Genomic DNA, 55,319 nt, shown 5'->3' with positions numbered 1-55,319 from the left:
GGAGCCGGGCCGCCGGCAAGCTGTTGCGGGGCTACGAGAAGGGCAAGCAACTCGGCGATCCCGATAGCCCGTGGTTTCGCGTCGAACTCGAACTGCTCGCCAAGAATCGCCTCATCCCGTGGGAGATATTGACCCAGCCCGGCCGATACCTCGCCGGGGCGTATCCCTGCCTCGCTACGCTGTCCGAAAGCCCCGAGAGGATACCGACCTCCATCAAGGCCGCTGGCGTCGAATATGACGCGCTTATCGGCCACGTGCGGCGGCAGTACGGCCAGGCGATCAATCTGATTTACCACGTCGAGAAGCGGGACGCGGACCGCGTCTTCAAGAAGATCATGCGAGGCGGTTTCCCGCAGCGATTCGTGCCGCTCCTTCCCTTCCTCCTGCGCGGCGGCTCCCATGAAGACGCTGACGCTATCTGAGGCGGCGGCGTTCCTGAAACTTCACCCTGAAGAGTTACGCGCTCGTGCCAAGGCGGGCCAGATTCCAGGGGCGAAGGCGGGACGGCGCTGGGTATTCATTGAGGATGACCTTGCAAGCTATTTGCGTTCGCTCTATGCTCCCGAACGGCAAGCGTTGCAAGTGTCATCGAAAGGGATTTCGACATGGCACTTTTCAAACGCGGCAAGACGTGGTGGGTTGATTTCACCACGCCGGCAGGAGAACGAGTTAGAGAAACTTCTGGCTCAAGGGACAGGAACCAAGCGCAGGAGTACCACGACAAGCTAAAAGCGGAAGCGTGGCGCGTCTTCAAGCTCGGGGATCGTCCCGACCACACGTGGGATGAGGCAGCCCATCGGTGGTTGTTGGAAAAGAAGCATCTGCGGTCGTACAAGAACACGAAGGTCGTCATCGCTTGGTGGCATCAGCACTTCCGGGGAAAACTCCTGCGCGACATCACGCGGGAAACCATCCAGATCGCCTTGGATACCAAGGCGGGCATCTGGGCACCGGGAACCATCAAGCGGAACCTGGAAATACTCGGGGCGATTCTTCACCGTGCGGCGGACGAATGGGAATGGCTGGATCGCGTGCCCAAGCGTCCGCAAGCGCCGAAGGTGCAAAGGCGTATTCGCTGGCTGACCCCGGCGGAGATGCAAAGGCTGTTGCAGCATTTGCCGGAAGCGACGGCAGAGATGGCACGCTTTGCATTGGCGACGGGGTTACGTCGAAACAACGTGCTGCGGCTTGAGTGGTCACAAGTCGATACGGCGCGGCGGGTGTGCTGGATTTACGGCGACCAGGCCAAGGCGGGCAAGGACATTCACGTGTCCTTGAACGAAACGGCGCTGGCCGTGCTGGAACGGCAGCGAGGCAAGCATGAACGCTTCGTCTTCGTCGGGAAGCGCGGCAAGCCCCAGACGCAGATTTATGCGGAGGGCTGGCGGGCAGCATTGAAGGCGGCGGGAATTGAGAACTTCCGCTGGCATGACTTGCGCCATACCTGGGCCTCCTGGTTGGCGCAGGAGGGAACACCCCTCCATGTGTTGCAGGAGATGGGCGGCTGGGCTGATTACGGGATGGTGCTGCGGTATGCGCACCTCTCCCCTGAAAGGTTCGCTACTCATGCGTCGGTGGTGGATCAGAAGATGAATGTCACAATCTCGGCACAACCGGGCGCGTGACATGCCACAGACGCCCGTAACTCATTGAGGGGAAGCAGCAAAAAGCGGCGCCGGAATATCCATCTAGTTGTCTATCAATAGTAAGGGTGTCGCATGAAACAATCGGAAATTCAGGCGGGAGAATGCTACTTCGACGGGAAGGAAGGCATTCGTGAGGTGGTATCAATCGACCCCAAGATTCCGACCGTCAAATATCGGCTGCTGTCTGCAAAAATCACGCAGGAATACAGTTGGACTAAAGGGCAAATGGTTTCACTGATCGGCAGTGAGACAACCTGTAACCTTTCTTCCTTCGCCTCATGGGCCAAGCACCATGTTCCCCAAGCCGAGATAGGCAATATCATGCTTCGAATTGCAGCCAAAAAAATCAAATTGGCACCAGGCGAAAAGATGTTCATGAATTCTGCGCTGGATGAATCTGGCGGGGCGATTGTCGAGGGAACCAGTATCTCGTTCGACCATACCGAAGGCCGAGCGGTCAGCGGTCTGGAGAAAAAGGGGTTGCTGGTGCGCGACAACAGAGAGGTCACCGTGACAGCGCTTGGCGCCGCATGGTTTGCCAATGCTGCAGAAGCCAGAATTGCGGACATGAAGGGCTGAAACGAGATGCGCCATTATCTGTCGCCGGAAGTCATCAGCGCAGAGCGCCTATCCGCCTCGAAGGTGTCCGCCAAGGTCAGGGCAGGTTGGGTGTGGCATCGCCTTGTGCCAGGATTTGGCGCATGCGGCGGCACAGCTTCGTACAGTCGCGCCCTGGTCGCGCCGGATGGCACGTTGGCCTTCGTCAGCGATCGGGTGGAGGGAATCGAGCAGATCGATACGCTTCCCACGTTGGAAATCAGCTACCGACTGCTTGCGCTAACTGTCCCGTTCACGGAGAAAGATGCCGCGAAAGCAGCCGGGGCAGTTTGGGTTGGCCACCGCAAGACCTGGGCCTGTGCGCCGTCACGGCAGGCTGAATTCGCACAATGGATCATCGGGCAGCCCGTGGAGTTCGATCTTCTGGAAGCCGCGTAGCGCCAGGAAGCGCTGAACCTTAAACAAGCGCCGGTCATTCCGGTATGATCGGGCGCATGTCATCGCTGCCTAACCCCATCTATCTTGCTGGCTGTGCCCTGATTGCTGTAGGGATTGCGGGGTATTGGGTTATTGACGCACCAAAGCAGCCGACCGCGATGGCCTCTGTCTGCCATGCGCTGCCAGTCAGCAATAGCACGGCTGCGCTCGACGGGGGTATGTTGCAGCGAACTGGCAACCAAAAGGGCTTGATAAGCTTCAGCAATCGGACGCCAAAACCGATTGTTGCCACAATGGGCAACGCGCAATCGGGCAAGGATTATCAGGTGGTCGTGATCAACCCGAATACCGAGGGATCGATCAGCATGCCGGTCGGCTATTACGGGCTGACGGTCATGCGTGGCGAGGAGTGGTGCAACCTCGATATCGGGTTCAAAAATGGGATCAAGTACCAGATCAACGGAGGCATATCGGTCGCGCCGAATTCCGGTACGGAAATCCGCATCAATCACCGGGACGGGGTGCCGAACACCGCGATTGACTTTCATGCGTTCCCCTTGACCCTCGCTACAGCCGCCGGGGGGATCAGCATCCCTCGTAGCGAAGGTGGCTACTACATGACCCCTGGCCAAGTGAATGGCGTTGGGGTGAATTTCATGGTCGATACGGGTGCAACCCATGTCACTGTGCCGGCGGCCGTAGCAGAACGCGCCGGGATTGCCTGCCAAACGCCTGCAATGTTCCAGACCCCAGGCGGGGCCGTGAAGGGGTGTATGGGGATGGCCAAGGCAGTGACTTTCGGGCCGTTCATCGCGCACAACACAGAAGTCGCCATCATCGAGAACAACGAAACGACACTACTGGGGATGAACCTGCTGGCGAGCTATCGAATCAGCCAGTCGGGTAACACCATGCACATTCAAGGAGCCGGGGGCGCCGGGGCGGTCGATGCTTCGCGTCAGAAGGTGCCAGAAATTGCTTGGGATGAAACGCCGCACGCCCAGGCGGCCGGCACGCCAGTGCGAACGCGAGATCCGATCATCTGGGCACTGATTAGCGCCTTGGGGTTGGCGCTTTCGATCATTGGCGCGTTGCTCGACCGCTTCCGTAAGCAGCAAAAGCTGCTGAAGGTTACGCCGGCCGACTAGATTGAAGCGCGGGGCGCCTTAGTCCTTCGCAAAACCTCATCCCAACGCGCTTGGATTTCGTTCCGGAGCGCAAGGTCACCGTCGCGCATGACTTCGAGCAACGCCGCCTTGGCGAATTCCTGAAACAACCGCAAATGCATCGAAGAAACACGGATTTTTGTAGGGCGCATCGAAATGGCGGCGCGAGTATCGTCAAGTCTTCTTTGCACACAATGACTGAATCTAGGATGCCATCCGTTAAGCCATGCGCGTCTTTACCTGGGACCAATTACCGCAACAGCACTTCCTTTGCCGAAATTGCCTATATGGTGATGCTCGTATTTATCGCCACGGCAGGTTTAGCCGCAGGCGGGTACTGCACGATCGTCACGCTGACCGCAACATCCGTTATCAAGCCCTATTTCTATGCACCGCCTGAGTTTGCTATCCCGGCAATGCTCATGGGGATATTACTGATGGGTTGTAGCGCCTTCCTGGCAAGGCTAACGCTTTCCGAGGTGAGGTAAGCCGTGGCAAAACGCTACCAATTTCAGTTCACAGACAACCCGGATCGCCACAAGCCAACCGTGTTTAGGGTCTTGACCTTGTTGGTCGTGTCGGCGGGAATCGTCGTTTACCCGCCCGCTGAGTCGCCAGTGATGCACTACCTTTGCTGGGCAATTGTCGTGGCCGATGCCTCGCTTATGTTGAGCTACATCATCAGGAAACAACGGCGGCGCCAAGCCGATAGCGCCTGAACAAAATCGCCATCATGAACAGCCATTTTTCCGGAAAACCCACCCCTATTTTGCGGTTGTTTTAGCAGGGTAATTTGCGACCATATGCTTATCAAACAAATGAGGTTGCCATGATATTCACAAGCTCGATGGACGGTCGCAAATGCCTGCTGGTGTCGGAAAACGACGCCCCGGACGTTATTGTTGTTATCACTGATAGCAACGGTATGTTGCCTATCAATTTGGAAACGGAAACGCTTGTTCTGTCAGTGTTTCCGAGTGACGCGATGGATGCGCCATTCCTGAGCCGAACAACACTCGTCGGGCGAGAAGGAGCAAATGAATGGTATTGCGAGCATGTCGGCTATCGCCCTGACAGCGAGGAGCATACCGACATCGAAGACCTGATCGACCGCGTTGGGGCGCACATGCTGCTACGCGCCCAAGACGATATCGCCCTCAATGCCAGCGCATAGGGGAATGGCGCGTATTGGAAACGATGGCAGGCCGGCAGCGGGGCGCACGAAATGTTACCCGCAAGCCGATTGCGCCTGTCGCTGGGTAACCGCAACTTGAGATTAAGGGGGAAAGCATGATTCTCGTAACGGGAGGCACAGGCTATATTGGCTCGCATACGGTCGTAGAACTGCTGGCGCGGGGTGAAGAGGTATTGATCATCGACAACCTCTGCAACAGCCGCATCGAAGTATTGGACCGCATCGAGAAGATCGCCGGTAAGCGGCCCCGTTTTATCGAAGCGGATATCCGTGACCTGAAAGCGCTGCTGACGATATTCGAACGGAACAAGATCGATTCGGTAATCCACTTTGCTGGTCTGAAGGCGGTAGGGGAGTCTGTCGAGAAACCTTGGGCCTATTACGAGAACAACGTGACCGGATCGGTGAACTTGTTTCACGCCATGGGCGCCCACAGCGTCAAGAAACTGGTCTTCAGTTCGTCGGCAACGGTATATGGCGATCCGCATACTGTCCCGATCCAGGAATCCTTTCCGCTGCAGGTCACCAACCCCTACGGGCGAACGAAGTTGATGATCGAAGAAATCATTCGGGACATTGGCCGGGCAGACCCCGCGTGGCGCGTGGCTGTTTTGCGCTACTTCAATCCGGTGGGTGCCCACGAAAGCGGCCTGATTGGCGAAAGTCCGAATGGGATTCCGAACAACCTCATGCCTTATGTTTCGCAGGTCGCCGCGGGGCAGCGCGAAACCCTCTCCGTGTTCGGCAACGATTACCCAACGCCCGATGGGACCGGGGTTCGCGACTACATTCATGTGGTTGATCTGGCCAAGGGACACTTGGCTGCGCTCGATGCCATTTCGCGCACGGCGGGGGTGGCCGAAGTCAATCTCGGCACCGGCCAAGGCTACAGCGTGTTGGAGATGGTCCGGGCGTTTGAAAAGGCCAGTGGTCGTGCTGTGCCCTTCACGTTCGCGCCGAGGCGGGCCGGGGATATCGCAAGCTGCTACGCCGACCCGACAAAAGCCAAAGTATTTCTCGGCTGGAGTGCCGAAAAAGGGATCGATGCGATGTGCGCCGATGCGTGGCGATGGCAATCCAACTGTGCGGCCAACTGAGCGCCGAACGCACGGCGCGAATCCCGCTAAGACTTTCACAGAAAATAATCGATGCCTGAACGTTTACAGAAGCTGAAAAATGCCGCGCTCGCCTGGATCTCTCGTCCCAAAGCGAGGAAAGGGCCGGCATGCGTGGTCACCCAGGCTTATGAGGCCAAGCGCCTGTCTGGATGGATAGGGTGGGATGCTCAAGGCAATAGCGTCACGGCACTGATAGTCGGCAGTAGCGTCACGGCAAGGGAGATCGCCCGATCGACCGAGGCGGTTAAACTGGGCGAGACGCGCTATCTGATCGCTAAACCGGGAGCACTCACGTTCGATGCCCTGCCAAAAGGCTGGGGCTTGGTCGAGATTGCCGAGAATGGTACGGTGTCGGTCAAGGCTGGTCGTGTGGTATCGCCAGCGTTCGATTGGCTACACCCATGCGATCTTAAAATGGATATCGTTCGCCTCGTCGCGCAACTCGCCGAGCTTCAAAAAAGTGAGGGCACCACCTGGCTGCGCCAAAAGGCCAAGAGTCTGACGCTCATCTCGACCTCCACGGAAGATCGGATGGAGAAGCTATCTGCCTGCTACCCGCTCTCCCAGCGCATAGCCGAACGATTCCCGGAAGTTTTCACCGTCGTGGACCCACATAATGCTGTGGAGCAAGGCGATTTCCTCTGGGTGCGCAAGACAAACGGAACCATCCCGCAAGGTGAATTCTTGTCGATCACGCCGATTGAAGGGCGCGGATGGGAGGTCGTTCATGAATGTATCAACGCCGATTCTGGCTGGCCAACACTTTGGGAAACCCATAGCGCAGAAGAAGAGGCTTTCCTGAGCGCGGTCGCCCACCTTTCTAAGCTGACCCCCAAATAACCGCGAAAATATCGGGTTTTTGCAACTCGTCAACGAGTTTGGACTTCCCAATAATGGAGGCTCCTTCGTTAGGTTGTTTTCTCACTGTTACCGAGTTGCGAGCACGTCAGCGCTTGAGGTATTTGGTCTGGCAAGACCCTGTGATTTTCCCCGATGGGATCGGGAACGTGCAGAAATCCCCGCTGCAATGGGCAGCATGTCTCCTCCAGACATTCGTTGAGGGCGGTTGAAAAACCGCCCTTTTTTTTGCGCCGGGCGCCTTAGCTGCTACCGGGATGTTTGTTCTGCAACTGCGCCAGGTTCTGCGTGAGCAGTGCGACAAGCTGCTCCGCGTCATTGAGCGCATCGACAGGATCACGCGCTAGAGCGGAGGTCAGCGCTTGGCGAAGCCAGTAAGAGGTCGCTGGGTTTTCCAGTACAGAAGCCGAGACAGAAGATGCTTGCATGGTCTTAAAACGCGGTGGAAAAGCGCAGTCTGTCGTTTTATCCTGAAAACAACCAATGGCGAAAACCATTGTCCTAAGCACCTTTTCGGGTTTGTTCAATCGATTCCGTGGTTTCTGAAGGGCGCGTGTCGTGTTTCTTCTCCCTATGATGATTTGCATCCTAGAAGGGGAAGCGTCATGTCGCTACGAAACGTAAAGCATCATCGCCAGAACTTTGTGGTTTATACAAAAAAGCACGGGAAGACGAAGCCGGAACGGGTATTTATCGAAACACCGTCAGACTTTTACGCCAAGCGAATGTTCACGAACGTCATCAATTTCACGGAGTTGGCCGGAACGGCTTGCGCTGCCGTGCTCTCGATCAGTGGCGTTGAAGATCTGATTCACCATTTCGATGCACCTAACGGGTCGCCTCACAACCTCATTGGTAAGGAGCAGGAAATCCTGGGCATCGACGAATCGGAATGGAACACCTTGTACTCATAGAAAGGATGTCGAAGTGAGTCATTTGCCAATCGCTATCGCTGTTGCCGTCTTGGGCATCGCTGTTGGCTATTTTCTGTTGTCGCGCCTGGGGTTCCTTCGCCCAAGTCAGTTCAAGCGCAAGCGCCTGATGACAAGCAATGAATTGGAGTTTTTCCAGCGAATCCGCGCTGCCGTGCCGGAGTTCTATATTTTCCCGCAGGTCGCCCTGAGAGCATTTATCGAGCCGCCGGCCGCGAGAGGGTCGAGCGCCTTTATGCGCCAACTGAAATTCATCGGCTCGAAGCACTGCGACTACCTTATCTGTGACAGCAACCTGTCAATCGTCGGCATCATCGAGTTGGATGATCGGTCGCATAATGCATCACTCGACGCCATCCGCGACAAAATGACAAAGAGCGTGGGAGTTTCGACCTTGCGCTATGAGTCAGCGCGCAGGCCGAATCCTGCCAAGATACGCAGTGACCTTCTGGGGCTTCTGCAGGGAAGCGGCGTCTAATACCCTGGAATGGGCGATTTGCCAGTACAATCCAAAAACGGTAGCTGGTGTTACCGACGATGAAACCAGCCTGAGCAATAAAGCGGAATCCTGAACCGAGCGCATTGGCGCTCCATTGAGGATTTCATACGTCACTTGTGGCGTGAAACGGTAGCTGACATCACCGGGCTTTTGCCAAAGTCAGTCTCTCAACCCACGCGGGGCATACCCGCTGGGGTACTGCTCCGCAATAACCGGAGTAGTTACCATGCAAGAAAACAAGATCGGGCCGTACTCCCTTGGTGGCATCAAATCCTTCAAGGGGCATGAGGGCGAGGGTTGCCTGCAAGGCACTTTGCTTCTGAACGGCAAGAAGATTGCCGAATGGAGTGAAGATTCCTGGGGTGGTCCCATGCACTTCCATTTCAAAACGCTTGAAGCCGAGAAGGCTTTCTTCGAGGAAGCCAACCGGCACAAAATCGCCGTCGAGTTCGCGCAGGAAATGCTAAAAGAATATGGCGTTGCCTGTGCCGACAACAATCACGCTGATTTGGTGGTTAGCACGATCGCCATGGATCTGGATCTCCTGAAGCGTCAGGAGGCCCAGTTGAAACGCTGGTGCAAGACCAAGATCGTGTTCCGCCTGCCGGGCGACACCGAGGGGGAATACCGTACCCTCAATGTCGCGTATTCCGCGACGCAGCACGACAAGGAAATGGAGCGGCGCTTTCCTGGCTGCGAAATCATCAATAAGCGGTTCTTGTAGCCGTATTTCATCAACCCAGAGGGGCATCCCTCTGGGGGTGCTCCTTGTCATACCAAGGAGTTTTCCATGCACCATATTATCGAACCGAACGGCAACCTGACCCTCGTCGTAGACGATGATGATTGCTGTGAATTTCTCGATATTCGCGACAACACCAGAGGGTCCGATCACGGCTTTCTGGCCGACCTGCTCGAAGCCTTCGGTTTCAGCACCAACGCTCGACTGTTCCCGGTTATGCCTCAACAAGTCGGCGCCCTGACGGACGCCCCGATGTTGACGGACGATCTGGAGTATGAGGAGGGCGGTGAGGTCACTGTGCGCGGCCGACTGTGGTGGTTCCCTGCCTACGAACTGAAGTCGATCAGCGACATCATGAGCCGTAGTGGCCGGGTCACTTTCACGCTTGCTTAACGCAAGCATTCAATCTCAAAACCAAGCTCAAAGCGCACCCCTTGCGCGGAGAGCAATTCATTCGGAGAAATACCATGAATCAACACCGTGTCATGCTCGATAACGTTGAACTGGCGGCAGGGGATCAGAAGAGCATTGCTGTACTGTTCTTCAACCTGACCGGGCAAAACTTTGCGAAAGCAGAAGATGCCCGCCAGGCCCATGCGCTGTGGCTCAACGAGATGTCCGAGTTCTTCGGCACCAAGTTGCCGTTGCTGGCCAACCTGAAGACCTGCACCCCGGAGGGGGTAACGGATCGGGTCTCCTTCATCGGGAGCGGCCTGCCGCAACCCGCCCCGGAAATCGGCGCGGAATACCTGATCAAGACCTGGCCGATCGGAGGCAATCCGATCTGGCATCCGGGGAAGCTGAGTGAGATCCAAGCGGAAACCGCGACGACTCGCGAACTTCTGTTGTTCTCGGCGAATGGGGCAACCCTTCCTGTGCTTCGCTACGAATTGCCGGATCGCGTATTCCCTGCGCAATGGCTTGCTGAGTAAGTCGCCGAACTCTGAAAGGAGCTAGTGATGAACATCAGCAGAGCGTTGGATGCGGTTGCGGCCCAATATGACCCGAATATGTTTCTGGAAGGGGATTGCCACACGTTGGCGGTTGCCTTGTTTGAAACAGGAGGGCATAAGGGCAAGTTGGTTGCCTGTTTGCGAAAAACCATCGATGAACGCGGTTCGGTTTATTCGACGGGTTACTCGCATATGGTCTATGAGTGCCCGGAAGGCATGTGCTGGGATATCGGCGGACAAGAAGCAGATGTTCGTTGGGAGGACCAGTTTCCAGACCTTGACTCGCCTGATAAGTGGGGAATGACCACTTCGTTGGAGTGGGTCGAGGTTCCTTATGAAGGGCATCAGATGTGGCTCATGGAGCACTATGGCTGCATCGACAACATGCTTGGCAATTACGTCAAACAAATCATCCGTGAGTCATCGATGACCCACGGATGTCATTGAAAATGACCCCCCGCGCAGCCAGTTTCATACTGCCGGGGGTTTATTTTTACCCAGTTGCACTCGAACTGATAGAATAAATGCTCTTTTGGCATCGCCAAAACAGGTAGCTGGTATCACCTGGGTCAATCTGACCAAAGCCAGTCATTCATCTCAACCCTTGGGGGCATCATCCCCATAGGGGCATGGTGTCTCCGTTATATCGAAGGAGAAATACCATGCACGAAACCACCGTTGAACTCATCAAGGCCCATGCGGCAACCCGTCCGGGGCAAGCAATACGCGTCGGCTTCGAGGTGAAGTGGACGTTTGTCTCGCATCTCACCTTGACCCGCGAAGACCTGCTGTCGCTCACGCCAGAACGCTTCACTGAACTGTTCCAGGAAGAGGTCGCTACGACCATCCAGGATATGCGCGGTTGGAGTGAATCGGCGGAGCTTTCCAAGATCATCGAGTTTTCCGATGAATGCGGAAACCCGATCGAATCGGCGCCGTTCGTCATGCATCAATGCGACAACTGCTCGTCTTCCTACACGGAAGATGAACTGAACGAAGCCAAGGATCTGGAGATGCGCGTCGACGCGGGCGGCGAAATGCCGTCTGGCGAGTGTCCGCAGTGCGGGGCGCTTTGCTATCCGACTGAAGTCAGTAATGCCATGATCTCGGCGACGGCCCATGACGACGACTATTGCTATGAGGTCGAATTCAATGCGGCGCCGTGGTTCGCTCAAGCCAGCGAAGCGGAAATCATCGAGTTGCACGAAACGGGCTGGATGAATGACCAACCCGCTGACGAAGTGGCTCGTTTCTGCTCATCGACCCATGATGGGCTGAAACAGATGTTTGCCTACGCAGAACTGGCTCATACCGGGGATCATCCCTGTGGCTTTGAGTGCTCCGTCGACAAGGACGAAGCGCTGGCATGGCTCAAGGCCTGCCGCACGGTCATTTGGGCAAAGATCCTGTGCGCCGATGAAGGCATCGTTGTGGATAGCAACGAAGCTGCATTGGCGGCTGCACGCAAGATCGATCAACAGTAAGTCAACCAAGGCCCAAGGGGGAGTTCAATCGCCCTTCGGGCGACCTCTTTCTCCGGGCTACCTTTCAGGAGAAAACAATGAGTAAGTATGAAATGGTCGTCACGGGATTCAACGGTGGCAGCGACAGCACGGATGATCTGATCATCTGGGTCGCCGCTGAATCGCTGGATATCATCGAAAGCATGGTTGCCGAAAAGCAACTGGCCGGGATGGTCCGCACCGTGGGCGAAGTGCCAGAAAATTTCGGTGAAGACTACACGCTGCCTGCGGAAGCGGAAGCGCTGGAAGCTCGTATTCGGACGCTGGCAAGCCGCCAGACGACCAGAGTTCGCCTGACACTCGAAGTCGAGTACGCCTTGAATGGCGAGATGGCGGAAGACATGGTGTCGCGCCTGCAGCGGATGTGCGAGCACGCCATCGGCAACGGCATGCTCACCGGCGAATCGGCGGCGGAAGTCGAGGAATACTCGATGGAAGTCGTTGTTCAGGAAGAACCTCCGTCGGAAGACGAAGTGGCTGACCTGATGCTTCGCCGGATTGAAGACGGCAGTATCGGGGTGGAAGATATCCCGATGCGACTGGCTCGTTACGGCCTGATGTCGCCGAAAGCCTTTGTGGAGGAAGTGCAAGAGCGCATGGAGTCCTACCAGGCGGCCGATGCCGATAAGGAACTGAAGAACTACCGCGTCAGCCTCCACGAAGAGGCCGGCGACAAGTTCATCATCCACTTCGAATGCCAGGCAGCAGATGCCGAGCATGCATGTGAGCAAGCCAAAGATGCCTATCCGAATGGAGAGGTGTTGCTGGCGGTACTGTTTTAGACACAACCCCAAGCGGGGCATCCCCGCAATAGGGATGCTCCGTGTCAATCAAGGAGTAGATGATGTCGAAAATCGACAACGATGACGTTCCGGTTACCGGCCCGTTTTTGTCTCTGGTAAAAGCCCTTCATTCGGCGCGCACCCTGTTCATCTGTGAATCGGCCATGGCCGAGGAATTGGTGCTACCGCGCCCGGCTGACTGGCTGGCGCGCTGCAAAGACCTCTTTCATACGCACTACGAGAAGCAGGTTGCTGCTATCGGTCTGGCGTCGAATCAGGCAACCTTTGAGGCGCTCATGAGCCTCAAGGTGCCTGATAAAGCGTGGCGAACCGATTTCGCCGAACTGCCGAAGAAGTTTGTCTTCAACCCCTATCTGGGGCAAGGCTACGGCGGGATCAAGATCGTCGAGTAGGCGACCGCGACTGCGGCGTAAGCCATCAAGAAAAAGCCCGGTTCATCCTTCTGGATGGCCGGGTTTTTCATTGGGGGCGGCTTTCTTCCTTGACGAACCGCTCAGAGTCGAACGTAGGCGGTAACAAGCGTAGGGCGCGGGCCACTTTGGGCGATCACAAAATGCCAGTGATCGCGCAGGGCCTTCAGGTGAATCCCGGTCGATCCGTGCTTGTCCGCCTTGTGCTTTGCCACCGAAGGGGGGAGGGCGACACGGGCGAGTTGCCCGCCACACAGCATCTTGCATAGGTGCTGCCACGCGGCAGTGATCGAGGCGTAGTTGGCCCGTTGCATCATGCGATCCAGCAGATGGTAGGAGACGCTGACCGATCCGACGCCGGCAACATCTACGATTTCCGCCAAGGGTTCGTTGATGTCCAATGCCTCGACCCGGTTGATTGCGCGCTCCGGGACGATCCAGGTAGTGTCCTTCGAGACGGTCACCTTGGCGTCTGCGTAACGGGTCAGAAGGAACTTCCCGTGATTCATCAGATGGCCTTTGGTTGAGCTACCCATGGAAAGCTTGCGGATGGCCCCGAAGGTCACCTCGATTTCCATCTGGTTGCCGGCACGGCCTTCGCCAAGAAGGTGCTGGTGGCTCAACAGGAAGTGAATGGCAGAGAGTTCGGCGATGATCGGACGGTCCTGGTCAATGGAATCGGCCAACGAGGTCTTCACGATGCCCTGCTTGCGGCCTGTCGTCCAATAGGTTTCGAAACAGGTTGCGTCCTGGGAGGGGGTGGTATGTACGGTAAGTTTTGCGCTCATGTAGTCATGATGCCGGATTAGGTTCTGACTTCAACCCCTTTTTGGCACCAAAGATAACCGGATATTCCGTCGCGCAAAACATGGTTTTGGGCAGGCGATCTGCGGGCCGGCGTTACGGATAATCAGCGTACCGAATATCCATTTGAGGAATGCTTAATGTGCGGCATCGTCGCGGCTGTAGCTGGTAGCAATATTGTCCCGATCCTTGTTGAAGGGCTGAAGAAGCTCGAATACCGAGGGTACGACTCGGCAGGTTTGGCGGTTTGTGGGCGGGAGGCTATTGAGCGGGTACGCTCCGTGGGCCGTGTCGCCGAGTTGGAATCTGCGGCGTCCGGTACGGCAGCGACTTCCGGGGTGGCGCATACCCGCTGGGCGACCCATGGCGTGCCGTCTGAGCGCAATGCCCATCCGCATATTTCCGGCAGCATTGCCGTCGTCCACAACGGCATTATCGAGAACTACGAGAGTCTGCGCACCGAACTCACTGCGCAAGGCTACATCTTTACCTCTGAGACAGACACAGAAAGCATCGCGCACCTGATCGAGGCCACGCTCAAAGACGAACCGGATCTCTTTCTGGCGGTCCAGCAGGCCTGCCGACGATTGCAGGGCGCTTATGCGATTGCGGTCATTGATCACCGTCACCCTGAGACCGTGGTTGTGGCACGTAACGGGTCGCCGCTGCTGCTTGGCGTAACGGAATCTGGCAATTATGCCGCCTCGGATGCTTCCGCCTTGCTGCAAGTGACGCGCAACATGGTGTATCTGGAAAATGGGGATGTCGCGGAACTGACATCGCAGGCGGTTCGGATTGCTCAACTCGATGGGACGCAGGTTGAGCGCCCGGTTCATGTTTCCGAATTGTCCGCCGCCGCCGTCGAGCTGGGCAATTATCGGCACTACATGCAAAAGGAAATCTTCGAGCAACCGGAAGCCCTGGCAAACACGCTGGAAGCAATTGGAGGAAGCAAGACCGTCCAGCCGGGGCTGTTTGGTGCACAAGCCGAAGACCTTCTTGCAGGCACCGATAGCATTCTGATCCTCGCTTGTGGCACCAGCAGTCATTCTGGGTACACGGCGCGGTACTGGATTGAAAGCATCGCCGGCATTCCTTGCACCGTGGAGATTGCCAGCGAATACCGTTACCGGAGTTCTGTGACGAATCCGCGTCAATTGGTGGTTGCCATCTCCCAGTCAGGCGAAACGGCTGACACTTTGGCGGCGCTGCGCCATGCGAAGGCCTTGGGGCAATTGAATACCCTCGCCATTTGCAATGTGCCGGAATCAGCCATTGTTCGGGGATGTGCGCTTCGTTTCATTACACGCGCCGGCCCGGAAATTGGCGTGGCATCGACAAAGGCATTCACCACTCAGCTTGCTGCGTTGTTTTTGCTGGCACTGGCAACAGCTAAGGTGAAGGGCCGATTAGGCGAGGATCGGGAGCAGTCGTTTATTGAACAAATGCGACATTTGCCGGTGGCGGTGTCCAAGGTATTGGACCTTGAGCCGAAGATAGAAGCCTGGGCCAAGCGGTTTGCCGATAAGCAGCATGCGCTGTTTTTGGGGCGAGGGCGGCACTATCCAATTGCGCTGGAAGGGGCGCTAAAGCTCAAGGAAATCTCGTATATCCACGCGGAAGCCTACCCGGCAGGCGAACTCAAGCACGGACCACTCGCACTGGTGGACGCGAACATGCCCGTCATCTCTGTTGCCCCCAATGACGACCTCCTGGAAAAGCTCAAGTCCAACTTGCAAGAGGTCAGGGCGCGAGGCGGGGAGTTGTACGTTTTCGCGGATGCCGATGCGGAAATCCCGGAAGAGGAGGGAGTGCATATGCTGCGCTTACCGGAACACTACGGCCTTATGTCGCCGATTCTCCATGTCATTCCGCTGCAGTTGCTGGCGTACCATGCTGCCTTGGTGAAAGGTACGGATGTGGACAAGCCGCGCAACCTGGCGAAGTCAGTCACTGTTGAGTAAAGTCACAGGGAGCGACTATGTTTAGACCCGCGAGAGTCAAGCAATCCCGGTTTGTTTGGCGGCTTTTCCGACACGAAGAATCCTTTGACGAAGGAGTGCAACTTGATCAGTTGCTTGCCCCGATCAAAAGGGCTTCGCCCATGACCTTCGTCATCATCGAAGATCCTTTCCGACCGGATGTGTCGGATGCGGCCATCGACAACATGTTTGCCGTCGTCTCAGCGACGCCGCACCACGCTTACCTGATCACAACGACCAATACAAAGCGATTGTTGATGGTCATGCAGCGATACCAGCGGCAGCCGAGCATCCTTGAGCAACGCTGCAGTGATCTGCTGGGTACTCGGCAAAACAATCCCGTGGTGGGGTTCGCGAACGTCGCATTCACGTACAGAATCCACCGCCAAAACGCTGCGGCGGCGGGAATGCCTGCCTTCTTGAGCGCGCCGGTAAGCCACCGCATTTTGTCGGTTTGCCCGAGCGAACCAGTCCACTTGGAGGGGTTTGCCAGCGAGGACGGCCGCCCGTGGGGGGCGTTAATTCGCGAGGTATTTGTCGAAGGGACTACGGGACCAAGGGCGAAGCCCATTCATCCGCAATGGATCAGAAATATTCGCGCCCAATGTCGGACGGCACAAGTGCCATTCAGCGTGATTGGCCTTGGTGACTGGATAGCGGAAGACCAGTGCACGGCCATCCAGGCAGAGTTGGCTATTGAGACGGCACTGGTGCATGTGGGCGGGGGATTTACCGTTGTAGGGGATTCGCAGCGAGAAGCCGCAAACGGAGACATCAAGATGTTGAAAATGCCCGCCTCAATGAGTAAATCCGTTGGCGCCGCAAAAAAAACGCAACGCTACGACGATCTGCTGCGCCAAGTCGCCTAAAACAACCCCCGCAGGAATAACACGGCGCCTGGGTAGAATCAGCCGCTGATAGCCTATGGCAAACAGAAAATATTAAGGTAGTCTCAAATTTTTAGATGGGGAGTAGCCATGACATCGAGACTTGACCAGATTGAAACCAAGAAAAATATTGCGGGACCGCAGTATGTCTACCAACGGAAAAAGGGGTTGTTCTGGATTCTGCATTCAATTGTCTGGCCGGGCGGTGGAATTAAGAACTGGCAATCGCTTTTGGTGTTGATGGTGCTTTGGGTGATGTTGCTGATTTGCGTTGTCACATTTCCTTTAGGGACGATTGGTCTTTATCTCTTCTGGGTGCAAGGGGAGGCCTGCAAGATGCGGGCTCATCTGGAAAAACAAGCCCGGCAATTTTTGGATAAGATGGGGTTGAAACACAGCGGCTTAGTTGGTGACAACGGTACATCTTGTTACATGGATCTGGAAAGCCGAAAGGGAATTTTGTTCACGCCAGATGCTATCCGCGTGTACGACTTCAAAGACATTTACGGTTGTTCGTTTGAAGGAAATGAAGTTGTGTTCAGTATGAATGATCTGGAAAATCCTGTTTTCAGAATGCAGATGAACAGCCAGAACGAGGCAAAAGAGTTCTTCACGCGCTGCGAAATTATGTTTAGACAAACAGACTGGGGCACATCAACATCTGATGGGGCCAGAAACGTGCAAAAGCCTCAGACAGCCGGATAGACGGTGTACGATTGGGAAGCGTTGGCGAGGGCGGGTGCGAAAGCATCCGCCCTTTGCCTATCCGGGAGTGGGTGAAATTCCGTTGCGAAAATTGCCGTTTTGGGCACAGGCAATCCCCGTCGTGGTGCCGTAGCATCCGTCCATTGGAAAACAAAGGACGCAGCATGTGTGATGCACTACATCGGCTTCTTAACGCAAAAGCCGGGGACATCGAAAATTTGGGCAAGGTCTTCACCATCTGGATGGAGATCGAAACCAAAACCAGGCTCGATCTACTCAGGGATGTGCTACTAGGCAAGAAGATCATGAACCGCAAGCGGATGGGTGAATGCGAAGATGCCATCCTTGGGTTGCGTCACTTGGCCATGCTTGGAGAGCGCGCAAAACTCGCGGGCGGCTGCGACACCGCAAAGACAAATGCGGATCAAGCGCTGATTGAAGCGGAACTGGCATGGGCAAAAATCAAGACTCTCCAATACAACCCCGCCGCCAATGGGGCAATGGAAAAACTGCCGGAAACCATTACCGAAAAAAAAGCGGCTGCCTAAAACGGCGGTTGAATACCATAACGCGCCTGATACTTTAGATCCATGACCAGTAACGAGGTAGTGATGCCGCCAATTGCGCTGGAAGCCCACCCTAAAGTCCGCGTTTTCTTGCGGCCGCACAACGCGGAAAACCCGCCGATCATTTTCTTTGAAACACGCGATGAACGCTACGCAAGGGATACCTTCGTCAAAATCCTTCAAATGAAGGATCTCCAAGGGGGCGCACTCGCAGCCGTACTGGAAACAACCAGTGGCTCACGACTTGAACACCATTTTGATGCGCTCGCCGGGGATCAGTTGAATCTGCTTGGCCGCATTCAAGAAATCAGTAGCATGGGGAACTGGATTTGGTCTGTCGCGCCAGAAAACACCAGGGTCGACATCGATACGGTCGCCAGCAATGAGCCGTCCGATCTAAAGGAGGTTTCGTAATGTTTGGGTGGTTGTTCAAGCTGATTGGCTTTTTGGTGGTGTTCAACTGGTTCTTTTTCTTGGGTGGTATGGAGATGCTTGGGGCTTCTGAATTTGTCCGCCAGATTGCGGACGCTGTTCAAACGCTTCTTGCCGCCCTATAAATTACAGACGAAACAGGAGATTCGATTGTTTACCAATTTGCAGGTCTATCGCCTCGCCCAAAACTGGGCATGTTCAATCGAAGATTTGGAGCAGCAGCTTGAGCGGCTCCGCTTTATTGAATGCCCCTCCAATCAGCCGTCTTCTCGCGGCTGGGTGAATTCGAGCAAGGAAAGCGGCTTGGTCCTTTCGCAAGGAAAGCAATGGCTCCTGACCTTGATGCATCAGGAACGCCTGTTGCCCGGTGATGTGGTGAAGGAGGCAGTGCAAAAGCGCATTCAGGAAATTGAAGACAAGGAAAGGCGTTCGCCGGGGCGCAAGGAAAAGCGCGAGATCAAAGAGCGCGTGGTGGAAGAATTGCTGCCCACGGCTTTCCTCCGGTCGCGCAAGACGCAGGTCTGGATTGACCCGGTGGATCGCTGGCTGGTCATCAATGCCGCGACGCCAGCCAAGGCCGACCTCGTTCTGGAAAGTCTGCGCCAGTCTCTCGATATTTTCCCGGCGAAACCGTTGCATACGAACCAGTCGCCGCAGTCCGGGATGGCGGGATGGCTGAGTGCCAACGAGGCGCCCGGTGCGATGACCATCGACCGCAACTGCGAATTGGCCGAAGTCGGGGAAAGTCAGGGCAAGATCAAGTACACCAACATCACCCTTGACCACGAAGAAATCAAAGGTCATCTGAGCGAGGGCAAATTGCCGGTGTCTCTGGCCATGACGTGGGATGACCGGCTGTCTTTCATTCTGACGCATCAGATGTCGATCAAGAAATTGACCTACCTCGACATCATCAAGGAAGAGGCCGATCAGAATGCCGACGCGGCGGGGATCTTGTCGGATTTCGCGTTGATGACGGGAGAGCTTCGTCGGCTGCTGCCGGTGCTTGTTGATGCCCTTGGTGGTGAAGTCACCGAAAATGCGTAAGCACTGCAAGCGCGTGAAGCGGAAGACTTCCCGGATGCTCTCCATGCAGGAGCATCAGAAAATCTCCACGATCGCGCTCATGCATCTTGAACTGCTTTTGACGGGGCATACATCAGACGAATACGCGTTTACGGTCGCGGCCTTTCTCAATATCGGTGCGGCCGTAGCCCATCTGAAGGGGAACCTTGAATACTTGGCCAAGGTGAATCGCGCCTCGATGATCATGCATCGCATCATCAGGGATCAGGAAATCGGGGCGATCAAGGAGGAGGATGCGACAAACATCCGCCAGGTCATGCTGTCGATTTCTGGGTACTTGAATCTGTCGAGTATCGACACGATTCGAGCAGCCATTCAGTTTGTCGAACGCGCATTGGCAACAGGGGAGGGGGCAGAGGTAATTTCGATGCGCTGGAACCCCTGGGGCAAAGATGACGACCAGCATGAGAGTCTGTCGTCCCAATCAAAGGCTGCAGCATGATCAAACGCCTCGCCAAAATACTCGTCTATGACTGGCGGGCAAGGCCGGTGACGTACAAAATGCCGATGCTGTGGGTATTCGCAGTCCTCATGCAGATTGCGATTTCCTGCTCTGCCTACCTGACGCAGAATGCGCTGGCGGGCATTAGCGGTGTGCTTGCCGCAATTTGCTGCGGCTTCACAATTCGGCTGGCCTACCTTTTAGGGAAAAAAGAAGAGGACGTGGAATTTCTGTTGGAGACGCTGGAACAGATTGAGGCAAATCTGAAAGAAGAGGAATAACATCAAACTGAAGGGAAAGGGCTTCTTCCCCCGGTTAACAGCCTCCCCTCGGGCAAGCGCCTCGTTTGACTTCCGCATTTGCTCAATCGATGCACTTTGATTCACGGTGACTCCTTTTACTTAGTAGCGGGAGGCGTCACGGCATTCAGCCTCCCTCGCAGTCTTCGTGTCACCAGGAACTCGGTTCCCGGCCCCGTCCGTACATCGGCATTCGCCTAGTAGCTGCTAACGTCCTTTTCCTGGCTACTCAGCCGCCGGTACGGCGCCGTCAACTCGGAAGTTTGGCGAAGAACTGGGAGCGTCGGCATGTCGGTGTTTCCCGTGGGGCTCTACTTACCGCAATGCGGTGTTGCGGCCTTCCAGCGAGTTGGCGGCTCCATCGGTCCCGGTGTATACGGCTTCACCAAAACCTTGCAGGAAACACCCTTCACGTTGATAGGCACTTCATAGCCGTCAACTCTTTTCACTGGATCGCCGGCTTTGATGAATTCTTTCCGAGCCGCAAACTCAGCCGCCAACCTGATGTCGTAAGCGTCCGCCGAGTGAAGAGGGGCGTCTGCTTGCGCAGCGGTCGCAGCAAGTGACTGTTTTCGGGCAATAGTTTCTTGAAATCCCAACAATGCAATATTTTAGGGTAAGAGTTCGAGATTTATAGGCGTCACTCTTCGATCCAGCCGACATCATCATCTGCGCAACCAATTGTTCTCATTTCATTTCCAGACAGTATTGTCTGCGCAACAGGGCTCCTGCAGGGCTACTCGCGAACGGTTTCACCCCCCCCTTCAAGGGACAGCAGCAGCGCCTCTCCGGCGCCCAGGCTTTTAGCTTGCATTACCAAGAAGGAAACTACTTTGTGCCAAATAGATTTGGTGCGTTTGCTGTAAGCCAATCGCGATCATGTCGCTCCAACCACGCCAACCCATTGCCGGGCACCGCTTTAAGTGCCTTGATCGATACTCCGCGGTGAGCCACAAATAGGTCGCCTGCCCGAATCCGGTGCTCGTCGCGAATCTTCTCGAATCGGCGTTTCTGCCAGTTGCTCTTTAGATCAGGATTCGCCGCCGTAAACGCGCGCACGAGGCTCTTTTTTACGCCGACCTCATCCGCGACCCGCTGATAATCATTCCCTTCCTGTAGGAGTGCAGCGATTTGGTCTCGTTTAGCGCTACTCACCCGCGAACGCCTGCCATATGCTACCCCCTCGGCTTCCAGCCATCTGCAAGCCCGAGAAATCGGAATTCTGAGGCTCGTCGCGGCACGACTTATCGACCACTTCTCGGTGACAACCAGTCGGCGAAGCTCTTCGCGCCAGTCGCTGACCAGCAGTTGCCCGCCATCAACTTCGGTTGCGATCCCCGCATATCGGTACGCACTGAAAAAATCTCCAATCGATTCGAACAGGAAGGCGATCACCGCAGCATGCTTGGCAGGATGGTGAATACCAGGCAGCTGTCTGGTTAGCAAACCCAGTACGCCGCCACCATTGGGATCTGCTTCCGCCAGAAAACTGAAACCGGGTATGCTCCTCAGATGACCAAAGCGCAGCTGCAACTCACAGTTCATCGCTGCTAGTCGCATGCTGCCATCAAAGGCGATCCAGCCACGACACTTCGCGCCGATTCGATACGCCAAACGCAATCGCTCATCGTCAATGATGAACGCGGTTTGCGCCAGCCCCGCACTCACAGACGCGATCTTTTCTAGGTAAGAAATCGACGCCGCTGAAAGCGCTGGCAAGTCTTGCCACTCATTGGCCACATGGTCATGCGGTAGCGTCCAGTAGCGCAGGTCTTTCAGGCGGGACTCCTTAGCCAAAAACCTTAGAGGGATGGCGTGGTCGCGACAAACCCATACGGACGGCCATTGATGTTCTCGAATCCACCGCGAATATCCAAGTTCGCGTAGATCTCGCTGCACGCACATGGAACAGGCCTTGAGTGGGTGCGAAGCACCAACACGACTCGCAAGCAATCCCAGAATGTGCTTCGGATCACCAGAATTCTGACCAATGACGGCCTCCAGCACCCGCTGATAAGTCCTAGTGGGCGCAAAGGGCGCGTAATAACCCAGCAGCGTCCTATCCAGCGCCAATGATTCCGGCGACCCCAGTGCATTTCGCGTGCGCTTACAGAAATTAGCGAGGCCATTCGGGAAGTCGTGTTTTAGACCAGGAACTCTCTTCCCGAACAACTGAGAGTACGAATCTGCAGCAATGCCATTTCCGCTGAGCCGATGGTAAAGCGCGCACCAGCTGAAAAGAGTCTCATCACTCGTCGCACAAGGCAGGTTAACCGGAAGATCGTCGAGTAGATTGTAAAACGTACTCATGCACTCCTCTCGGGAGAGGAACCGCTGGCTACCTCACCCGCAACACCCGGCGGAGAATATGCTGTCCTCTTGCCAGTCCTAACGTAGCCACGACCTACCTTCCGGTAGACTTTTTCGGGACACGGCCCGTCCCAATCCCGCTGGATTCCCTTGGCCTTAAGCTGATCAACGAAGGGGGAAACCGGAACAACATTTCGTTCTAGCAAGTAGTGCAATATGTCGTTGGCACGGTGATGCTCCAAGCCGGAGTCCTCGGTGATGACGGTTCGTGCTACGTTCTTCCCGTAGTATCGCGACATCGACCACATAACCCGGCGGGCATAGAAGTGGCATTGGGACTCTGCAGCGGCTTCACACGCAGCTCGAGCAGCGGGGAACGACCCGGCATCTGGCCAATGACCTGGAGAAATTTCTGTTCCTTTAATAAGAGCGGCCATGGTCACGCGAACGGGCTTGCCACTATCTTCGTAGAAGCGAGACGCCGTCGCCTTAATCGCCTCCGCCCACTCCTGATCTTTGGGATGCGCCATGGCAACGACCACCCGCCTATTCTTCGGGAGCTTTGGGTAGGCCTCAATCGCTGAGCGCAATTTTTCAATTGCCACCTTTCCTCCGAGCGAAACAATCTTCTTCATCGCGCCAGAGTGTTTTTGCCAAAGCTGGTCAAAAATCAGCCCTTTTTCCACGGCCATGGTAGCCAATCGATCAATCTGGCCCCCAAGTTTGTCCTCTTGGATGTCCGGCATGGCGATGTCCTCAGCTTGAGCCGCTTGCCCTAGGAACAAGCTCGCTGCGGCACCTTTCACTGTGGAAGAGTTGACGGCCGTTAGAAACGCCTCACCTTCCTCAAACAGGTAGTTCACAAGCAGAAGATTTCTTGAAAGTGGCCCCTCAAGGGCGACGTCGGATTGCCCGAGGAAGTTTAGCCATCCTCTCGTCTTCCCCTGCCTGTATGCGGAATCGGCGGCCGCTAGGAACTTCGACGTGTAGTGCGTTTCCATCGCGGCGAGCAATCCGCCCCGGTCAATCTTGTCGTCCCCCCAGCGGAACCCGCGGGCATATGCACGATCCCTAAGGAGGCTAGGAAGCCCCAAGGCGATGAAGTTTTGTGGCAGGCCGTTCAGCACCACATGTATGAATTTGGCTAACGCAATCTCTTTGGCTGGGGCTTTATGGCCACCCTGTTGCTCCCATTGCTCGAATCGGAGCCCACATGGGCATCCCGCCCAAGGAGACAAGACAAGATCCCTTGGTAACTCAATCGGGCATGAGCAGTTAGGGCAGCGATCGATCAACTTACGCCCATGTCGCCAGCACGCTCCCACTACGGCGAATTGGTGAGAGCGATGTAGGTGGGGTGACCCGTAGTCCTCGATATCTTCTCTCATACAATCGACGCAGATCTGCGTTACACCAGTTTCGCCAATGCTCCGTCGCGTGAATTCAGCTTTCGTGTCGAAGGAGGCTCCACCTGAAAAGAGCGCAACTAGAGGAATCGCCGTGCTTTGATGAGTGAGTCGACGTACATTTTCATTGACGTCTCCAGGCAACCGTGCGGCAAGTCGCTCAATGCGAGGGATGTACAGATTTGATATCTGGAAGGGCGACGACCCGAAGATATCCCTAAAGGTTTTGCGTGTCCCCTCGTTGCCGCGTTCACGGTGAAATCGGCTGCAGCGCGACCCCAGGGTCTCGTCAGGGCGCGCCGCAGGGAAGAACGGTAGGCACGGATGACTCTCCGAATCGATATCTGTTTTAACTGAATAGCGTTTAGGGCAGGAATGGTCGCTCATTTATGTCGTTCGCCTCCTTAAATCGCGCCTCTTAGCGCATCAAACCCGGTAATTAAGAAACTCTTCAATCCATCATTGCGGATGTCATCGTCGCCACATTTCTCTTTCGCCGATCTACGCTTCTTTGTTAGGTTGGCTTTTTGCGTTGCCATGCGCTTAGCTGCCGCCACCTCTTTCTGATGCTGGGTGCGTGTTGGGCCGGCCAATGCCGCAGCATCCTCTACCGTCGATTGGTCGAACGAATCTTCAATCGTTGCTTCCAAACCCTGGGCGCCAGGTGCCGCCCGAGATGTGACAGTTGTAACGAGGCCCCATTTCCTTGCGTAATGAGACACCCTCACATCTTCAAACTTGTTTAACCGGATGGGTTCGCGAAGAGCAAACCCCTGAATCAATTGACGATCTTTCACCGAAAAATCGTCTCCTTGGTATGCCATTTCAACGTGCTCTTCGGTCAGTGCGTCATCGCCGAGATCGAGGGCCAAGCGCTGAGCGGAGTTACAGACTCTGCAGGCATAATCCCGAAATCCGCCGGAATATCGGAACAGCAGCATCCCATCCTCGTCGATGAACGTGGCAGGCTTGGGAAGTACGTAATATGCCCATACACGAGGGGCGATGCAGTTCCCCCAATCAAAATCGGTGAAGTCGTAAGGCTCAAAATCAAGTGAACCTGCAGAGCCCGTCCGACGAACGTCCTGTGAAAATCGGTCCAAGGCACTCAATCCGAACGGATTCCCCATCAGGACCAACGGAATGCCAAAGTTGAGCAGACGTAGAAAAAAGAGGGCCGCCAGGCTACCGTGCCCCCCTGCGAAGTTCCGCTCCTGAATCTCATCAATAATCAAGGCACCTACGGCGTGAACCCTCAGAATTATTCCCACCTGAACCGCCAGTTTTTCGTTACTCAGACGAGTCAAAGAGCGTTGCGTTGAATACTTCGTACCAATCACTTCATCCAGAGCCACCAGGATGCTGAGTAAGAGCCCGCCCAGTGAGCCGTCATGCGCCATCGGCACATACAGCCATGTAACTTGCACAAGATGTGACCACCCAGCCTCCTTGTTCTCAGAATGCACAATCACTTGTGGAACCAAGCGGAGCGCGTTCACGACCTCGTAGGTCTTTCCTGTCCCTGTCTCGCCCGATATTCGCATGCACTTCGCGTAGGATTGAAACCATGGCAGCTCTGTCAGGTTCCTGCCGCTTTGGGCGGCTAACGCGAGATTTCCCTTTCTTACCGACAGCTTGCGCGGATCCCGTGAAAGGTAGCCGCGCCGAATCATACGGAACAACCTAGTCCCTAGATTCAGAGTCATAGTGGTTGGCTCAAACAACTGCTCTTGCATTTGATCAAGCAATAGATGCCGACGCTCGTTACTTATCGCCACAACATCCAAACCGTTTAACGGCGAGCGCCGAATCCTTGATTCAAGGTCATCGACCCTAAGTGATTCAAGCAATGGCTCAAGCAAAGGATGTGTGTTCTCCTGGGACACTTCGTCGTCTTCTTCCACGTCCTAGCCTCCTTTATCAAGAAACGCCTTCATGCGATTGATCTGGGCCAACCTCAGCCTCGACTCAGTTTTGCGAGGTACAACATTGCTTGGAGGAACCTCAGCAGCTACAGGACTGGCCGCTAGTCGATTGGCAGTGGTTGCTGTGTTGAATCCGACGGCACGCTCTGCAGCTTGCTGTAAAACAGCGTGCAAAACTTTCCAGATTTCCGGGGTGATCAGCGTCCAAAAGTTGCCACCCTGGGTTGTGTAACCTACTGGCGATTTTGCCGGGGAATCTGGGGTGTTATCCATGGAAGTCATAGCCGAAATCCGGCGTCGTCATTTGGTCAGCGGCGAGAGCATCAGCTCGATTGCGCGCGACCTGAAGTTGTCCCGTCCGACGGTGCGTAAGCACCTGCAAACCGAGAGCGAAGCGGTTTATCTTCGTCAGCATCAGCCCGCGCCGAAACTGGGCGGATTCCAGTCCGTACTGGAAAGCTGGTTGGCCACCGAGCGCCACCTCCCGAAAGCGCAACGACGCACCGCCCAGCGACTCTTTGAAGGCTTACAGGCCGAGGGCTACCGCGGCGCCTACGACAGCGTGCAACGCTTCGTAAAGCAGTGGAAGTCGGCACAAATGAAACCGACACTCAAGGAAGCCTTTGTGCCCTTGGTCTTTGCCACCGGTGACGCCTGCCAGTTTGACTGGAGCCAGGAACATGTGGAGATCGGCGGCGTGGCGCTGACCATCAAGGTCGCCCACTTCCGGCTGGCCTACAGCCGGCAGATGTTTGTCGCTGCCTACCCCAGCGAAACTCAAGAGATGGTACTCGATGCCCACAACCGGGCCTTTGCCTTCTTTGGTGGCGTGCCGAAGCGGATGATTTACGACAATTTGAAGACGGTGGTCGACGCCATTCTGGTCGGCAAGGATCGACACTTCAATCGCCGCTTCATGGCCTTGGCTAACCACTACCTGTTTGAGCCGGTCGCCTGTACGCCAGCCTCCGGCTGGGAGAAAGGGCAAATCGAGAATCAGGTCGGCAATGTCCGTGAATGGCTGTTCACGCCCAAGGCCCGCTTCGCGAGCTTTAAGGCGCTGAACGACTGGCTGGCCAGGCGCTGCCGAGAACTGGCACAACGCAAGCATCCGGTTGAAGCAACGCGCACCATTGCTGACTGCTTTCTTCAGGAGGGCCCCAGCCTGCGGGCCATCACCAGCTCCTTTGACGGCTACGTCGAACAGATGATGCGCGTCTCCAGCACCTGCCTGGTCCGCGTTGAACGCAATCGCTACAGCGTGCCTGCCGACTATGCCGGCAAGGTGGTGTCGGTGCGTCTATACGCCGACCAGGTACGGATCGTGGCCGAGAACAAGGTGATTGCCGACCATGCACGGCGATTTGGGCGGGATCAGTTGATCTGCGACCCCTGGCATTACTTGCCGGTGCTGGAAAAAAAGCCGGGATCGCTGCGTAACGGTGCGCCATTCGTCGAGTGGGATTTACCTCTGCCGATTCAGTTGGTGCGTGATCGCGTGCTGAAACAACCGAAGGGAGATCGCGCCTTTGTGGAACTGCTGCTGGTTGCTCGCGAGGTGGGCCTGGAGGCCCTGCAAGTGGCGTGTGAGCTGACGCTGGACGGCGGCGTGATTACGGCGGCAGTGGTGATGAACGAACTGCGCCGGCTGACCACACCACCTCGCCCGGCCGAGCTCAGTTTGCCTGAGCAACTGCGTTTGCAGGTCGAACCGCAGGCCGACTGTAGCCGTTATGACCATCTGCGCGGGGGCCAGTATGTCCATTGATCGGCTAGCCCAACTGAAATCCTTACGCCTTTATGGCATGGCGACGGCGTGGTCGGAACTGTTGGCGGAGGGGCCGCGCCTGCCGATGCAGCCGGAAGCCTGGCTGGACAGGTTGATTGATGCCGAGCAGACGGATCGGCAAGTACGCAGCCTGCGTTACCAGATGAAAGCCGCCCGTTTCCCGATCCACCGTGACCTCTCCGGCATTGATTGGACGGAAACGCCGCTTCCGCAGGCGCAGATTGAACAATTGGCGACAAGCGCCTTTATGGATAGCGCCCATAACCTGATTCTAGTTGGCGGCACGGGGACGGGAAAGACCCATCTGGCGACGGCTTTGGGGGTTGCTGCCATCCATCAAGGGAAGCGCGTGCGCTTCTTCAACGCAGTGGATCTGGTGAACCAACTGGAGCGGGAGAAGTTACAGGGAAAGAGCGGCACCCTGGCCAAGCAGCTGGTGCTGTTCGATGCCGTGATTCTCGATGAGCTTGGCTATTTGCCCTTCCCTGCATCGGGCGGGGCGCTGCTGTTTCACCTGATCAGCCAGCTCTATGAAAAAACCTCGCTGATCATTACGAGCAACCTGTCATTCGGCGAATGGGTGACCGTGTTCGGTGATCCAAAGATGACAACCGCCTTGCTCGACCGCATCACCCATCACTGCGAAATCCTCGAAACCGGCAACGACTCCTTTCGCTTCAAACAGCGGAAAAAATCCGTCAAATTAGCCTGAGCAACTGGAAAGATTTGGACGCTGATACCTGGAAACTATTGGACGCTGATTGACACAGCTTGCTGCAGTTGCTCGGCACGCTCACGCTTCTGGTTGTCGCGAACCCCCTCTTTAGACGTCGTTGTATGGCCTTCGCCACCTTCGGCCTCTGCGGCTTTTCGCTTAGCCTGAGCCATGTCAACCTCGGCAGCCCGTGACAGACGAAGGTCGGAACCTGCCTGATCGACTTCCGATTTCGTTTCGATGTTCGTCAACCGGTTCGCATCGTTTACCGCAACCAGATCCGGTAGGTAGTACTCCCGGACGACGATCACATCATTTGTGACATTCGGAATTACGTGCACCCCGCCTCTATCGACGAGGATAATTTCCGACAAATCATCAGGATCAACCCGAACCTGGACATGGCGCGGATCGTTTGAAGCAAAGTTGTGATACAGCGCAGTCTGCTGGATGTAGTCGCTATTGAAAAGCGCAGCCTTAAGCAGTTCGACACGCTCGCCTGTGCGAGGCCGATGAAGAATTAGCCCGTTTCGAGCGACAGATGCGGTATAGACGGGGAGCAGAACCGATTTCAAATAGAGCGGATCCATTCGCGGGTGTGTGACGAGTCCCTGCCTGTCAGCCCAGCGATATATCTCGATTCTGGTCGGCAAGAACGGCTTGCCGACCATGTCGCGCTTCATCTCGGTCGGGACTAGATGCGGTACCAACTGTTTGGTGTTAGCCCAATGCATCCATTGCCACAGTAGACGCTCATAGCCGTAAAGGTTCAGCAGCGCCTTACTGATTGGCAACGCCTCTCCTCGCTTGGGCCGCCGACCGTATGTCGTTCCTGGTAGCTTATGGTCAAGGCCAGCGTGTCGTGCATGGTGGCCAGACTCAGAGGGTGAGTTTCGGTCGGCCCGCCCCGATTCAACAAACTCGATTGTGGTTCTGACCTTCTCCGCACACGTCTCAATACCCTTGATCGCTCTGAGCTCGCCGTTGTCGGATAGCAGCCGTACAAACAACAAATCGGGAATATCGTCAGAATGAATATCATCGAGGTTGAGTCGGCGCAGAATCTTTGCCTTGCTGAGTGCTGATCGCAAGATCGTCAGCAGAGCATCATCGGTGCCTGGCCCACCGATAACGTTGTGAGCACCGCACCATAGACCCAACTTCGCTTCTCTTACGAATAGTCCGCGAGGCACTCCGATGGGAATCTGGCAATCAAAGCAGCTGACGAGATTCAGGTCGATCGGCGAGGCATCAATTGAGCCAACTTGCCCGAGGGAGTGGATCCCATCTTGCGCTGTACCGATCAGGGAACGATAGTCTTTTGCCCATTCTGCTTCGCCAAAAATCCGGCGGAGCATTTCATATCGATCCTGCTTTTCAGGGCCGTGATCGAAGAACTCACGTTCCGTCGGACGTTGACGCGCCGGCAACAACAGTGGAAGCTGGTATCCGTTTTCAACTTTGTAGCCATCGCTATAGTACGTAGACGAAAACGCGAGAAATGAGTCCTTTCTCGACACTCCCCGGCGTACGAACATCTGGTAGCCGTCGCGCATATTTTGACGATCCTGCTCGTCACAAATTTTACCGGCTAGTTCTGTGTTTCCTGCCTTCGCTGCCGCGTTCGGAGCCCCAAGGCGAACACCATTTTTCCCGTATCGCTCCTGACCTTTACCGCCACTCAGGGGCGTATTGGGTAGCAAAGCGTCCTTGATTTCTCCAAAGGCAAAATATCGGTGCAGGGCATCGTAGACCTGGTTGGGTTTGAGCTTCAGCTCAGTTGCGCGAGCGGGGACGAGAGCATCCAAATCGGCGACGCTCTGAATTTCCTTTCTTTCGTACCGTGCGACAAGCGGTTCGATCCATGTCCATTTTGTTTCTCGCTTGTGGACTTCAGGTGCGACCCACGAGCCACCCTGACGAACCCACCGATCCTTTGGGCACTCATGCAGAAAATCTGCATCAGACTTACTCCACCAGGGGGGCACAGGAGGCGCTAACGCCTCAGTCGCGAGGCTCTCCTTTAACAGCTGGCGTACGGCTTCTAGGCGAATGCGTTTGAAACCTCTGGAGTAGTAGCTTGCTTGCTTCTTACCGGACTGCCTTGGTGGTGGTTGCTCCGGAATCTGAATCACCACCAGTAGGCAGTTATCATCATCAGGATCGCCATTCACTTCGATCACGCGGTGCAGACCCGGTTGCGTTTGACCGCGTCGTTGCTTGGCCCTAAATACGAAACCGACACTAACAGGCTTCATGTCGTTTTGCCTAGGATGAGTTCATGGTACAAGCGTGTGCGCAGGTCCCGGCCACCACGGTTCACCGGGTAAGTCGTCAAGATTTGCTTCGACATGTCGACGTCAATTCGTTGGGTCCATGCGCAGTGGCGAAAGGCAATCCACCCGTCTTCAAGGCTGAGCTTGCTGAGTTCGCTTGCGCGGCGGACAGCGTCCGCGATCGACAGGTCTGGCGTAGAGGAGAACTCTGCGGCGAAGGTTTGTAGCGCTGGTGCTATTTGTGGGATGTCGGCTATGTTCGAGCAAGCGAAACACCATTCGAGCTGGCCAGCCATCAGAATGGGAACGACCCGTGAACTCAGAACTAGGTAGCGGATTCTGTTGTGGTCTGCATACCTTCTTTCGAGTTCCAGTCGCTCAAGCGTTCGCCACTTGATTTCGTCTTCGAGCGTGCAAAATGGCTTGCACGAAACAGCGACCAACTGCTGGTCGCCACCAATGCGAACCGTGAGCATGAAATCCATGGTCGCCACGTATGGAATCTTTGTGCCTGGATAGACACCATGTTCGATGCCGGCCTCCTCAGCGATATCGAGGAGCCCCCGGGAATAGGGAAGCTGAACTTCTTCGGAGCCCAATGCGCCGAAAAGGGGATGCGGATGGGCGATCGGCCACAGCGGAAACTGCTCGCGCAGGTCGTCGACTCCGAGCCACAGGAGCAAGAGCGCAATCTGGTATTCGCCGCGCGAGAAGAAGAATCCATGTCGCCGTAGGAGGAATAGGTATGCCGCGACTTGATTTGAGCTTTTGGATGGGTTCTTGCGGCGCAAGGTCAGCCACGGTCGATATGCAGCGCCATGCCCCGTGCCAAACCCCTGGAGCAAGTGCTTGTAGAACTTGTCCCATGTCATGGTTCTAGGTCGTTTCGTCGACGCTGCCTTTGAGTGGTTCACTGAGGCCAACCACTCCACTAGGTCCTCGTCGAGCCGACCCGCGTCAGACGCACCTAGTCGGTTCTTGTCGACCAAGGCATAGATTTCTTGCTGGACTTCTTCAGCAATCAAGGCTCAGCCCCCCACTCATCAGGTACCCCACCCTCTGTCGGCACAATTAACGACCAATTTCAGGCGTAAATACTTCTGCTGGATAGACTAGACATTAGCTGCCATGCCTATCCGAGTTGCTCACCAGGTGACCTCAGGGGCAGATGCAGAGAGACTTCTAGCGTGACCACGGGACACCTCTGCGACCCACCCTATAACGGGACATACCGAACCCGTCTGGCCCGTTTTACTTTTCTGTATCCCTCCTTCCTTTGCCAAATGTGCGCCGCCGCAGCCGTTCCGACTGAATGGATTCGACGGCAATCGCCTGAGGAAATTTCAGCGCGATTCGTATTAGTTCGATTTGAGCTGGATGTAGCTGTTCAATCTGCTGCCGCAGTTCGTTGACCAGCATATAGACGTTTTCTGGGGCATCGACGGGGATCACCACCCGACGATGTGAAGCCTTGTGCGCATCCCGTAATCGCTTTTCATCTAAATCTTGGAGTTCGAATACGCGTACGACTCGATCAACGAAAGCTTCTGGCGGGGGACCCTTTGTGCCAACTTCCAATGCCGAAATATAGGTCTGCTCGTAACCGAGCAGTTCAGCGGCATCTGATTGGCGCAGCCTCCGGAGTAACCGAAGTTCGCGTAGAGCAACTGCGAATGGGCTCATAATCCGATTCAGTCGTTCTAACATATGATATTAGGTAGGCTATACACCTTTGTTTTCAGAGTCAACAGTGTTTGTAACCTACGAACCAGCACGCAAAGCAAGTTGCTAATGGCCTCCCAGAACGACTTCGTCGAGAACGGAAGTGCCTAGGCCTCAGCCAAGAAAAATTCGCCCAGAAGATTGGTGCCAGTCGGGTAACGGAAAACTACTACGAGCTGGATTGGTCGCCGACAACGGCGCCGCAGGGATGCCGAATTTCAGCAACGAGCACTATGGCCTGCTGACCAGGATCAGCACGCGCCCGGCTACCGGTGAAGTGCTATACGGGGAATTGCAGCATGACGCCCGGATTCACGCGCTTCCTATCCATTACGATCATCCCGCGTGGGTTGCTGGTTTCCTCGCCAACTGGCCGGCAGAGTCTGACGCTTGGCTCTCGTATTTCCAGAGAATAAAGCATGGGCCGGCGTATCAGATCGAAGTGACCGCTAACACCAAGGCTTAACCACCAGTTGAGGCCATGATCCTGATAATTTTCCCCGGTTTCTCCTGGAATTCGTGCTTCTCGGGTTTTCGCATCACGGCATCACGGATGACTTGGGCAATGAATTCGTCGCTTTTACCTGAGCGCATAAGCGGGAGCAATTCAATTTGATCATCCTGCCCCAGACAGAGATGAAGCGTACCCGAGACTGAAACCCGCACACGGTTACAGGTTTCACAAAAATGCTGGGAAATCGGCGTGATGAAACCAATGGAAAATGACGAATCCCGAGACCTCAGGTAACGCGCCGGACCTCCGCCGGGGATAATGTGATCAGTTAAAGCAAAACGCTGACGCAGATTCTCAATCAGCGGCTGCAATGACGAGGACCCCATGGCCTGCGCTGCTCGACCCATTGGCATGTTTTCAATCAAGCGAAGAATAAATCCTCTGGCCATACAGAACTCAATCATGGCCTCAACTTCCTGCTGATTAATGCCGGGCAACCAGACCATATTGATCTTGATGGGATCAAACCCAGCCAACCGGGCCGCTGACAAGCCGCTTAACACCTCATCCAGAGAATCCCTGCCGGTCAGTTTCAGGAAAGTTTCCCGATTGAGCGTATCCAGGCTGACATTCAGACGTCTGATACCTCGCTCTTTGAGCGTGCTCGCGCACTTTCGTAACTGTGTGCCATTGGTGCTCAGCGAGAGGTCACGAAGCCCCGGAAGTTCCGCAATCTGTCCAACCAGATCAGCAATCCGCGACCTCATCAAGGGCTCGCCGCCGGTCAGGCGAATCCGCGAAACGCCAAGCCCGACAAAGATTCGAGAAAGCCGGACAATTTCGTCAAACTGCAGCCAGTTATCAGGTATTTCATAACCGTCAAACTCGGCCGGCATGCAGTAGGTGCAACGCAGATCGCAGCGATCGGTCACGGAAAGACGCAAATAAGATATTGCCCTTCCAAACGGGTCGACCAAGGCAGGTGATGGATGTCGCACGTATTGCTTCCGCTTTTCTACCTGAAAAAGGATAGCCCCGAAGGGCTATCAACGAGAACGCACGGGGAGGACATGCGTCAACGAGAGAGGAGAGAAAATGCCTTACTTCAAGGTCAGGATGAACTTGACCATGGTCTCGATATCGGCCGCCTTTACGGTGGCGTTCGGCGGCATGGGAACCGGCCCCCAGACCCCTTTGCTGCCTTTCTTGACCTTGACGGCAAGTTGTTCGGCTGCAGCGGTATCACCTGCATATTTCTTGCCGATATCGTTCCAGGCCGGACCGACCATCTTCTTGTCGAGGGCGTGGCAAGCCAGACAGCCGTTCTTCTTCGCAATATCCATTGCTGCAGCCTGGTCAGCCGCAAAAGTAGTCATCGAAAAGCCAGCCATCGCGGCCAAAATGAATATTTTTTTCATGAGTTTCTCCTGAAAGAGTGAGTGGTGGCTTGCCGAAGCAAGCCACCAGATTGAGGTCAAACGATGTTGCGCGGCTTAAGGCTCATCTGCGTGAAGCTGTGCTTGTAGGGCGACTCACCGACTTTGGTCAGCACACCGCGACCGAGCTTGTAGCGGTAGTTGTTGGTCATCGGATCGGGCACTGCCGAAACCACCGCGTTGGCTGGCGAGCTCGGGAAATTGAAGTTTGCCTTGCAGACGCCAGGGCGCATTTCATCCGAAACAATGGCCACCGCCTTGAACTTGCCGACTGTGGTCTTGATGTGACCGTCCTTCATCAACTGATTGAAGGTCAGATCTGCATCCAACACACCTTGCGGCTGGCCGGTCTGGATATAGACGGTGTCGTTGACCACTTCAACGAAGTCACCCGACTCGATACCCTTCTTCTTCGCGTCATCTGGATGAATGAAGATGAAGGAGTCCGGCCAGCGCTGTGAGAGATAGGGCTTGCGCAGATCGTCGAATCCGGACTGCCAGGTTTCGTTGACACGACCGTTGGTGACCCAGACTTCGCCTTTGTCTGCACGCGGTTTGACTGCATCATAGAACTGGATCCAGCCGGCGTATTTCCAGGGCGACTTGAGTAGGATGGCCTTACCACTATGCGTATTGAACGAGTGCAATATCTTGGTGTGGACCGTCGAGCCTTCCAGTTCGCCCCAGTCATTATTGGGATCATGCAGGCGCTGTGTGCCAACCAACTTTCCGTCACGCAAACGAATCGGCGTCTGAATGCCGGTCGTGCCGTAGGTACGCAACAGTTCTTGACCCTTGATCTTTTTGCCCTTGGCCATGGCGACCAGCGGTTCGTAATTCAGCACGCCACCGCGCGAGAAGCGAGCCGCCTCCTCGAAGACGTCGTTCGAATCCTTCCAAGCGTAGCTGCCATCCTTGTCGAAACCCATTTTCTGGGCAAATTTCTGGACAATCCACCAGTCGGGCTTCGACTCACCCGGCGCATCGTAGAACTTGCTGTAAAGGCGCAGACGACGCTCCGAGTTGCAGCGGGTAAAGTTATCCTCGCCCCACGAGGAGACCGGGAAAACAATGTCGGCAAACTCGGTACCAATTGGTGCGACCGGGTAGAGATCTGAATTAGCCATCACCATGCCGCCCGAATCGACGCGCTTCTTCAGCGTTTCGAAAATAGCCGCACGATCCAGACTGGTGATCTTGTGCGGGTTTTCGACCGTCAGGGAACGCATTTTCCGTTCAAGCTCATTTGAACCCATCATGGCCGCCACCCAAGTCGTACCGATCACCCAGGCGAAGCGCATGTTCCCTTCGTGCAGCCACAGATCGAGATTGAAGCTCTTCTTGCGCCGACCTGGATGCTTTTCCGGCGACAGCCAACCGGAACCACCGCCCGCCGACAAACCACCACACTGGTGACCGCCGCCACGGGAGATCATCCGCCCCGGACGATTACCAGCACCGCAGATCAGCCCCAAGGAGGCAAACGACGTGGTGTTCATGTAGTTGTTGGACCAGTAATTACCTTTCTCGCACATGAACGAGGTTTTCGGCATCGAGCCGTCGGCCTTTGGTTTGGCCATCCACTCGGCCGCCTTGCGAATGTCATCCGGACTCAAGCCGGTGATCGCTGCTGCAACGTCGAGTTTGGATTCTTCCTGAGCCAGGATGAATTTCTTGTAGTCCTGCCAGTCCGACTGCCACATGCCCCACGTTGTCCGCCATTGCCAACCGGTATTGCGGGTGCCACGACCATAGCCGGAATCGACCTCCCAGGAGTTGGCCACCCACTTGTCGATGAACGCCTGATCCTGCCAGTTGTTTTCGATAATGATGCGCGCCAATGCCATGTGCAGGACCGTGTCGGTCCCCGGAATGATCGGCAACCAAAGGCCGCGTCCTTCCTTGACAGACCAGGCAACACCCATGGTCTGGTGCGGCGTCACGAAGATGAACTTCTTGTCGCCCGGCATCATGTGCGAGGTAAACAAGGTGGTCTTGGTTTCGTAGGGATCAACGCCCGAAAGGAAGGCGACTTCGCAACTTGCCCAGTCTTCGTAGCTGGAGGCAAAAGAGTCGATCCCCGCATCGTCCAGACCGGTTGCGTCGTTGGTCGCCGAACACTTGTCGTGCCAGGCAAAGGCCGGGGTGCCGATGGTCGTCATAGCCAGCTTGGTAATGGCGAAGACGTTTTCGAAATACTGATAGGAGTGAGACTTGACCGCCCAGGCATGTTCGCCGTGCTTGGCAATGATGTACTTCGAAATATCGGCCATGACTTCGGTGGCCAGATCCCAACTGACAGGCGTCAGCTTGCCATTGACCCGAATCATCGGATGCATCAAACGCTCACGCGTGCGATTGGACGGGTTGAAGCATTTCTCGGCCAGGGTGCCGCCACGGATGGAGTGATTGCCACCGAGGTTCACTACCTCAGCTTGCATATCGGGAATAACCACCACATGGTGCGGTTTGCCCTTGAAGGTCACCACGTTGTGCTGCGACGGGCTGACCCACGAGGTCATCATAGCCTGATGCGGAAAATCCGATTGCAAGGCATTCTGGTTGGCCGTGGCGCCGCCTTCCTTGCCGACCGGCCAGCGATAGACCTTGTAACCGCAGGCCACCGTACAGTAGTCGCAGGCGGTAGTCAGCACATCCGCATCCTTGGGCGGCAGTGGCACGAAATCCTTCGGGGTGTAGCTGTCTTGATTGCTCATGTTCTGCTCCTTAAGCGCTGCGCTTGCTGGTCATGGCGCTATAGCCATAGACCAGACCCATGACGCCGACCGCGTAGATGTCGTCACCCTGAATTTCCAGGACGATCTGCGGCAGACTTTCCGTGGCATGACCGGAAGCCACCATGCCGTGGCGGGTCAGGTCGAAGGTAGTCAAGTGCAATGGGCAGGGACCGAGCACCTGATGTTGAGGCTTGAACGTACCGTCCAATGGACCGCCCTGATGCGTGCATTGCTGGTTGAAGGCGACGATATCCTGCTCGCGCCCAGCGCCACCACCGGCAGGCACACCGAGTTTGACGAGGATGTTGCGAATATCTTCGTATGGGTAGTTGAATTCGACCGGCACCCCCGTCTTCAACCCTGACAGGCTGGCGATTTTCTGGCGGGGGTAGGTGGCTTTCAAGGCTTGCGCGGCTTCTGTCGTGCCCGGGAAGACCCCGAGGCTGATCAGTGCTACGGCAGAGCCACCGCTGAGCAGGAACTGACGACGGCTCATACAGAGACGACCGCCCTCATGTTCGTGGTCATGTGCGTGTTCGTGCTGAACAGGAATGGTTTTATGCGTCATGTTCAATGCTCCTTATTTCACCGGTGCCGGCAGCGGCTGATAATCGCCGGGCAGCACAGGATCGTCGTGGATCAGCGGCTCCGTCATTGACAGGGCCTCAAGGAATGCGACCAGGTCCTTCTTCTCCTTGGCGCTGAGCTTCAGCGGCTTGATCAACGGACTCTTGTTGGTGCCCTTGCCACCGCCTTGGTCATAGAAATTGACTACTTCATCCAGTGTCGCGAAAACGCCGTTATGCATGTAAGGCGCCGTGTATTTCAGTTCGCGCAACGACGGCGTCCGGAACTTGCCGATGTCCTTCGGATTTTTGGTCCGGTAGTACAGGCCATAATCCATATCGGCATTACGGTAACGCGGCTCTGAAACACCCTTTTGATAATGCTCCCAGCGGTGCGTGACCTGATATAGCGGGTCTGTCTTGAAGCCTTCAAAGTCCGGCAGGCCAGTGTCGTAGAACTTCTGGTCGGAAGCGAGCGGTCCGTTATGACACTGGATGCAACCCGCTTTGCCGTTAAAGAGCTTCATGCCGGCCAGTTGTGAGGCATTCAAGGCCTTCTTGTCACCTTTCGCGTAGCGGTCGAAAGGTACTTTGGCGGCATCGGAGACCACAGTACGCTGGTAGGCTGCGATCGCAGCATAGGCATGGGTCATGCGAGGCCATTCGCCGCCGAAGACTTTCTTGAAAGCCTCAACGTATTCCGGGACAAACCGCAGACGCATTTCCATCACCGACCGATCGCCATTACCCGCCACGCCACCTTCGGCTGCAGCCGGCGCCTGTTGCTCCAAGCTGGTGACATTGCCTTCCCAGAACAGCTTGTTGTAATAGGCCGAGTTGATCACGGTCTGCGAGTTGCGCCAGTGCTTGGTGCCTGGATAACCACGGGAAATCTGACCACCATCGCCCCAGCCAAGACCGGGCAGGTGGCAGGAAACGCAGGGCATAGAGCCGTCACCGGAAAGACGACCATCCCAGAAGAGTTTCTTGCCCAACTCAACCTTTTCCGGCGTCATCGGGTTATCCGCCGGAATCGGCACAGGAGGAAGCGGAGCCAACGGAGGGTAAGTCTGTTTGCCGGCAGCTGAAACGCCTGCCGCAATCAGAAAAGAAGCGGCGATGGCCGAGATTTTTAGAAATTTACGGTTGTGCATGATGGCCCCCTCAGTTCTTTCCGAAAGTACGGAGTTGCATGTCCGGCTGCCCTGGATCCTTGACCACAACCGGATCCCCTGAGAGGCTCAGCAGGAAAGACACTAAGGCCTTTTGTTCGCTGGCAGACAAGCCAAGAGGCTTGAGCACCGAACCCTTGCCACCGCCCTGGTTATAAAAGGCAACGACTTCATCCAGCGTCTTGAACATGCCGTTGTGCATGTATGGCGCCGTATATTTCAGATCACGCAACTGGGCGGTCTGGAACTTGCCCATGTCCTTCGGGTCCTTCGTGATCGCGTAAGCGCCAACATCGGTTCGGGCATTCATGTAGTTCGGCATGCCACTGGTCGAGTAATGACGCAGCATGGTGATGGTGCGTAGCGGGTTCTTCAAGACTTCCGGGTTTTCCGGCACGCCGGTGTTGTGCAACCTGCCATCCGAACCGATCGGGCCGTTATGACAGGAAACGCAGTTGGCCTTGCCCTTGAACAGCGCGTAACCTTCCTTTTGTTCTGCGGTCAACGCTGATTGATCGCCCTTTTTGAACTTGTCGAACGGTGCGTTCGTGGTTTCCAAGCTCTTGATGAACTCACCGATGACATTGAAGACGCGCATGCCGTTGATGTCATCCTTGCGCCATTTCTTCCACAGCGCCTCGTATTCCGGCACCTGCTGCAGACGTTCCTGCATCAATCGGCTGTCCATGTTCATGGTGTGCGCTTCGGTGATCATGTCGCGCACCAGGGTGCCAGCGTCTGTTCCATCGAGACGTCCATCCCAGAGGAAACGCTGGCGGTGCTTGGCGTTCAGCACGGTTGGTGAGTTACGGAAGTACTCCATCGACGGGTAACCGGTCGACAGAGCCTGACCATCACCCCAGCCCTTTTGCGGATCGTGGCAAGTGGCGCAGGAAAGGCCCCAGTCACCGGACAGACGGTTGTCGAAGAAAAAATGTTTCCCGAGTTCAATCATCGCCGCATTGCCCGGCTTGACTTCGGGCATCGGTGCCAGATCGGGTGCATTACCCTGGGCAATGGCTGGTTGCCAAGTGGCGCTCAGCGTTACCGCCGTTGCCAACCCGATGGCTCCCAGTGCTTGCGTGAAACGCTTGCGCTGCTGGATTTTCATAGTCCCCCCTGTGTATTGGAGATTCGTGGGAACAGCCCCACATGGACTATGGATATGCAGTCACTGTGCCAAGTGGCAATGGCACTGATTTATTGGGTTTTTTGTTGAAGCCCATGACTTCAACCCGGTTAAAAATCAATCAGGCGGCTAATTTTTAACCGGCTAATTCTTGATCGAAATCAGCTTTCCGGGCGCTCGTCGCTCTCACGCAATTTGTTGCGCAACGTCACCCTATTGATACCAAGCATTTCTGCCGCCAGAGTCTTGTTTCCCGCACAGCGCTCCAGGGCAAATCGAATGTACTCTGCCTCGATTTCGACCAAAGGACGGACTCTGTCCGTGCCAGTCGGCATTGCTACGCTCTTTGAAGAGGGCTGATCGATGGCAATTTCCCGGGGCAGGTGATTGGCCGTAATCAGTTCACTTCGCGCCAAAATGGCTGCACGCTCCACTACGTTGCGCAATTCGCGAACATTACCCGGCCAACCGTAAGCTCGGAGTAGCGGCTCGCTGGAAGCGTCAAGGCCTCCTAGCTCGATCCCGATTGTCGGCGCAGTCTTGTCAAGAAAATATCTGGCCAGCGGAAGGATATCCTCTCGCCTTTCACGTAATGGCGGCAAATCGATGGCCCCTACATTCAGGCGATAGTAAAGGTCTTCGCGAAATGAGCCATCCTTGACCATTGCAGGTAAATCTCGATGTGTCGCAGAAACGAAGCGCACGTCCACACGAATCTCCTTTTGTCCGCCCAACCGACGAAAGGACTGCGTTTCCAGCACCCGCAGCAGCTTGGGCTGCAAAGTCAACGACAAATCGCCAATCTCATCCAGGAATAATGTGCCGCCGTCCGCCAACTCCAGCAATCCACGCTTCATCTGCTTGGCATCGGTAAACGCCCCGCGCTCGTGGCCAAACAGTTCGGACTCCAGCAATCCTTCGGGCAAGGCTGAACAGTTAAGTGTTACCCAAGGACCATCCGCCCGAGGTGACCGACAATGGATGGCCTTGGCGACGTTTTCCTTGCCGGTTCCGGACTCTCCGCGGATCAGCACCGGGATTTTTCCCGCCGAAGCAATCCGCTCGGTCATATCCAGCATCTGGCGAAATGCTGCACTTTCCCCAATCAGGCCTTCAATCACGCAATCGTTTGACTGCGCTCTTCGCCACTCCACCTCCTTACGCAGACGACGCGTTTCCATCGCGCGACGGATGAGTTCCTGCAGGTCTTCCAGGTCAAACGGCTTGTTGATGTAGTCGTAAGCCCCTGCTTTTAAGGCGGCAACAGCAGTTCGTACTTCGGGATAGGCCGTCATGATGATAACCAGCGGCTGATCATCCGATTCCTTGATCCGGGCCAGGATGTCCAATCCGTTCATGTCGGGTAGGCGCAAATCCAGCAGGACGAGACCAAAGCTGCGTTCCTTCAGTAACGCCAGCGCTTGTTCTCCACACTCGGCAACTTCGACGTCGTATCCTTGCCGGGCAAGGAAATTTCCCACCGTCACACGAATGGTATTGTCATCCTCAACAATCAGAATCGGTTCTCGCATCTCACCTCCAGGCAAACGGCCAAGTCAATGTGAAGCATGTTCCATGCCCTGGCTGACTGGCAACTTCAATGCTACCGCCATGCTGTTCAATGATTTTGCGAACGATAGCCAGGCCCAACCCCGTGCCCTCTCTGCGCGTGGTGAAAAATGGTTCAAAAATCCGGCTCTGGGTTTCAACGCTCATTCCGACGCCAGTGTCCCGTATGTCGATGCAGGCGCACTTTCCCTTGGTGGCAGCATGCAAGCTCACCGTGCCGCCTGAAGGCATAGCATGAACGGCATTCACCAGGAGGTTGAGAAACACCTGCTTCAGTTGATGCGGATCGGCGGCCACCGGGGGGAGATCACCGAATCCACTCAAGGTGAAATCAATCCCCTGGCTACGGGCATCCTTACGCGTCCAGAACAAGACGTCCTCCAGAATCAACTCCAGCTTGCACGCCTCCGGCTGAATCGCTTGTGGAGCAGCAAAGCCATGGAAGCTACGGAGAAAACCCGAGAGACGATCAATCTCACTTTCCATACGCTTCAAGGCTTCGATCAGGTCTGGGGGGATATCTTCTTCGTACTGCATGGCTTGCGCGACCGCCTTCATCCCGGCGAGTGGATTTCCGATTTCATGCGCCAGTCCCATCGCCAGTTCGCCGAGCGTGGTCAACTTCTCCATCTGGAACATCTGGCGATCGAGTTCGCGACGCTCGTCCAGAATTGCCCGCTCGAGGCTGACATCCCGTGCCACAACGATGAATCCGTCAGTCGTGGGCGTTACTGCCAAAGAAACAATCTGGTTTTTTAGTTCGACATCACAACGCAAGCCTCCGTCGGAAGCATCTGTCGCGATTGCTCGCCATTGCGGCCAATACGTCTCGATTGAACTGCCGATATCAGGCAGCGCAGTGGTTTGGGCAAACAGACCTCTAGCAGCTGGATTGAGCAAATGAATGACGCCATCCCGGCCAATGGCCAGTATCCCTTCAGCGGTATTTTCAATGACAGCCTCTAGCGAGGCACGTTCTCGCTCAAGCTCTCTCGTTCTCTCCCTTACCTCCGCTTCAAGGCGTTCACGATGCGCATTGATGGCCAATGAACTCTCATGCAGACGCCTGGCCATGCTGTTGAACTTGGTACCGAGGGCGGCGATCTCATCATTGCCGACAGGAACAACCTGGCGAGTGAAATCACCGCTGGCAATTGCGTCTGTCTCCCTGGACAAAGCTTCTAGTGGTCGCAGCAAATGCCTCGATAGAGCATAACCACCAATGGCCGTAATCAGCAATGCAACCAGAAGCACGACATAAAGCAGGTATAGGTTAACAACTGCCAGAAAAAGCTCCCGCTCTGGAAATGCCAGCGCGATACGCCATCTCCCGCGAGACGTCTCCTCAATGGCCTGTGGTGCGAAATCGATCGGCGCATGCGCCACGATCCAGCCGTCATCCAGTACAGGAGAAACACCATGCTCAGCTAGATTTCGCGTGATGCTTGCCGGGAATATCTCAAGCAGCCGTTCGATCGGCTCCATCGAAAATGCGCCTTGGCTACTGCCGGCAGAGCGGCTGACATAATGCCCCTGATTGTCCAGCAGGTAGGCGGTCCCCTGCCTCGCATCTGCCATTTGCTGGATCTGTTCAAGCAGAATGTCTGCATGCAGGTTGATGATCAGCACGCCTATCTTTTCACCGGTTGTTCCGACCACAGGAGTTGCCACGCGAATCACCGGGCGCTCAGGTTTTTCAACCTGCCCAAACTCCACGTTTAAATCGAGTGGGGACACATAGATCTGTCCGACACCAGCGTTCATCGCATCCTTGAAGTAGTAGCGATCACCCTTTGGTTGAAGCTCAGAGCGGGGCACGACGTAGACCCCGGCGGGTTTGCGATCGACACGAATCCATTCATCCCCAAGCGCAGTCAGCAGACGAATCTGGTAGATGTGCGGATAAAGACTGGCAAGCGCCGCGTAATCCCGCTCCAGGCGCTTGGTTGCTGCATCAAGCAACCATTTGTCGCCAGACTGGCGTGCTGCCGTCAAATCGACCAGCCCTCGGGTATTGGCCAGATAGAGGAGTTCAGAGGAAAGCTGTTCGAAAAAGCGTCCGATCCCCTGAGAGCGGACTGTCACCTCCTGGTCGAGATTGCGGAGTGTCTCGTTTTTCAGGGCAGTCAGCGATAGATAGACGCCAATGGCACCCGCCAATGCCGTAGGTACGACAGCGGCAATAAGGAAAGCGGCATAGATTCGTCGGGACAAGCCGCCAGCCAGCCCCAGGAATGGGATGTTCATATCAAGTCAAGCAGAAAGGCGATGGCCGAACATTATGCACTTTCTCATAAACCGCTTGCTGGGGCCCTAACTCTAGTGTACGATTTTGGCAGGGCTGTCTGAGCCCAACCTGCCACCGGGTTAAAACAGACGCGCAGCAAGTAATGCATGACCTTTGATCAACAGGTTGATGCGTAATCGGTGGACGTCGACCCGCTTTTGATTGAAGGCCACACCATGACTGCAATTGCTCTTGCAGAGCCGTCCCTTGCTGCGCTCAAGAAGTCTCTCCGCAAGGACCTTCCAGACATTCGCTCTTCCCACCTGACTGAAGCCATGGCAGCTGCGTTGAATTTTCGAACGCATGCATCCCTAATTGCCACGCTTCCTGGCCAAGCCAGCGACCCAAGCATTCTCTTGCTCGACAACGAACGGTTTGAGGCTAGGCTAAGCGAATTTGGCTACCAACTAGCGAGCGATGAATTTCGCTTCGAATGGTTGGATGATTGCCCTGATCTGATATCGACAATGCCGGATTCCGGGTACGACATAGAGTACCGCTCGCAACGCGATAAGGCGTGGAGAAACCTCATGGTGCTCACAGTCAACGAGGGTATTCGCCAGAAGCTTTTCTCACTTCGCGTAGACGACAATCGCTGGCCAGGTGCAGAACCAGGAAGCCAAGGCCATCGTGGCACTGGATACGTCTTTGAATTCAAGCTGCCAGACGGCAAACCGGCCAAGGGGTATGTCAGCGATGCTGGGTTTGGCGAACTAAACATCCATGCCGCTATTTTCCCCAAAGCAGATTGGGTTCGGGCGATAAACAGCGGATTCCATGCAGGTGATGCGTTTGCCCGTGGCTGGCTTGAGCGCGAGCGCGGTGCTTGGCTTCAGTCTTCACAAGGATTCTTTAATTGCCGAAAATGGCTCATTGAAGACTTGGCCAACATGGAAGCGAAACCTATTGGCTTTGGAGACAGAGGCCGGGTAATCGTCTAAACCCCAGATTTCAAAAGTCAAAGTTCAGCACAAAAACGAAGTCCCCGGGGGACAAACATTGTCGCCCGGGGACTAAGTTGTAAAATGGCCAGCATCCATGACCCCGTTGACTTCTGGATGACTGTGAGTCTGCACCGGTTTTCGTACCAGTCTTAACTGGGAATTTCCATCATGAACAGATGCAATTGCGCGCCAAATAACCCGGCGTGGCCTTGCAGGATACGCCGCCTACTCAAGGAGGCTGACAAGGCCGCGGCATGGGACCGGGGCCGGAGATGTGTCCCTCGTGCCCGGCTACCATAGGATAGCGCCGGCCATGTTGTAATGATCACCCAGCAAGGCAAGAAACCGCCAGACGGCCTTCTCTGTATCGTGATCAAGCGCCATCATTACACTCATCCGGTTTTCTGCCTACCTGTTGTCGTCGACGACGATGGTGTAATCGATGAAGACCACCTCTTCACAGAGGAAGACGGCCATACCCGCCAGCGAAGGGGATGTTTTGTCGAGCTGGATCTGGAACTAGCATATGTTGGGTACTTGGTCATATGAGCAGACTACCCCAGCGAAGGTAGTCAGTCGGAAACACTTACTTCAGAGCCATCCAGGCCAGCCGGTTGGCCTTGGCATCGTCCAGCGCATGGTGCTCACGCAGACCGGTAGCAAATGCGATTTCAGTGGCTGCGTAGAATTCTTCATCCAACCTCAGAATTTCGGGGCGAGACGCCAGATTTCTCGGCCACATATCGGGCGTGTTGAATAGCCGAGGTATCCAAGGCCAGTCCCAGGCCAATGAGTCTGTGGCCAAGGTAACGGAAGTTTCCAAGGACTCGATCCAGTCTTTCAGTTGGAGGGATAGTTCTTGCCAAGTTCGTTGGCATGATTCGCCTTGAAGCAGGGGGATGACTGTCTCATGCACGAAGTCACTGGTGTCGTTTGGCCTCCAAGTGTCCGTGAGCTCGGCATAAAACTCCCTGCCATCTTCGGATACCAGACCGATCGAAATCAGTCGGCAGTCAGGACATAGATCCGTAAATTCGGTGTCGAAGAAAAGGAGCATGCAAAGGCCTGCGGAGAATGAGCAGTGTGGTTACACATTCCACCTAATCATGACGGCAGTCAATATGGGCCTCCATTGGAAGATGCTAATCAGATGCAGACATCTGGCAGTTCTTCGGCCGCGGACGTTCCAGCTATCTCATCTGAGCGACCGCAATTGAGTTATTAACTGCATCTCAAGCCATTGGCCTCTGCGCTAGCAAGCCAAAGTGGTACGGGGCACTTGGCCCCAAGTCCACATGAACCACCGAATCAAACCCGGCCTCTGCTAGCCAGGCAGCGCAGTGTTCGGGCTTGGGCCGAATGTCCAGTGGTGGTCCGCGAGGCGTCTCTCTATCACTTCGCCAGTGAATCACCGAGAGAATGGCACCCGGTCGAAGCGTTCGATAGGCTTCACGCAGGAGGGCCAGCGGGTCTTCGATATGCAGCAGGTTGAAGAGCATCGCGTGCCCCTGCGAGCCGTCGGGTACGCCTGTGCCATGCTCGACAAAGTCACGCAGTTCGGTTCGCACATTGAGCAGGCCATCCGCCCTGGCGCGTTCAGCCACCAACTCAACCATCACTGGTTCGATGTCGAGCGCGGTGACGATACCTCGTATGCGCTTTGCCGCCGGCAGACTGAAGGTGCCATAACCGCAGCCGAATTCGACCAGGTTGTAGCAGCCCTCTTGGATCACCAGCAGCCGGTCGAGAATCTCCTCTGGCCGAAAAAACGAGGCCCAGTAGGCCTCGTCCGGCATGCCGCTTTCACGCCCCTTCATGTTGTCCCTCAGTGCTTCGCTTGGCCGGTGATCTTGGCAGCGGCATCAAGGCCGCCCTTGGCCTTCCACTCGGCAAAACCGCCTTGCAGGATACGCAGGTTGTCGTAGCCGGCGATGCGCAATGCAAAGCCGGCTTGGGCGGACAGGCTGCCCGTGTTGCAATAGATGAGCACCGGTTTGTCCTTCGGGATGCTGCCGCGCTTGGCCAGCACCTGGCGCCATTCGATATTCACTGCACCTGGAATATGTTCCTTGGCGTACTGGTCTTCATCCCGGGCGTCGATAACGTAGAACCGCTTCCAGTCTTCCTTGGGAATCTGCTCCGGGAAGATGGTGGCACCGCCGTAATCCACGAAGTCCAGATACTCCTCCATGGCCTTGACCGTGTCCTCATTGGCCATGACAGGGGCCGTGACGAAGGCGAGTGCTAGCGTAGCAGCACGCAGTAGTTTGAATGACATCTTGTCTCCTCTTGGGGTTGTTGTCTTGCTTTGGAAAATCAGAACACCAGCACCTTGTCGGCGGTGGCTGTCCATTCGGCCAATTCTTTCAAAGTGCTGCGGCGAGCCCCTTCGACCGCCTGCTCAACCCCGATGCCGCGTGCGTCCACGCAGGTGCCGCAGAGACCCACCTCACCGCCGAGCATGCGCACCATGTCTCCGGCGTTGTAGTAGCCCTCGGGCACCTTCTGGCCGCTCTTGGCGCAGGCGACCGCGTCGCCCATCAGGAATACGCGTACTGTCTCTCCCTCCATCTTTCCGAGCTGACGAGCCAGGCGCAGGGCGTTGTAGCTGCGTTCCGAGCCATATGGCGCATCGTTAAGGATGAACAGCGTATTCATGGTGGGCTCCTTGTGCGTGATTGAGAAAGCTACTTGCCCCCGGCCTTGATGGTGGCCTTTAGCGCATCGAAATCCTTGCGTACCCCATCCTGGAAAAGCAGACCCGACTTGGCCTGCTTCGGCACGCTCTCCATGTCGAGCACGTCAGCAACGATTTGGTAGCTGGCGGCCCCATTGAAATCCTTGCCATCGGCAACGATGAGCTGGGTACCGTAGAAGACTGCCGGCGCCGGCAGTCCGGGAGCCAAGCTGGAAGGCAGCAACTGGATGGGGACACGGTAGGTATTGGCGACCTCGGCAGCGACCTGGAGGTTGCCGTTGCAACGCTGACCCGGTGGGTCCTTGGCGATGAAAGTCAGTACCTTCTGACCATTGGCAGTCTCGGCGCCGGGAACCGCCATCGATACATCAGCCGCCAAGGCCGAGAAGGCCAGGGCGCCGCACAGGGCGAAGATGGATAAATGCTTCACGAGTTGTCTCCTCTATTGTGGGTATAACTTCAGTTCTCGATGGGCAGGCCGCCAGCACGCCATTCGCTGACGCCATCGGTAATCTTGTGGGCGGTGTAGCCGCGCTGGCGCAGCAGCTTCACGGCTTCGTCGGACATCAGGCAGAAGGGGCCACGGCAGTAGGCAACGATTTCCTTGCCAGCAGGCAGGTCAGCCAATCGCTTCTCCAATTCCGCCAGGGGGAGCGAACGGGCAAATGGCAGGTGTCCGGCGACGTATTCCGCTTCTGGACGAACATCAATGACCACGATGTCGCCGCTGCGCGCTTTGGTCAGCAGGCTCTCACGGCTTTCCGATGACAGGGAATCAGGCGAGGCCGCCATCTGGTCGAGTGCTACCCGCAGTTCGACGAGGTGTTCTTCGGCCACTTCCCGGACATTGACCCACAACTGGGCGACATCCGGGCCGCTCAGGCGGTAGTGGATGAACTTGCCTTCACGGCGGGTTTCGACCAGACGCGCTTCGCGGAGTGCACGCAAATGCGCGCTGGCCAAGCGCATGTCGATGCGAGCCTGTTCGGCCAGGGTCTCGACGGTCTTCTCGCCCTGCGCAAGCAGTTCGATGAGTTCTAGGCGCTTGGGGCTGGAAATCGCCTTGCCGATACGGGCAACGTGTTCGTAGAGGTAGGACTTGGTAATGGTCGGTTTCATAATTACAATCTAACGATTCTTGGAATGTTTGTAAACATCAATGCTATGTTGGAATTTTTTCGCGGAATCAACCATGCACGGCGCTGCTTGAAATGAAGTCGTGCACATGAAATCGAGTATTCCATTCCTGCTGTCGCTGGTACTGCATGTCACCCTGATCACGGGATGGCAGGTCGAGGCATTAAAGATTGCGAAGAGCCCGGAAACCATCGAAATCCGGATTGACGCTCAATTCCGGAAGGATGTTCAGGAATTGCCTGCGCCGCCTCCGGCTGAGCGCGACAAACCTGAGGTACCTACGCCATCACCGCGTGAAAATAAAGCGGTTATGGCATCTGCGGCGCCAGCTGCCGTATCAGCCGGGACCCCTGCATCGCTGGCGGCCCCGGCGCCACCCAGTGCCGAGGAATGGCAACTGGCTTCGACCTACAAGCTGAAGAACAGCAAGCGCTATCGCCACAACTGGGGGCAGCAGGTACGGAGCATGATGGGAACGGCGGTCGAGGGGCCGGAGCAGGGCATGGTGCGTTTCCGGATCGAGATTGCGCCTGACGGTACGTTGGCGAATGCCACCGAGTTGTGGTCGACCTCGAAAACCGCCTCTGAACGCGCCTGGAAGGCGATCAAGTCCCTGCCGCCTTTGCCGCCCACACCAACGGGCAAGCCCCTGATATTCGAGCGGACGATTTCGTTCATGCCCTACGAAACCGGCTGGCCGCCCAGTTACACCCTCGATTGCCTGCCTGATCCGCCGGCCTTCAGGAATCCCTTTGCCTGGGATGGCAAATCGCCGCCCTCACCGTCGCCTCGGCAAACGCCGGAAGCACAGCCGCCGGCCGCCGATGAAGAAGCGGTCAAATGCGTCACGGACTCGACAGCCGAGACGATAGAACAGGAAGAAGGCGAGATGAAGCGCCAGGTGGAGGTTTATCGCTGGGGGCGTTGATACTCAGAGCAGGCCGGTAAGCAGCGCGATCCCAATCAGGCCCATCATGCCGGCAACGCTCAGTTCGACGGTACGCAGCGTGACTTTCTTCAATAACTTCTTGCCGAAGTAGGCGCCGAGGAAAGCCGACAGGCTTGCCGCCAGGACCAGGTTTCCTTCGTCGCCTTGCAGGACTTTCCAACCGCTGGCGTGGAAAGCTGCCCAATAGATGCTTAGGCGGACAGCATCGACCATGACTGCGCACACGGCACTGGTGCCGACGAAGGCTTCTTTTGATAGCCCGGCTTTGATCAGGAAGGCGGAGCGGAGGGCGCCCTGGTTGCCGGAAAGGCCGCCGAAGAATCCTGAAAGTAAGCCGCCCAGTGGTATCCAGGATGGCGGCAGGGCCAGCCGGGCAAAACGAGGAGAGAGTTCGAGCGCAACGAAGCCGGTGATCAGTAGTCCGATCATCAGTTTGACCGGCGTGATTTCTCTTGTCTGGCTGCCCAGTTCGTATTCGAAGAGGCTCTCCATGCCCGAGAACATGGTCAGCAAGCCAGCGCCCAGCAGGGCGGCCAGGGTTGCCGGGATGCCGAAGCGGATGACGATGCGCCATTCGGCGTCGCGGGCGACCAATCCGATTTTGAACAGGTTGTTGGCCAGGTGCACGACTGCAGTCATGGCGATGGCCGCCTCGACAGGGAAGAACAGGGCGAAAACCGGCATCAGCAGCGTGCCGAGCCCGAAGCCCGAAAACAGGGTCAGTCCGGAAGCGAGCAGTGCGGCGGCGCAAACGATGATGTATTCCATAGCTCGATGGTAGCAGTGTGCAGGTTTTCCACAACAACGAGCATGCGAGGGGGCTGTCCGGAATTTTGTGGAAAGCTGTCATCGACAACTCTTCCTCCATACAGCGGCTTTGGCCGAGTTCCTTCCTTAGCCGCTCCCGCCGGTTTCGGAGTCGAGCAGACCTGCGAACGTCGCCTTACCGGCGACTGGCAACTACCGCTTCTGGCCGGCAGCGCCAGTTCAGCCATGCGTGCTATAAGCTGCCATTGAGATCGAGTAGTTGTCTAAGCCACCACTTTCAGGTGATGGAGTTAACCACCGCCTAACGGCGTTATGAACCAAGTGATTGGTTCATAACGATTTCAAGACTCTAAATTTTTTTTCAAGAGACTATTGTCAGAAAACATCAGGATTGCTGAACTTACTTCGTGGTCAAGGCTCATGCTCTTTTCCTTGGTGGTCAGTTTGAATCCCGGAGGCGCCGAAGGTCGTGGAGCTGCTGCTGGACCTCCGGCGAAAACGCCTCGAATTCTTTGGTGAAAAACGGGATATGCTCCAAACACACCCAAACCGGCGAATCCATATCGCATTTCACTTTCAGCGTGAAAACACCCGTACTAACCGTCAGCGGCTCAAGATGCTCAATCCCACCATGGCCGCCATGGCAAATATAGCAATGCACGCCTTCGTCATCCTCGCGCAAAGGAAAAACATCACGGTCAACGATGTCCGCCGAAGTTATCGGTCGGCCAAGGTCAAGGTTCTTGAGTTCGGCACAGCACATCGCGTTTCCTTTTCCTGGTTATCCGTGAATCACGACGATGCGCTCGGGCAGGCTGTCGTACATAGACAGGCCGTCGCGATCAAGTTGCGTGGTGTCAATTTCGGACTTGACGAGCAAGGTGACATCGCAGCACGCCCCAGCCACCTCATGATTCGAGTTGTCCGCGTGTGAGTAGCCAACCTCGATATTGGGCATTTTCAGAAGAAGCCTGGCGAGTTGGTGCGCTTTCACTGGGTCTATCCTTTTCCTTGGTGGTCAGTTTGAATCCCGGAGGCGCCGAAGGTCGTGGAGCTGCTGCTGGACCTCCGGCGAAAACGCCTCGAATTCTTTGGTGAAAAACGGGATATGCTCCAAACACACCCAAACCGGCGAATCCATATCGCATTTCACTTTCAGCGTGAAAACACCCGTACTAACCGTCAGCGGCTCAAGATGCTCAATCCCACCATGGCCGCCATGGCAAATATAGCAATGCACGCCTTCGTCATCCTCGCGCAAAGGAAAAACATCACGGTCAACGATGTCCGCCGAAGTTATCGGTCGGCCAAGGTCAAGGTTCTTGAGTTCGGCACAGCACATCGCGTTTCCTTTTCCCGGTTATTCGTTGATGGCGCGGCGGGTTTCAGTTTTTCCGGCCTGCCGTGCGGCGCTTTTAGCCTGCTGCTTGGACGCCTTGCCGCCACGGCTGTAGTTGCTCTTGCAGCACGGGCAGCGGCTGGTGTGCTTGATCTTCGCGTGCATCGGTTGCATGTGTCTGTCCTTTTCCTTGGTTAGTAGTAGCGCTTGCCGACAAGCCCACGCAACATCGAGCCATCCGCGTCAATGCGCCACGCAATAGCGCGATGGCCATTCCCTTTGCAGCGATATGCCGTCGTGCCGTCAGCTTCGACATTGATGGCAGCACAATTGGTGCCACACTGAGGGCATTCCAACGGAGGGGTATCGGCCACCGCTTGTACTTTCTTTTCTGCCCAGCCAGCAATTTCAATAACTTGACCCATTACAGGGCTCCTTCCTGATTCTATTGGTTGGCGACGCTAGCAAGCATCTCACGGAGCCTTGCCACCCGCCCCTGGTTTTCGGACGCCAAGACTTTCAGCAGCTCCATGCCTTTCTCAAAACTCCACTGTCCGCCCTTGCCTTCGTCACCGGCAATATGGCGAATAGCTTGCTTGACCGCATCACGCTCCAGACCAGTCATCCACGCCGTCCTTTTCCTTGTCAGCAGATTTCGACGATGTCGGTTTCGAGGTAGCCCTGCCGTAGAAATGCCTCCATCGCATCGTCGAACGTGTGTTCGCGGATGGTCACAGTGCCATTCGCTTTGGTGCGGAATTTATAGGTGCGCTGTGCTTTCATGTTCTTTTCCGATTCGTTCAATATGGCTCGATTATAGTATCACCCTGATACGCTGTCAAGCCATTTGCATGAGCTTGTCCATCTTCTTCAAGCGACGTAGCAGAACCAGTGCCCGCAAAAGCTTGGCTGTTTGCTCAGGGATCAGGTGGCCGGTGGCGTACCGCTTGACCGTGACCTCGGAAACGCCCAGGAGAGTCGCGGTTGCGCCATGAGTTAGACCGCCAAGCTCCGCTTGATAGGCTCGAAACTGTTCTGAGGTCATGGGATTGGACTCATTCATCGTGGTTCGTTCAGTCCAGCAAACTCAACTGCTGCCCGACTGGTTTGGTTTCTTCGGCCGCTTCCATAATAGAACGCTGCGTAATCGCCCGGGGAGAGAAAATTACCGGTCCAGCCTCCGGGCTGACAACCAGGATGCCTTTGTTGCAGGCAAGCCAGAGCAAACTATCCACCGTAGCGATACTATCCCCGGCTGCCTCGCCCAAGTAGCTGCAAAGCGCCATGCAGGCTGGGAACCGGAGTTTAACGCTCCGCCGCGGCCGGTCTGGAAATCCTGCGAGGCGCGAAATCCATATATCGGGCTTCGGAACGGACGCACCGAAATTCTTGGCGAGCTGGAACTTGGTGTCGTCGCCGACAAACGGGAGAGATCCGCACCACTCGACCAGTTGCTCTGCGCTCGCTGTGGCCAGCACCTTCTGCAGTGCTGCAAAGTCCGATACCCGTTCCCGCCAGGCCCGCTCGATGGCCTGCGCCTTCGCCCGGTAACCGAAGGCCTCGACGACAGGCCTTCTGTCGAAGATTGCAGCCCACACCTTCTTTTCGATGGTCCGCGCCGCTTGTGCGCTTCGACCGGCGCAGAGAATGATCCAAATCACTTCAGATGCCATCTTCTCGGGTGATTCAGGCGCTCCCACCAGACGGGACGACCATTCGAGCATTTGCTGGGCGTCCGGATCGTTTTCCAATAGCCAGGCGCGGAGATCCGTGTACATGCCGGCAGGTACTCGATTTTCAGGAGGGGGAATGAGAAGGGGCCGCACAGGATAGCTTTCTGGTCAGTTTCTCTTATTTCAGGCTGAAGGCATGCCCAGTTGATATTCCTTTTCTGCCCGCACGCCCATGATCAGTTTTCGTCCTTTCCTTATGCCGGTGTGTCGGCTGACTTGTTGACCATCAAATTCCATTGCTGGTCCAACTTTTCGTTACGGCGGTTCGCCTGATTGGTCATGCGCTCCAACTGCGTATTGATGATTGCAACCAGTTGACGAGCATGTGACACAGTGACCGGCTTTCCACTGTCATGCTGCTTGTCTTCCAGGTCAGATAGACGGTTTAGTAATGCGCCGAAATATCGACCGATGGGCGAGAAGTTTGCAAATCGCCGAAGAAACTCGCCACGCTCATGCTCATGAACGTTGTACGCGTGCATGAACGCAAGCACTTTCGTTTCCTCCCTGGTGTTCTGAGCCAACTCCGCCATTGCTTCCGAGAAACCGCGCTGACGCTCGAAAAGCTCGCCCAGGATTTCAATCAGGCAATGTTCAAAGTCCACCAGCGATTTGCCGGCAAGTCGGTTCTTAAGCCGCGATAAGTCGACATGGCGGATTTCTTCTGCCAATTGCTCGACGGTTGGAAGCGGTTCGCGTTTCATAGTCACTTTCCCTTGGCGATCAATGTATCAGTTGGTACAGAAAACGAGTCGGCTGCGGCCATCGATCCAACGGAAGTATGTCCAATAGCTGGGGCGCCACATAGGACTCCAAAATCCCAACCGCCCCAAGCAAGCTGACAAATAGCAGGAGTGGAATCAGTGCATTGGCCACGAATTCGGCAGTAAGACGTAGGGACAGAAATAGCCACGGCATCATCATTGTTCCCTTAAAAGCTTGATTCGCCAGCTTCGGCGCACTTCAGACAAACCGGCACTTCAACAGTTACCGGACCTTTTCGGCTTTTCGCCTCATACCGATCAATCTGGCTGCTCAGCTCCTGCGGATACTTCCACTTGCCGCACCGACCACACTCCTTTTGTCGCAGGCCAGCGTTGTGTTGAACCTCTGCCCATTCATGCCACGCCAAATAACCTTCGGGCGCCTGATCGCCAGGCTTAAACTCGGGCGTCAAGCAAATGATCCCTGGGAGTCCGCGGCCGACTATTCGTGTACAAGTCATGACTGTCGATTTTCTGGTTACTTGCTCGCCGCAATCAATGCGAGCGCCTTATCGGCGCCGTCGCGCAGCGCCTGTAATTGCAACTCATCGAGGGCAAGCGTTAGACTGATCGCGATGTCATCGTGCCGAATATTGAGAGTGGCGAGCCCAAGTTCAGGCGCTGAGGACTCCATCAGGATCTTGGCGCCGCTCCAATGCTCAATATTTGCTAGGGGCTTGGGCATAAAAATCCTTTTCCTTGGTTACTGAAGCACCAATTCCGGCTGCGGACTGGTCTTACCTGCGGGCCGTCGTGCAGCCTGCTCTACGATCCACCGCCGGCACCATTTCTTCACATCGCGCTCGATGTCGGAGAGAGACTTGCCGTCTGCTGCGATGGCAGGCATTGCGGTAAGGATAGGGATATCCGGATAGCGTTTAGCAAAGCGCCGGAGCCAGCTTTGCACCATGTCCTCATCCGGCCTTGGCAACTCCCAGTAGAAATCGAAGCGGCGTACCACAGCCCGGTCTAGCATTTCTTCATGGTTGGTCGCACCGACCAGGATGACATGATCCGGCAGGCGGTCTATTTCCATCAGCAACGTGGAGACGATGCGCTTCATTTCGCCGACTTCGGTAGAGTTTCCATGACCGGCTCGTTCAGAAAGCACTGTCTCCATCTCATCCAGGAAGAGCACACAGGGCTTCTCGACAGCCCCCCGGAAAATCTTGGCGAACTTCGAACCTGACTCGCCGAGGTAACTGGAAACAACCTCGCTGAAGTCCACAACGAAGAGTGGCAGAGTCAATTCCTTCGCAATCGCCCCGGCCAAAGTGGTCTTTCCGTTCCCCGGTGGGCCAGAGAGCAGGACTTTGTGCGGGACAGCCAGTCCAGCGGCATGAATGGCTTCGGCATGCGCCCGCTCTTCAAGGAAAATTTCCACTTGAGCCTGGACTGAAACTGGCAACTCGGTATCAGCCAGCGTCATTCCAGGCTCCATCGCCAGAA

The 55,319-nt window shown here is 55.8% G+C and carries 66 protein-coding genes and 2 pseudogenes (2 of these 68 running past the window's edge); 36 read left to right on the top strand and 32 right to left on the bottom strand.

The window, feature by feature from the left end:
- From AADV58_RS18155 to AADV58_RS18110, 10 genes and pseudogenes are all read left to right on the top strand, one after another.
- Positions 1-422, top strand: the final stretch of a protein-coding gene (locus AADV58_RS18155; protein ID WP_341744672.1) for a replication initiation factor domain-containing protein. Its footprint begins 718 nt before the window's first position; the window shows 422 of its 1,140 coding nt (coding positions 719-1,140); the start codon falls outside the window, past its left edge; its stop codon occupies positions 420-422.
- A pseudogene (locus AADV58_RS18150) lies at positions 400-492 on the top strand (hypothetical protein); the annotation flags it as partial. The gene AADV58_RS18155 and the pseudogene AADV58_RS18150, both read left to right, overlap by 23 nt.
- Before the next feature lie 113 nt (positions 493-605).
- Positions 606-1,625 carry a site-specific integrase gene (locus AADV58_RS18145; RefSeq protein WP_341744671.1) on the top strand — a complete coding sequence of 340 codons (1,020 nt, stop codon included), beginning with the start codon at positions 606-608 and terminating at the stop codon, positions 1,623-1,625.
- A 93-nt stretch (positions 1,626-1,718) separates the two neighbouring features.
- Complete coding sequence (locus AADV58_RS18140; RefSeq protein ID WP_341744670.1) at positions 1,719-2,225, top strand: hypothetical protein; 507 nt, start codon at positions 1,719-1,721, stop codon at positions 2,223-2,225.
- Positions 2,226-2,231: 6 nt separating this feature from the next.
- A complete protein-coding gene (locus tag AADV58_RS18135; protein ID WP_341744669.1) occupies positions 2,232-2,642 on the top strand; it encodes a DUF5710 domain-containing protein in 411 nt (136 codons plus the stop codon).
- Positions 2,643-2,698: 56 nt separating this feature from the next.
- Positions 2,699-3,790, top strand: a complete 1,092-nt coding sequence (locus AADV58_RS18130) for a retropepsin-like aspartic protease (RefSeq protein ID WP_341744668.1) — start codon at positions 2,699-2,701, stop codon at positions 3,788-3,790.
- A 50-nt stretch (positions 3,791-3,840) separates the two neighbouring features.
- On the top strand, positions 3,841-4,296 hold the full coding sequence (locus tag AADV58_RS18125) for a hypothetical protein (RefSeq protein WP_341744667.1): 456 nt from the start codon (positions 3,841-3,843) through the stop codon (positions 4,294-4,296).
- A gap of 341 nt (positions 4,297-4,637) precedes the next feature.
- The gene (locus tag AADV58_RS18120; RefSeq protein WP_341744666.1) at positions 4,638-4,982 is read left to right on the top strand and encodes a hypothetical protein; all 345 of its coding nucleotides are present in this window, start codon (positions 4,638-4,640) and stop codon (positions 4,980-4,982) included.
- 116 nt (positions 4,983-5,098) lie between these two features.
- Positions 5,099-6,100 (top strand): UDP-glucose 4-epimerase GalE, encoded by a 1,002-nt coding sequence (gene galE, locus AADV58_RS18115; RefSeq protein WP_341744665.1) that lies wholly within the window; start codon positions 5,099-5,101, stop codon positions 6,098-6,100.
- 51 nt (positions 6,101-6,151) lie between these two features.
- Positions 6,152-6,961 (top strand): hypothetical protein, encoded by an 810-nt coding sequence (locus AADV58_RS18110; RefSeq protein ID WP_341744664.1) that lies wholly within the window; start codon positions 6,152-6,154, stop codon positions 6,959-6,961.
- Positions 6,962-7,221: 260 nt separating this feature from the next.
- Here AADV58_RS18110 and AADV58_RS18105 read toward each other — a convergent pair whose 3' ends face one another.
- Entirely contained in the window at positions 7,222-7,506 is a 285-nt protein-coding gene (locus AADV58_RS18105) for a hypothetical protein (protein ID WP_341744663.1), read from the bottom strand.
- Positions 7,507-7,584: 78 nt separating this feature from the next.
- Between AADV58_RS18105 and AADV58_RS18100 the strand changes: the two genes are divergently transcribed.
- The 9 genes from AADV58_RS18100 to AADV58_RS18060 all read left to right on the top strand — a co-directional run bounded on the left by AADV58_RS18100 (position 7,585) and on the right by AADV58_RS18060 (position 12,823).
- Entirely contained in the window at positions 7,585-7,893 is a 309-nt protein-coding gene (locus AADV58_RS18100; RefSeq protein WP_341744662.1) for a hypothetical protein, read from the top strand.
- A gap of 13 nt (positions 7,894-7,906) precedes the next feature.
- Positions 7,907-8,389, top strand: coding sequence for a DUF2726 domain-containing protein (locus AADV58_RS18095; RefSeq protein ID WP_341744661.1), 483 nt, complete (start codon positions 7,907-7,909; stop codon positions 8,387-8,389).
- A gap of 247 nt (positions 8,390-8,636) precedes the next feature.
- Positions 8,637-9,134, top strand: a complete 498-nt coding sequence (locus tag AADV58_RS18090; RefSeq protein ID WP_341744660.1) for a hypothetical protein — start codon at positions 8,637-8,639, stop codon at positions 9,132-9,134.
- A 66-nt stretch (positions 9,135-9,200) separates the two neighbouring features.
- Positions 9,201-9,545: a hypothetical protein gene (locus AADV58_RS18085; protein WP_341744659.1), complete on the top strand. Its 345-nt coding sequence runs from the start codon at positions 9,201-9,203 to the stop codon at positions 9,543-9,545.
- A gap of 74 nt (positions 9,546-9,619) precedes the next feature.
- Positions 9,620-10,084 (top strand): hypothetical protein, encoded by a 465-nt coding sequence (locus AADV58_RS18080; protein WP_341744658.1) that lies wholly within the window; start codon positions 9,620-9,622, stop codon positions 10,082-10,084.
- Between the two features lie 27 nt (positions 10,085-10,111).
- A complete protein-coding gene (locus AADV58_RS18075) occupies positions 10,112-10,552 on the top strand; it encodes a hypothetical protein (protein ID WP_341744657.1) in 441 nt (146 codons plus the stop codon).
- Between the two features lie 215 nt (positions 10,553-10,767).
- The gene (locus tag AADV58_RS18070) at positions 10,768-11,589 is read left to right on the top strand and encodes a hypothetical protein (protein WP_341744656.1); all 822 of its coding nucleotides are present in this window, start codon (positions 10,768-10,770) and stop codon (positions 11,587-11,589) included.
- Positions 11,590-11,666: 77 nt separating this feature from the next.
- Positions 11,667-12,410 (top strand): hypothetical protein, encoded by a 744-nt coding sequence (locus tag AADV58_RS18065; RefSeq protein WP_341744655.1) that lies wholly within the window; start codon positions 11,667-11,669, stop codon positions 12,408-12,410.
- A 62-nt stretch (positions 12,411-12,472) separates the two neighbouring features.
- Complete coding sequence (locus AADV58_RS18060) at positions 12,473-12,823, top strand: hypothetical protein (protein ID WP_341744654.1); 351 nt, start codon at positions 12,473-12,475, stop codon at positions 12,821-12,823.
- Positions 12,824-12,924: 101 nt separating this feature from the next.
- Here AADV58_RS18060 and AADV58_RS18055 read toward each other — a convergent pair whose 3' ends face one another.
- Positions 12,925-13,629, bottom strand: coding sequence for a hypothetical protein (locus AADV58_RS18055; RefSeq protein WP_341744653.1), 705 nt, complete (start codon positions 13,627-13,629; stop codon positions 12,925-12,927).
- 156 nt (positions 13,630-13,785) lie between these two features.
- On the opposite strand from AADV58_RS18055, the gene glmS reads away from it, so the two are divergent.
- The 9 genes from glmS to AADV58_RS18010 all read left to right on the top strand — a co-directional run bounded on the left by glmS (position 13,786) and on the right by AADV58_RS18010 (position 20,026).
- Entirely contained in the window at positions 13,786-15,609 is a 1,824-nt protein-coding gene (gene glmS, locus AADV58_RS18050; protein ID WP_341744652.1) for a glutamine--fructose-6-phosphate transaminase (isomerizing), read from the top strand.
- A gap of 140 nt (positions 15,610-15,749) precedes the next feature.
- Entirely contained in the window at positions 15,750-16,496 is a 747-nt protein-coding gene (locus AADV58_RS18045) for a DUF5131 family protein (protein ID WP_341744651.1), read from the top strand.
- A 108-nt stretch (positions 16,497-16,604) separates the two neighbouring features.
- Complete coding sequence (locus AADV58_RS18040; RefSeq protein WP_341744650.1) at positions 16,605-17,219, top strand: hypothetical protein; 615 nt, start codon at positions 16,605-16,607, stop codon at positions 17,217-17,219.
- A gap of 143 nt (positions 17,220-17,362) precedes the next feature.
- The gene (locus AADV58_RS18035) at positions 17,363-17,767 is read left to right on the top strand and encodes a hypothetical protein (RefSeq protein ID WP_341744649.1); all 405 of its coding nucleotides are present in this window, start codon (positions 17,363-17,365) and stop codon (positions 17,765-17,767) included.
- A gap of 42 nt (positions 17,768-17,809) precedes the next feature.
- Complete coding sequence (locus tag AADV58_RS18030) at positions 17,810-18,199, top strand: hypothetical protein (protein ID WP_341744648.1); 390 nt, start codon at positions 17,810-17,812, stop codon at positions 18,197-18,199.
- Entirely contained in the window at positions 18,199-18,342 is a 144-nt protein-coding gene (locus AADV58_RS18025; RefSeq protein WP_341744647.1) for a hypothetical protein, read from the top strand. The genes AADV58_RS18030 and AADV58_RS18025 overlap by 1 nt, the downstream gene beginning before the upstream one ends.
- 25 nt (positions 18,343-18,367) lie before the next feature.
- Entirely contained in the window at positions 18,368-19,264 is an 897-nt protein-coding gene (locus AADV58_RS18020) for a recombination-associated protein RdgC (protein WP_341744646.1), read from the top strand.
- A gap of 43 nt (positions 19,265-19,307) precedes the next feature.
- A complete protein-coding gene (locus AADV58_RS18015) occupies positions 19,308-19,745 on the top strand; it encodes a hypothetical protein (protein ID WP_341744645.1) in 438 nt (145 codons plus the stop codon).
- Positions 19,742-20,026 carry a hypothetical protein gene (locus AADV58_RS18010; RefSeq protein ID WP_341744644.1) on the top strand — a complete coding sequence of 95 codons (285 nt, stop codon included), beginning with the start codon at positions 19,742-19,744 and terminating at the stop codon, positions 20,024-20,026. Before AADV58_RS18015 ends, AADV58_RS18010 begins: the two co-directional genes overlap by 4 nt.
- A gap of 846 nt (positions 20,027-20,872) precedes the next feature.
- Here AADV58_RS18010 and AADV58_RS18005 read toward each other — a convergent pair.
- The 4 genes and pseudogenes from AADV58_RS18005 to AADV58_RS17995 form a co-directional block, all read right to left on the bottom strand.
- A complete protein-coding gene (locus AADV58_RS18005; RefSeq protein WP_341744643.1) occupies positions 20,873-22,354 on the bottom strand; it encodes a TnsD family Tn7-like transposition protein in 1,482 nt (493 codons plus the stop codon).
- Positions 22,351-23,355, bottom strand: coding sequence for a hypothetical protein (locus AADV58_RS18000; RefSeq protein ID WP_341744642.1), 1,005 nt, complete (start codon positions 23,353-23,355; stop codon positions 22,351-22,353). Before AADV58_RS18000 ends, AADV58_RS18005 begins: the two co-directional genes overlap by 4 nt.
- Before the next feature lie 351 nt (positions 23,356-23,706).
- Positions 23,707-24,147, bottom strand: a pseudogene (locus AADV58_RS18700) (TniQ family protein); the annotation flags it as partial.
- Between the two features lie 17 nt (positions 24,148-24,164).
- Complete coding sequence (locus AADV58_RS17995; RefSeq protein ID WP_341744641.1) at positions 24,165-25,664, bottom strand: AAA family ATPase; 1,500 nt, start codon at positions 25,662-25,664, stop codon at positions 24,165-24,167.
- A gap of 283 nt (positions 25,665-25,947) precedes the next feature.
- On the opposite strand from AADV58_RS17995, the gene istA reads away from it, so the two are divergent.
- Both istA and istB read left to right on the top strand, forming a co-directional pair.
- Positions 25,948-27,453, top strand: coding sequence for an IS21 family transposase (istA, locus tag AADV58_RS17990; protein ID WP_341744640.1), 1,506 nt, complete (start codon positions 25,948-25,950; stop codon positions 27,451-27,453).
- Entirely contained in the window at positions 27,443-28,186 is a 744-nt protein-coding gene (gene istB / locus AADV58_RS17985; RefSeq protein WP_341744639.1) for an IS21-like element helper ATPase IstB, read from the top strand. Before istA ends, istB begins: the two co-directional genes overlap by 11 nt.
- A 35-nt stretch (positions 28,187-28,221) precedes the next feature.
- Here the strand turns inward: istB and AADV58_RS17980 are convergent, their stop codons facing one another.
- The 3 genes from AADV58_RS17980 to AADV58_RS17970 all read right to left on the bottom strand — a co-directional run bounded on the left by AADV58_RS17980 (position 28,222) and on the right by AADV58_RS17970 (position 32,148).
- The gene (locus AADV58_RS17980) at positions 28,222-30,447 is read right to left on the bottom strand and encodes a hypothetical protein (RefSeq protein ID WP_341744638.1); all 2,226 of its coding nucleotides are present in this window, start codon (positions 30,445-30,447) and stop codon (positions 28,222-28,224) included.
- Positions 30,444-31,490: a TnsA endonuclease N-terminal domain-containing protein gene (locus AADV58_RS17975; RefSeq protein ID WP_341744637.1), complete on the bottom strand. Its 1,047-nt coding sequence runs from the start codon at positions 31,488-31,490 to the stop codon at positions 30,444-30,446. Before AADV58_RS17975 ends, AADV58_RS17980 begins: the two co-directional genes overlap by 4 nt.
- 226 nt (positions 31,491-31,716) lie before the next feature.
- Positions 31,717-32,148, bottom strand: a complete 432-nt coding sequence (locus AADV58_RS17970) for a helix-turn-helix transcriptional regulator (RefSeq protein WP_341744636.1) — start codon at positions 32,146-32,148, stop codon at positions 31,717-31,719.
- A gap of 220 nt (positions 32,149-32,368) precedes the next feature.
- Between AADV58_RS17970 and AADV58_RS17965 the strand changes: the two genes are divergently transcribed.
- Positions 32,369-32,653: a hypothetical protein gene (locus tag AADV58_RS17965; RefSeq protein WP_341744635.1), complete on the top strand. Its 285-nt coding sequence runs from the start codon at positions 32,369-32,371 to the stop codon at positions 32,651-32,653.
- Here the strand turns inward: AADV58_RS17965 and moaA are convergent.
- The 8 genes from moaA to AADV58_RS17925 all read right to left on the bottom strand — a co-directional run bounded on the left by moaA (position 32,650) and on the right by AADV58_RS17925 (position 43,498).
- Complete coding sequence (gene moaA / locus AADV58_RS17960; protein ID WP_341744634.1) at positions 32,650-33,573, bottom strand: GTP 3',8-cyclase MoaA; 924 nt, start codon at positions 33,571-33,573, stop codon at positions 32,650-32,652. The genes AADV58_RS17965 and moaA overlap by 4 nt on opposite strands.
- A 168-nt stretch (positions 33,574-33,741) precedes the next feature.
- Entirely contained in the window at positions 33,742-34,059 is a 318-nt protein-coding gene (locus tag AADV58_RS17955) for a c-type cytochrome (RefSeq protein WP_341744633.1), read from the bottom strand.
- 56 nt (positions 34,060-34,115) lie between these two features.
- Entirely contained in the window at positions 34,116-36,794 is a 2,679-nt protein-coding gene (locus AADV58_RS17950; protein ID WP_341744632.1) for an arsenate reductase (azurin) large subunit, read from the bottom strand.
- Between the two features lie 10 nt (positions 36,795-36,804).
- A complete protein-coding gene (locus tag AADV58_RS17945; protein WP_341744631.1) occupies positions 36,805-37,383 on the bottom strand; it encodes an arsenate reductase (azurin) small subunit in 579 nt (192 codons plus the stop codon).
- Positions 37,384-37,395: 12 nt separating this feature from the next.
- On the bottom strand, positions 37,396-38,535 hold the full coding sequence (locus AADV58_RS17940) for a cytochrome-c peroxidase (protein ID WP_341744630.1): 1,140 nt from the start codon (positions 38,533-38,535) through the stop codon (positions 37,396-37,398).
- A 10-nt stretch (positions 38,536-38,545) separates the two neighbouring features.
- Entirely contained in the window at positions 38,546-39,664 is a 1,119-nt protein-coding gene (locus AADV58_RS17935) for a cytochrome-c peroxidase (protein WP_341744629.1), read from the bottom strand.
- 179 nt (positions 39,665-39,843) lie between these two features.
- On the bottom strand, positions 39,844-41,214 hold the full coding sequence (locus AADV58_RS17930) for a sigma-54 dependent transcriptional regulator (RefSeq protein ID WP_341744628.1): 1,371 nt from the start codon (positions 41,212-41,214) through the stop codon (positions 39,844-39,846).
- A 1-nt stretch (position 41,215) separates the two neighbouring features.
- Positions 41,216-43,498: an ATP-binding protein gene (locus tag AADV58_RS17925; RefSeq protein WP_341744627.1), complete on the bottom strand. Its 2,283-nt coding sequence runs from the start codon at positions 43,496-43,498 to the stop codon at positions 41,216-41,218.
- Positions 43,499-43,678: 180 nt separating this feature from the next.
- Here AADV58_RS17925 and AADV58_RS17920 point away from each other — a divergent pair, with 180 nt between their 5' ends.
- Both AADV58_RS17920 and AADV58_RS17915 read left to right on the top strand, forming a co-directional pair.
- Complete coding sequence (locus AADV58_RS17920) at positions 43,679-44,479, top strand: hypothetical protein (protein WP_341744626.1); 801 nt, start codon at positions 43,679-43,681, stop codon at positions 44,477-44,479.
- 324 nt (positions 44,480-44,803) lie between these two features.
- Positions 44,804-45,031, top strand: coding sequence for a hypothetical protein (locus AADV58_RS17915; protein ID WP_341744625.1), 228 nt, complete (start codon positions 44,804-44,806; stop codon positions 45,029-45,031).
- A gap of 37 nt (positions 45,032-45,068) precedes the next feature.
- On the opposite strand, the gene AADV58_RS17910 is transcribed toward AADV58_RS17915, so the two are convergent.
- The 6 genes from AADV58_RS17910 to AADV58_RS17885 form a co-directional block, all read right to left on the bottom strand.
- Complete coding sequence (locus tag AADV58_RS17910) at positions 45,069-45,539, bottom strand: 3'-5' exoribonuclease domain-containing protein (protein WP_341744624.1); 471 nt, start codon at positions 45,537-45,539, stop codon at positions 45,069-45,071.
- Positions 45,540-45,714: 175 nt separating this feature from the next.
- Entirely contained in the window at positions 45,715-46,299 is a 585-nt protein-coding gene (locus tag AADV58_RS17905) for a class I SAM-dependent methyltransferase (RefSeq protein WP_341744623.1), read from the bottom strand.
- Positions 46,300-46,307: 8 nt separating this feature from the next.
- The gene (locus AADV58_RS17900; protein ID WP_341744622.1) at positions 46,308-46,760 is read right to left on the bottom strand and encodes a rhodanese-like domain-containing protein; all 453 of its coding nucleotides are present in this window, start codon (positions 46,758-46,760) and stop codon (positions 46,308-46,310) included.
- 38 nt (positions 46,761-46,798) lie between these two features.
- The gene (locus tag AADV58_RS17895; RefSeq protein ID WP_341744621.1) at positions 46,799-47,140 is read right to left on the bottom strand and encodes a DsrE/DsrF/TusD sulfur relay family protein; all 342 of its coding nucleotides are present in this window, start codon (positions 47,138-47,140) and stop codon (positions 46,799-46,801) included.
- Positions 47,141-47,169: 29 nt separating this feature from the next.
- The gene (locus tag AADV58_RS17890) at positions 47,170-47,610 is read right to left on the bottom strand and encodes a hypothetical protein (protein WP_341744620.1); all 441 of its coding nucleotides are present in this window, start codon (positions 47,608-47,610) and stop codon (positions 47,170-47,172) included.
- A 29-nt stretch (positions 47,611-47,639) separates the two neighbouring features.
- Positions 47,640-48,299, bottom strand: coding sequence for a metalloregulator ArsR/SmtB family transcription factor (locus AADV58_RS17885; RefSeq protein ID WP_341744619.1), 660 nt, complete (start codon positions 48,297-48,299; stop codon positions 47,640-47,642).
- 106 nt (positions 48,300-48,405) lie between these two features.
- Here AADV58_RS17885 and AADV58_RS17880 point away from each other — a divergent pair, with 106 nt between their 5' ends.
- A complete protein-coding gene (locus tag AADV58_RS17880) occupies positions 48,406-49,245 on the top strand; it encodes a hypothetical protein (protein WP_341744618.1) in 840 nt (279 codons plus the stop codon).
- Between the two features lie 3 nt (positions 49,246-49,248).
- Here the strand turns inward: AADV58_RS17880 and AADV58_RS17875 are convergent, their stop codons facing one another.
- A complete protein-coding gene (locus AADV58_RS17875) occupies positions 49,249-50,034 on the bottom strand; it encodes a TSUP family transporter (RefSeq protein WP_341744617.1) in 786 nt (261 codons plus the stop codon).
- Positions 50,035-50,503: 469 nt separating this feature from the next.
- Here AADV58_RS17875 and AADV58_RS17870 point away from each other — a divergent pair, with 469 nt between their 5' ends.
- Entirely contained in the window at positions 50,504-50,968 is a 465-nt protein-coding gene (locus AADV58_RS17870; RefSeq protein ID WP_341744616.1) for a hypothetical protein, read from the top strand.
- 114 nt (positions 50,969-51,082) lie between these two features.
- Entirely contained in the window at positions 51,083-51,571 is a 489-nt protein-coding gene (locus AADV58_RS17865) for a hypothetical protein (protein ID WP_341744615.1), read from the top strand.
- Here the strand turns inward: AADV58_RS17865 and AADV58_RS17860 are convergent.
- From AADV58_RS17860 to AADV58_RS17825, 8 genes are all read right to left on the bottom strand, one after another.
- The gene (locus AADV58_RS17860) at positions 51,568-51,798 is read right to left on the bottom strand and encodes a hypothetical protein (RefSeq protein ID WP_341744614.1); all 231 of its coding nucleotides are present in this window, start codon (positions 51,796-51,798) and stop codon (positions 51,568-51,570) included. The genes AADV58_RS17865 and AADV58_RS17860 overlap by 4 nt on opposite strands.
- A 20-nt stretch (positions 51,799-51,818) precedes the next feature.
- Positions 51,819-51,998 carry a hypothetical protein gene (locus AADV58_RS17855; protein ID WP_341744613.1) on the bottom strand — a complete coding sequence of 60 codons (180 nt, stop codon included), beginning with the start codon at positions 51,996-51,998 and terminating at the stop codon, positions 51,819-51,821.
- Between the two features lie 20 nt (positions 51,999-52,018).
- Positions 52,019-52,156, bottom strand: coding sequence for a hypothetical protein (locus AADV58_RS17850; RefSeq protein WP_341744612.1), 138 nt, complete (start codon positions 52,154-52,156; stop codon positions 52,019-52,021).
- Between the two features lie 55 nt (positions 52,157-52,211).
- Positions 52,212-52,418, bottom strand: a complete 207-nt coding sequence (locus tag AADV58_RS17845) for a hypothetical protein (protein ID WP_341744611.1) — start codon at positions 52,416-52,418, stop codon at positions 52,212-52,214.
- 28 nt (positions 52,419-52,446) lie between these two features.
- The gene (locus AADV58_RS17840; RefSeq protein WP_341744610.1) at positions 52,447-53,151 is read right to left on the bottom strand and encodes a hypothetical protein; all 705 of its coding nucleotides are present in this window, start codon (positions 53,149-53,151) and stop codon (positions 52,447-52,449) included.
- Between the two features lie 149 nt (positions 53,152-53,300).
- Complete coding sequence (locus AADV58_RS17835) at positions 53,301-53,810, bottom strand: hypothetical protein (protein ID WP_341744609.1); 510 nt, start codon at positions 53,808-53,810, stop codon at positions 53,301-53,303.
- Positions 53,811-54,348: 538 nt separating this feature from the next.
- On the bottom strand, positions 54,349-54,555 hold the full coding sequence (locus AADV58_RS17830; protein WP_341744608.1) for a hypothetical protein: 207 nt from the start codon (positions 54,553-54,555) through the stop codon (positions 54,349-54,351).
- Positions 54,556-54,573: 18 nt separating this feature from the next.
- Positions 54,574-55,319, bottom strand: the 3' portion of a protein-coding gene (locus AADV58_RS17825) for an ATP-binding protein (protein WP_341744607.1). 202 nt of this gene lie beyond the right edge of the window; only the last 746 of its 948 coding nucleotides appear in the window; the start codon falls outside the window, past its right edge; it ends in the stop codon at positions 54,574-54,576.

Origin of the sequence: Azonexus hydrophilus, from assembly GCF_038368255.1 — a bacterium.
Classification (GTDB): Bacteria; Pseudomonadota; Gammaproteobacteria; order Burkholderiales; family Rhodocyclaceae; genus Azonexus; species Azonexus hydrophilus.
This window is presented reverse-complemented; position numbering and strand designations above follow the sequence as displayed.

Excerpts from the sequence above, each read along its gene's own strand:
- AADV58_RS18145 (WP_341744671.1), top strand. The coding sequence starts at position 606 with ATGGCACTTTTCAAACGCGGCAAGACGTGGTGGGTTGATTTCACCACG.
- AADV58_RS18140 (WP_341744670.1), top strand. The coding sequence starts at position 1,719 with ATGAAACAATCGGAAATTCAGGCGGGAGAATGCTACTTCGACGGGAAG.
- AADV58_RS18135 (WP_341744669.1), top strand. The coding sequence starts at position 2,232 with ATGCGCCATTATCTGTCGCCGGAAGTCATCAGCGCAGAGCGCCTATCC.
- AADV58_RS18130 (WP_341744668.1), top strand. The coding sequence starts at position 2,699 with ATGTCATCGCTGCCTAACCCCATCTATCTTGCTGGCTGTGCCCTGATT.
- AADV58_RS18120 (WP_341744666.1), top strand. The coding sequence starts at position 4,638 with ATGATATTCACAAGCTCGATGGACGGTCGCAAATGCCTGCTGGTGTCG.
- galE (WP_341744665.1), top strand. The coding sequence starts at position 5,099 with ATGATTCTCGTAACGGGAGGCACAGGCTATATTGGCTCGCATACGGTC.
- AADV58_RS18110 (WP_341744664.1), top strand. The coding sequence starts at position 6,152 with ATGCCTGAACGTTTACAGAAGCTGAAAAATGCCGCGCTCGCCTGGATC.
- AADV58_RS18100 (WP_341744662.1), top strand. The coding sequence starts at position 7,585 with ATGTCGCTACGAAACGTAAAGCATCATCGCCAGAACTTTGTGGTTTAT.
- AADV58_RS18090 (WP_341744660.1), top strand. The coding sequence starts at position 8,637 with ATGCAAGAAAACAAGATCGGGCCGTACTCCCTTGGTGGCATCAAATCC.
- AADV58_RS18085 (WP_341744659.1), top strand. The coding sequence starts at position 9,201 with ATGCACCATATTATCGAACCGAACGGCAACCTGACCCTCGTCGTAGAC.
- AADV58_RS18080 (WP_341744658.1), top strand. The coding sequence starts at position 9,620 with ATGAATCAACACCGTGTCATGCTCGATAACGTTGAACTGGCGGCAGGG.
- AADV58_RS18075 (WP_341744657.1), top strand. The coding sequence starts at position 10,112 with ATGAACATCAGCAGAGCGTTGGATGCGGTTGCGGCCCAATATGACCCG.
- AADV58_RS18070 (WP_341744656.1), top strand. The coding sequence starts at position 10,768 with ATGCACGAAACCACCGTTGAACTCATCAAGGCCCATGCGGCAACCCGT.
- AADV58_RS18065 (WP_341744655.1), top strand. The coding sequence starts at position 11,667 with ATGAGTAAGTATGAAATGGTCGTCACGGGATTCAACGGTGGCAGCGAC.
- AADV58_RS18060 (WP_341744654.1), top strand. The coding sequence starts at position 12,473 with ATGTCGAAAATCGACAACGATGACGTTCCGGTTACCGGCCCGTTTTTG.
- AADV58_RS18055 (WP_341744653.1), bottom strand. The coding sequence starts at position 13,629 with ATGAGCGCAAAACTTACCGTACATACCACCCCCTCCCAGGACGCAACC.
- glmS (WP_341744652.1), top strand. The coding sequence starts at position 13,786 with ATGTGCGGCATCGTCGCGGCTGTAGCTGGTAGCAATATTGTCCCGATC.
- AADV58_RS18045 (WP_341744651.1), top strand. The coding sequence starts at position 15,750 with ATGACCTTCGTCATCATCGAAGATCCTTTCCGACCGGATGTGTCGGAT.
- AADV58_RS18040 (WP_341744650.1), top strand. The coding sequence starts at position 16,605 with ATGACATCGAGACTTGACCAGATTGAAACCAAGAAAAATATTGCGGGA.
- AADV58_RS18030 (WP_341744648.1), top strand. The coding sequence starts at position 17,810 with ATGACCAGTAACGAGGTAGTGATGCCGCCAATTGCGCTGGAAGCCCAC.
- AADV58_RS18025 (WP_341744647.1), top strand. The coding sequence starts at position 18,199 with ATGTTTGGGTGGTTGTTCAAGCTGATTGGCTTTTTGGTGGTGTTCAAC.
- AADV58_RS18015 (WP_341744645.1), top strand. The coding sequence starts at position 19,308 with ATGCAGGAGCATCAGAAAATCTCCACGATCGCGCTCATGCATCTTGAA.
- AADV58_RS18010 (WP_341744644.1), top strand. The coding sequence starts at position 19,742 with ATGATCAAACGCCTCGCCAAAATACTCGTCTATGACTGGCGGGCAAGG.
- AADV58_RS18005 (WP_341744643.1), bottom strand. The coding sequence starts at position 22,354 with ATGAGTACGTTTTACAATCTACTCGACGATCTTCCGGTTAACCTGCCT.
- AADV58_RS18000 (WP_341744642.1), bottom strand. The coding sequence starts at position 23,355 with ATGGAAACGCACTACACGTCGAAGTTCCTAGCGGCCGCCGATTCCGCA.
- istB (WP_341744639.1), top strand. The coding sequence starts at position 27,443 with ATGTCCATTGATCGGCTAGCCCAACTGAAATCCTTACGCCTTTATGGC.
- AADV58_RS17980 (WP_341744638.1), bottom strand. The coding sequence starts at position 30,447 with ATGAAGCCTGTTAGTGTCGGTTTCGTATTTAGGGCCAAGCAACGACGC.
- AADV58_RS17970 (WP_341744636.1), bottom strand. The coding sequence starts at position 32,148 with ATGAGCCCATTCGCAGTTGCTCTACGCGAACTTCGGTTACTCCGGAGG.
- AADV58_RS17955 (WP_341744633.1), bottom strand. The coding sequence starts at position 34,059 with ATGAAAAAAATATTCATTTTGGCCGCGATGGCTGGCTTTTCGATGACT.
- AADV58_RS17950 (WP_341744632.1), bottom strand. The coding sequence starts at position 36,794 with ATGAGCAATCAAGACAGCTACACCCCGAAGGATTTCGTGCCACTGCCG.
- AADV58_RS17945 (WP_341744631.1), bottom strand. The coding sequence starts at position 37,383 with ATGACGCATAAAACCATTCCTGTTCAGCACGAACACGCACATGACCAC.
- AADV58_RS17940 (WP_341744630.1), bottom strand. The coding sequence starts at position 38,535 with ATGCACAACCGTAAATTTCTAAAAATCTCGGCCATCGCCGCTTCTTTT.
- AADV58_RS17935 (WP_341744629.1), bottom strand. The coding sequence starts at position 39,664 with ATGAAAATCCAGCAGCGCAAGCGTTTCACGCAAGCACTGGGAGCCATC.
- AADV58_RS17930 (WP_341744628.1), bottom strand. The coding sequence starts at position 41,214 with ATGCGAGAACCGATTCTGATTGTTGAGGATGACAATACCATTCGTGTG.
- AADV58_RS17925 (WP_341744627.1), bottom strand. The coding sequence starts at position 43,498 with ATGAACATCCCATTCCTGGGGCTGGCTGGCGGCTTGTCCCGACGAATC.
- AADV58_RS17915 (WP_341744625.1), top strand. The coding sequence starts at position 44,804 with ATGATCACCCAGCAAGGCAAGAAACCGCCAGACGGCCTTCTCTGTATC.
- AADV58_RS17910 (WP_341744624.1), bottom strand. The coding sequence starts at position 45,539 with ATGCTCCTTTTCTTCGACACCGAATTTACGGATCTATGTCCTGACTGC.
- AADV58_RS17905 (WP_341744623.1), bottom strand. The coding sequence starts at position 46,299 with ATGAAGGGGCGTGAAAGCGGCATGCCGGACGAGGCCTACTGGGCCTCG.
- AADV58_RS17900 (WP_341744622.1), bottom strand. The coding sequence starts at position 46,760 with ATGTCATTCAAACTACTGCGTGCTGCTACGCTAGCACTCGCCTTCGTC.
- AADV58_RS17895 (WP_341744621.1), bottom strand. The coding sequence starts at position 47,140 with ATGAATACGCTGTTCATCCTTAACGATGCGCCATATGGCTCGGAACGC.
- AADV58_RS17885 (WP_341744619.1), bottom strand. The coding sequence starts at position 48,299 with ATGAAACCGACCATTACCAAGTCCTACCTCTACGAACACGTTGCCCGT.
- AADV58_RS17880 (WP_341744618.1), top strand. The coding sequence starts at position 48,406 with ATGAAATCGAGTATTCCATTCCTGCTGTCGCTGGTACTGCATGTCACC.
- AADV58_RS17875 (WP_341744617.1), bottom strand. The coding sequence starts at position 50,034 with ATGGAATACATCATCGTTTGCGCCGCCGCACTGCTCGCTTCCGGACTG.
- AADV58_RS17860 (WP_341744614.1), bottom strand. The coding sequence starts at position 51,798 with ATGGGTCAAGTTATTGAAATTGCTGGCTGGGCAGAAAAGAAAGTACAA.
- AADV58_RS17855 (WP_341744613.1), bottom strand. The coding sequence starts at position 51,998 with ATGACTGGTCTGGAGCGTGATGCGGTCAAGCAAGCTATTCGCCATATT.
- AADV58_RS17850 (WP_341744612.1), bottom strand. The coding sequence starts at position 52,156 with ATGAAAGCACAGCGCACCTATAAATTCCGCACCAAAGCGAATGGCACT.
- AADV58_RS17845 (WP_341744611.1), bottom strand. The coding sequence starts at position 52,418 with ATGACCTCAGAACAGTTTCGAGCCTATCAAGCGGAGCTTGGCGGTCTA.
- AADV58_RS17840 (WP_341744610.1), bottom strand. The coding sequence starts at position 53,151 with ATGTACACGGATCTCCGCGCCTGGCTATTGGAAAACGATCCGGACGCC.
- AADV58_RS17835 (WP_341744609.1), bottom strand. The coding sequence starts at position 53,810 with ATGAAACGCGAACCGCTTCCAACCGTCGAGCAATTGGCAGAAGAAATC.
- AADV58_RS17830 (WP_341744608.1), bottom strand. The coding sequence starts at position 54,555 with ATGCCCAAGCCCCTAGCAAATATTGAGCATTGGAGCGGCGCCAAGATC.